Raw genomic sequence first — 57,671 nt, forward strand, 5'->3', positions numbered from 1 at the left:
ATCACGCTCGACAACGACCTCGACCACACCAAGCCCACCACGCTCGGGCCCAACACGCTCATCGAGTTCGGCCGTACCCTCGAGGGGCTGAAGGAACGCGCCGCCCGGGGCGAGATTTCCGCCGTCGCCGTCACCGGCAAGCCCTACTTCCTGGTCGCGGGCGCCGACCTCAGCACCGTCAAGAGCGTGAAGTCCGAGCACCTCGGCCGTCTCATGGCCGAGCTGGGCCACGAGGCGTACGACCTGCTCGCCGACATGGGCGTACCCAGCTTCGCCTTCATCAACGGCGTCGCGCTCGGCGGCGGGCTCGAGATCGCCCTCGCCGCGAACTACCGCACGGTGTCCACGGGCGCCAACGGGATCGGCCTGCCCGAGGCATTCATCGGCCTCGTGCCGGGCTGGGGCGGCGTGTACCGCCTGCCGCGCCTCATCGGGCCGGCGAACGCCGTCAAGGTGATGGTCGAGAACCCGCTCAGCAACAACCGCAGCCTGGACGGCACCTCCGCGTACGGACTGGGCATCGCCGATGCCCTCTTCGAGCCGGCGGACTTCATTGAGCAGTCCCTCCTCTGGGCGGCCCGCGTGCTCACCGGCGGTGAGGCCGACGCCGTCGGGCAACGCCGCGCCGAGCTCGCACGGTACGACGACGCCGCCTGGGCCGGCGCCGTCGCCGCCGGACGGGCCTTCGTGGAGGCGAAGACCAGCAACGCGGCGCCCGCGCCCGGTCGCGTCCTGGACCTGCTGGAGGCCGGGCGGACCTGGTCGCGGAAGGAATCGGCGGCCGCCGAGTGCACGGCCCTGGCCGAACTCATGCAGACCCGCGAGTTCCACGCCACGGTCTATGCGTTCCTCGACCTCGTGCAGAAGCGTGGCAAGCGTCCGGCAGGAGCGCCCGACCGGAAGCTGGCCCGCCCGGTCTCCAAGGTCGGCGTCGTCGGGGCCGGACTCATGGCGAGCCAGCTCGCCCTGCTGTTCGCCCGGCAGCTCAAGGTGCCCGTGGTCATGACGGACATCGACCAGGCCCGTGTGGACAAGGGCGTCGCGTACGTGCACGCGGAGATCGAGAAGATGCTCGGCCGGAAGCGGCTCTCGCAGGACGCCGCGAACCGGACGAAGGCCCTCGTCACCGGGTCCGTCTCCAAGGACGTGTTCGCCGACGCCGATTTCGTGATCGAGGCCGTGTTCGAGGAGCTGTCGGTCAAGAAGCAGGTCTTCGCCGAGGTGGAGGCCGTCGTCTCCCCCGAGTGCATCCTCGCCACCAACACGTCGTCGCTGTCCGTGGCCGAGATGGCCGCGGACCTGGTGCACCCGGAGCGCGTGGTCGGTTTCCACTTCTTCAACCCGGTGGCCGCCATGCCGCTGCTCGAGGTGGTCCGCGCCCCGAAGACGGACGACGCCGTGCTCGCCACGGCCTTCGTCCTCGCGAAGGGCCTGAAGAAGAACGCCGTCCTGGTGCAGGACGCCCCCGCCTTCGTGGTGAACCGGATCCTCGGCCGGATGTTCGGTGAGATCACGGCCGTGTTCGACGAGGGTACGGACGCGGAGACCGCGGACGGCGCGCTGCGCCCCATGGGCCTGCCCATGACACCCTTCCGGCTGCTCGCGCTGGTGGGCCTGCCCGTCGGCCAGCACGTGCAGGAATCGCTGCACACCGCGTTCGGCGACCGCTTCCACGTCTCGGCGAACCAGCAGAAGCTGATCGACGCCGGGGTGAAGGGGCTGTGGGAGAAGCAGGAGGACGGCTCCGAGACCGTTCCTTCCGCAACGCTGGACCTCATGGAGCGCGGGAGTTCACCGTCGACCGCCGAGGAGGTCCTGCACCGGACCCAGGACGCGCTGGCGGACGAGATCGGGCGCATGCTCGACGAGGGCGTCGTCGCCGCCCCCGAGGACATCGACCTGTGCATGATCATGGGCGCGGGGTGGCCGATGCATCTCGGCGGCATCACCCCGTACCTCGACCGCGTGGGAGCGTCCGAGCGCGTTCTCGGGAAGGCCTTCCACCAGGCCTGAATCCGGCATCTGTCGGAGTAGCAGGAAGGCCCCGTCCAACCGGTCCGGGGCCTTCCTGCTGCCTGCCGGACCGGGCGCTGTCACGGGACCTCCGGCGAGGCGTACTCGCGCATCGCATCGAGGAGCCACCGGCCCAGGAAGTCCGCGAAGGAGGCCCGGGGGAAGAGCCGGAAGCTCTCTTCCCCGGTCTTCTCGAGGACCACCGGGATGTTGCCCACCTCGGTGTTCAGGGCTGTTCCCGCAGGAAAGCTGCGCGGGTGCAGGTCCAGGGAGCAGCCCTTCTCCAGCACGGCTCGGGCGCGGGTGCCGGAGAGTTCGAAGGTGGTGCGGTTCGCCGACAGGTCCACCACCTGCCCCGGGGCCCCGTCCAGGGCTGCGGTGAGGGAACCGATGAGGTCACCACCGAGCGAGTCGTGGGCGTCTTCGGGGGCGACCACCAGGAACTCGGACGGTCCCAGCCAGAGGATGCTGACGCCGTCGGCGCCGCCCACCTCACCGCAACGGGCCGGCAGGCTGCCGGCCATGGCGGCGACCTGTGCACCTTCCTCGGAGCGGGGGGCCACGCGGAGGCCCACCATGGTCTGGAACGGGCCCTCCTGAAGGACCACCGTCCCCTCGACGGAGCCTGCCTCCATCTCCGCGGTCAGGTGCGAGGCGGGGCTGCGCCGGATGTCGCGAAGTCCCTTGATGCCTTTGAGCGCTGCTGTGTCAGCCATCCTTGCGGGTCCCTTCGGGGTCGAATAGTACGGTTTCGGCGACGACGACGTCGACCAGTTGGTCGCCCACGGCGGCCACGAGGGTCTCGCCGATACGGTTGCGGCCGTTCTTGATCAGCGCGAGGGCGAAGGTCCGGCCCAGGGCGGCACTGCGGTAGCTGGACGTGACAAAGCCCTGCATCGGAACGGGGCCGGACGAAGGATCGACGTCGATGCCCTGGTCCACCAGCTGGGTGCCTTCGGGGAGCCGGAAGGAACGGTCCACGGGTAGGACGCTCACCAGGTGCCGGCGATCCTCTCGCCTGGCATCGGCTCGGGCGTAGGATCGCTTGCCGACGAACTCCTTGGCCTTGGACACCACCCACTCCATTCCCGCGTCCTGCGGGGTGACGGTGCCGTCGGTGTCCTGGCCGACGATCGGGTAGCCCTTCTCGGCGCGGAGGACGTGCATGGTCTCCGTGCCGTACGGGGTGATGTCGAATTCGGCGCCTGCGGCTGCCACCGCCTCCCAGGTGTTCAAGCCGTACCAGGACGGGACGTTGATCTCGTAGGCGAGTTCGCCGGAGAACGAGATCCGGCAGATCCGCGCCTGCACGCCGGAGGCCAGGGTGGTCTCGCGGAAGGTCATGAACGGGAAGGCTTCTGCCTCCAGCCCGCCGTCCGCTGCCAGGCCCGGTGCCACCTTCGCGATGACTGCCCGTGATCTCGGTCCGACGACGGCGATGGTGGTCCACTGTTCGGTGACCGAGGTGCAGTGCACATCGAGGTCGCGCCATTCGGTCTGGAGCCATTCCTCCAGCCAGTCCAGCACCTTGGCCGCGCCGCCGGTCGTGGTGGTCATGAAATAGCGGTCGTCGTCGAGGCGGAGGGTCACTCCGTCGTCGAAGATCATGCCGTCCGCCATGCACATCACGCCGTAGCGGGCAGAACCGGGGGCGAGCTTCTTGAACGCGTTGGTGTAGATCCGGTTGAGGAACTCGCCGGCGTCCTTGCCCCGGATCTCGATCTTCCCGAGGGTGGTGGCATCCATGAAGCCGACGGAGCCGCGGACCGCGGCGCACTCGCGCAGTACCGCGGAGTCCATGTCCTCGCCCTCGCGCGGGTAGTACCAGGGACGCTTCCACTGTCCCACGTCCTCGAACAGGGCACCTTCGGCCTCGTGCCACGGGTGAATGGAGGTCTTGCGGGCGGGGTCGAACAGCTCACCGCGCTGGCGTCCGGCGAGCGCCGCGAAGGCCACGGGGGTGAACGGTGCGCGGTAGGTGGTGGTACCGATGTCGCCGATGCCGCGGGAGGCTTCACCGGCGGTACGCAGGGCAGCGGCGATGACACCGATCGCGTTGACTCCGGAGGTCTTGCCCTGGTCGTTGGCGGTGCTGATGGAGGTGTAGCGCTTGATGTGTTCCACCGAGCGCAGGCCGGCCCCGGTGGAGCGCAGGACGTCGGCCACTGACTGGTCGCGCTGGAAGTCGACGAAGTGGTGATGCCACTCGTCCGCGTTGCCTTCCTCCCCGGGGACCAGCCACAGCTGGCGGGTGGGGGCCGGGGACTTCGGCTCGCCAGGGGGTGAGGACTCGGTGGTCGTGCTGAACCCCGCTGCGATGGCGGCGCCCGCGCCGGCGGAGATACCCTCGGCGAGGCAGTCCTGCAGGTCGAAGCTGCCACGCCCGGACCCTGCGACCTGCTGGTTCGGAACCTCGGTGATCGGCACGAAAGCCGCCAGGTCGTCGTCCCAGCGGAGTTTGCCCTGGCGCTGGGAATGCAGGTGGACCAGAGGACTCCAGCCGCCGGAGACGGCCAGCAGGTCACACGCGATCTGCTCGATGTCGGAGGTGAGCGCGCCGTCGTCGTCGATGCCCCGGACGGTCACGCCGGCCAGGCGGCCTGCATCGTCCGCAGCAGTGTTGGCCACTGCGGTGCCGATCAGCACCCGGGTGCCGGCCTCGACAGCGGCAGCAGCCACGTCGGTGAGGTTCGGACGTCCGTCCACGACGGCGGCGATCTGGACACCGGCGGCACGCAGGTCCGCGGCCAGGGCGTAGGCGCTGTCGTTCGTGGTGCTGATGACGACGCGATCCCCGGCGACGACGGCGTAGCGGTTCAGGTAGCTGCGGACGGCGGAGGCCAGCATGATGCCCGGGCGGTCGTTGTTCTCGAATACCAGCGGGCGTTCGTGGGCACCGGGGGCCAACACCGCCTGCGCGGCACGGATGTGCCAGATCCGCTGCCGGGAGACGCCGGCTGCTGCAGGGCTCGACAGGTGATCGGAGCGGTTCTGGACGGCGATGACGTAGTTCGCGTCGTAGGCACCGAACGCCGTGGTCCGGTTCAGGACCGTCGACTCCGCACCGGACACCAGTTCTGCTTCGACGTCCGCGACCCACTCGAGGGCGGGCTTGCCTTCGATGACCTCGACCAGTCCGGGTGCGATCGGACCTGACAGCAGGGACCCGCCGAGCTCGGGCTGGTCGTCCAGGAGCATGACGCGTGCACCGGTGCGGATGGCTTCGCGGGCAGCGGCCAGACCGGCGGGACCGCCGCCGATGACCAGGACGTCGGTGTGGACGTACTTCTTGTCGTACTCGGCCCGGTCGTCGTCCGGGTCCAGCCGGCCCCGTCCATTGAGCAGCTCTGCCTTCAGCCCGTCCACCAGGGTGACGGTTGTGGCGGGGAGCATGGACTCCGCGACGTGGCCGGGGAATCGGGGATACACCTTGACCAGGGCGTTCGATTCCTCGACGCCGGCGGACATGATGCCTCGGGGTCGGTCCTCGTACAGGGAGTTGCCGACAGCGATGTGGCCGTTGGCGAGCAGGGCCGAAGCGAGGGTGTCGCCGGGATGGCCGGTGAATTCCTTGCCGTCCACGGTGAAACGCCAGGAGATGGTGCGGTCGATGCGCCCACCGGTGGTGAGGCGGGCGTTCTGGGAAGTCACGCGGTTGCTCCTTCCGGGGCAGCGTTGTCGGGACGGGGCGTGCCCATGGAGTACACCGCCTGGATCTCGTAGGTCACCGTGTCGCGAAGCATGTTGAACCACTGCCGGCAGCCGGTACTGTGCAACCAGCGTTCAGCGAAGGCTCCCTTGGTGTTGTCCCTGTAGAACAGGAACTCGGCCCATTCGCGGTCGCTCAGTTCGTTCGGGTTCTCCGGGTAGGCCACGTGAGCCTGGCCGCCGTAGCGGAACTCGGTCTCGTCGCGGGATCCACAGTTGGGGCATGGGATGAGGAGCATGTCCGGACTCTCTTCTAATGGGCCACGGCGGCTGCGCCGTGTTCGTCGATCAGGGCGCCGGTCTCGAACCGTTCCAGTGCGAACGGCCTGTTCAGTTCGTGCGGCGCGCCAGTGGCGATGGTGTGGGCGAAAGTGAGCCCGGCGCCCGGGGTGCCCTTGAACCCTCCGGTACCCCAGCCGCAGTTGACGAACATGTTGTCCACCGGGGTGGTTCCGACAATGGGTGAGGCGTCCAGGGTGGTGTCGACGATCCCGCCCCAGGTGCGCAGTACATGGGCCCGGGCGAAGATGGGGAACAGCTCGACGGCCGCGGCCATCTGGTGTTCGATGACGTGGAACGACCCGCGCTGGCCGTACCCGTTGTAGGAGTCCACGCCGGCACCCATGACCAGTTCGCCCTTGTGCGCCTGCGAGACGTAGACGTGGACGTGGTTGGACATCACCACGGTGGGATGGACGGGTTCGTGGAGTTCCGAGACGAGTGCCTGCAGCGGGTGGGACTGGATGGGCAGCCGGAAGCCGGCCATCTCGGCCAGGACACTGCTGTGTCCGGCGGCGCACAAGCCCACCTTCTCGGTGTGGATGGTGCCCTGGGTCGTCCTGACGCCGACGACGCGGTTGCCGTCCTTCAGAAAGCCGGTGACCTCGCAGTTCTGGATGATGTCCACCCCGAGCTCGTCGCACTTACGGGCAAAGGCCCAGGCCACGTGGTCGTGCTTGGCGATGCCGGCACGCGGCTGGTAGGTGGCGCCCATGACCGGGTAGCGGATGTTGTCGCTGATGTTCAGGATGGGGCACAGTTCCTTGACCTGTGCGGGGTCCAGCCATTCGGCGTCCACTCCGTTGAGCCGGTTCGCACCGACCCGGCGGATGCTCTCGCGTACGTCGCCGAGGGTGTGGGCGAGGTTCATGACGCCGCGCTGGCTGAACAGGAAGTCGTAGTCGAGTTCCTCGGGCAGGATCTCCCACAGCTTGAGGGACGCCTCGTAGATGGCGGCGCTCTCGTCCCAGAGGTAGTTGGAGCGGATGATGGTGGTGTTCCGCGCCATATTGCCTCCGGCCAGCCAGCCCTTTTCCAGCACGGCGATGTTGGTCATCCCATGGTTCTGGGCGAGGTAGTAGGCCGTGGCCAGTCCGTGTCCGCCGCCGCCGACAATGACGGCGTCGTAGCTCTTCTTCGGGGTCGGGTTGTGCCAGAGGAATTCCGGGTGCTCAGGAAGCAGATCTGCCATCAGGCCACCTCGATCGTGTCGGAGGAGAGGTTGGTGTGGAGGGGGAACCCGAGCGGTTCCAGATGTCCGTCATCGACTCTCCAAGCTCGGCCTGGTGATATCCCATTGATATACTAGGTTCTGGATCGAGTATCGTACGAAGTACCTTGGCGGTCAAGAGGGGCTATGTGCTGGTTGAAGGCGGGCCTACGCGGCGAAGAGTGCCTCGCGTACAGCATGCTCGAATGCACTGACATGGGTCCGCGCGAGTTCGGCGGCGCGGTCCTCATCTCCGTCGATCACCGCGCGCAGCAGGTTCAGGTGCTCGTGGACATGGCTGGTGAGGTCGGGAAGGCGATCCAGGACCATGCACCAGATACGGGTAGCGAGATTGTCGTAGCGAATCAGCACATCTTCCAGATGCGGGTTGCCCGCGGCCGCGTAGATGCCCTGGTGCACGCGGGTATCCAGGCGCAGTAGTTCGACGACGGAAGCCCCTCGCGTGTCGAAGGACTCCATGACACGCACGAGCTCGCGCAATTTCTCTCGCGTCGATTCCGTCGCCACGCGTGCAGCCCGGGATGCGGCAAGGGGCTCGAGCTGCGTCCGGATCTCGGAGATGAAGGCGAGGTCCGTGACCTCGACCCGCGTAGCGAAAGTTCCCCTGCGTGGATAGGACACCACAAGGCGATCCAGCTCCAGCCGCTTCAGGGCTTCACGTACCGGAGTCCGTCCGACCCCTAGTTCCTTGGCGAGGCTGTCGTCATTGACGAGGTCGCCAGGCCTGATGTCGAGAACCAGCAGGCGGTCCCTGATGGTTTCGTAGGCCACATCAGCCAGGGACTTCCGTGCTGCTTCAACCCCTGTCAGCGCTTCAAGAGCCATCGCGCGGTTCCTCTCTCCCGGGCCAGAACAGTTATTGACCTCTACTACTGCTGAGTATACGCTGAACCGCAGGTCTAATATATCAGTCTCAATACTTTGCATATATCCATGGGAGAAGATGTGACTCTAGTAACGGCAGCCTCATCGCCCAGCACGCTGCCTGGACCTGCATACCGCGTCGAAGAGGTGCCGAGGAAGTTCGTGCTCACTCTGTCATGCAGCGAACGAGCGGGCATAGTCCAGGCGGTCACGACCTTCCTCTTCGAACGTGGCTTCAACATCGACGAACACCAGCAGTTCGACGACGGCCTCCGCCAGACGCTGCATCTGCGCACTGCCTTCTCCGGGTCGTGGGCCTGCACACCGGAGGTACTCCAGGAAGAATTCCTCGCGATCGCCGCGCGGTTCGACATGAAGTTCAGTTTCCATGACCAGACCAAGCAGCGCATCCTCGTCATGGTGTCCAAGTTCGGCCACTGCCTGAACGATCTACTGTTCCGTTGGCGGGGTGGGAGCCTCGGAGGTGACATCGCCCTCATCGTCTCGAACCACGAGACCCACCGGGCAATGGCCGAGGCTGCGGGGCTTCCCTTCATCTACCTACCGGTGACCCCCGAGACGAAATCCGACGCCGAACGGCGCCTGTTGGAACTGGTCGATGAACACGACATCGACCTCGTGGTGCTTGCCCGATACATGCAGGTGCTCTCTGACGACCTCTGCCGGGCCCTGCAGGGCCGGGCGATCAATATCCACCATTCCTTCCTTCCGGGCTTCAAGGGTGCTCGTCCCTACCACCAGGCATACGATCGCGGCGTCAAGCTGGTGGGGGCAACGGCGCACTACGTGACGGCCGAACTGGACGAGGGGCCGATCATCGAACAGGAGGTCATCAGGGTGGACCACAGCTACGGACCGACCGCCCTCTCGACGGTGGGCCAGGACGCGGAGGCACTGGCGTTGTCCCGTGCCGTGCGCTGGCACTGCGAGCACCGGGTGCTGCTGGACCGGTCCAGCACCGTCGTCTTCCGGTAAGTCACGACCGCCGCACCCGCAAGGACAACCCATGAGCAGCAGCAGGAGAAACCACATGGCATCGACGCCGACCATTGTCATCATCGGAGCCGGAATCGTCGGCACGAACCTGGCCGATGAACTGGTCACCAGGGGTTGGAGCAACATCACCGTTCTCGACCAGGGGCCGCTCACCATGCCTGGGGGCTCCACCTCCCACGCTCCTGGTCTCGTCTTCCAGACCAATCCCTCGAAGACCATGGCTGCCTTCGCTACTTACACGGTCGAGAAATTCTTGTCCCTGACCGAGGACGGCGTCAGTTGCTTCGACCAGGTCGGTGGCCTCGAAGTCGCCACCACAGCGACCCGCCTGACGGATCTGAAACGGAAGCTCGGATACGCCGCGTCATGGGGAATCAGCGGCAGGATCCTTTCCAGCGCCGAGTGCAAGGAGCTCTATCCGCTCCTGAACGACGAGGACATCCTCGGTGGTCTCCACGTTCCCAGTGATGGCCTCGCGCGTGCCGCTCGAGCCGTTCAGCTGCTGATCAAGCGGACGGAGGCAGCAGGCGTCAAGTACCTCGGTGACACCACGGTTACGGGCATCCAGCAAGCCGGCCGCCGCGTCACCGGAGTCGAGACGTCCGAGGGCGTCTTCCCCGCCGACATCGTGATCTCCTGTGCTGGATTCTGGGGTGCCAGGATCGGCGAGATGATCGGTATGTCTGTCCCGCTTCTGCCACTCGCCCACCAGTACGTGAAAACTACTCCGGTGCCGGCGCTGGCAGGCCGCAATGAGCTGCCCGACGGTGCCTCGCTTCCCATCCTGCGTCACCAGGACCGGGACCTCTATTTCCGCGAGCATGGCGACCGATACGGGATCGGTTCCTACGCTCACCGCCCCATGCCGGTGGACCTCGCGGACCTCGGCTCCTATGACGCCGACAGCGTCGACGAGCACAATATGCCATCCCGGCTCGATTTCACCGTCGAGGACTTCCTGCCCGCATGGGAGGACACCAAACAGCTGCTTCCCGCGCTGAGGGAAAGCGACATCGATGATGGTTTCAACGGCATCTTCTCCTTCACCCCCGACGGCGGACCCCTGATGGGCGAGTCCAAGGAGCTCGACGGTTTCTACGTTGCGGAAGCCGTCTGGGTGACCCACTCCGCTGGTGTCGCCCGGGCCATGGCCGAACTCCTGACCACCGGCAAGTCACAGCTCGATCTCGGTGGATGCGACATCCATCGCTTCGAGGACGTTCAGCTGACACCTGATTACGTCAGTGAAACCTCCATGCAGAATTTCGTCGAGATCTACGACGTGCTGCACCCACTCCAGCCCAGGCTCTCCCCTCGCAACCTTCGGGTGAGCCCCTTCCACGCCCGCCACGGGGCATTGGGAGGCTACTTCCTGGAGTCCGGTGGGTGGGAGCGCCCCTACTGGTTCGACGCCAATGCGGACTTGCTGAAGGAGATGCCGACCGGATGGCTGCCACCGGTCCGCGATGCGTGGTCGGGAATGTTCAGCTCACCCATCGCGGCCGCCGAAGCATGGAAGACCCGCACTGCGGTGGCCATGTACGACATGACGCCCCTGAAGCGCCTGGAGGTGTCGGGCCCGGGAGCCCTGAAACTGCTGCAGGAGCTGACGACGGCAGACATGGCGAAGAAGCCGGGCGCTGTGACCTACACGCTTCTGCTGGACCATGCCGGCGGTATCCGAAGCGACATCACGGTTGCCCGCCTGAGTGAGGACACTTTCCAGCTGGGAGTCAACGGAAACATCGACACCGCCTACTTCGGGCGGGCCGCACGTCACCAGACGGAGGGAGGAGCGGCAGGTGACTGGGTGCAGGTTCGCGACACGACGGGCGGCACCTGCTGCATCGGCTTGTGGGGGCCTCTCGCCCGGGACCTCATCGGCGCGGCGAGTAAGGACGACTTCTCCAACGACGGACTTCGGTACTTCAGGTCCAAGCAGGTGATCATCGGTGGCGTCCCGGTGACAGCAATGCGCCTGTCCTATGTCGGGGAACTGGGCTGGGAGTTGTATACGAGTGCAGACACCGGCCAGCGCCTCTGGGATGCATTGTGGAAGGCCGGGCAACCCTATGGTGTTATCGCAGCGGGGCGGGCGGCCTTCAGCTCGCTGCGTCTCGAGAAGGGCTACCGCTCGTGGGGCACTGATATGACCACGGAGCATGACCCGATGGAAGCCGGACTCGGCTTTGCCGTGAAGATGACAAAGGAGAGCTTCGTCGGCAAGGCTGCCCTTGAGGGTCGTACTGAAGAGGAAGCCCGACGCCGCCTGCGGTGCCTGACCGTCGACGACGGCCGGAGCATCGTACTGAGCAAGGAGCCGGTCTACTACAAGGACCAGGCGGTCGGCTATGTCACCAGCGCCGCTTACGGATACACGATCGCCAAACCGATTGCCTACGCGTACCTGCCGGCCGCTGTCAGCGTCGGGGACTCGGTGGAGATCGAGTACTTCGGACGCCGGATACGGGCCACGGTCACGATGGATCCGCTCTACGACCCCACCATGTCCAGACTTCGCGGCTGACGCCGGTCTAGAGTTGCTCCCTGATCAGATTCTCGAAATCTGTGACGTGCTGGGTGGTCAACCGCGCCGCACTCTCGGAATCGCCCGCTACGATGCATTCGAGCAGCCCGATGTGCTGGGAGATGTGTTCGGACACCGGCGGAAGCTTCTCCAGGACAAGGCTCCAGATCCGTGTTGCCAGGTTGTCGTAGCGAATCAGGACGTCTTGTAGGTGCCTGCTACCCGTGGCCCGGTAGATCGTCCGATGCACGCGCATATCCAGCCGCATGAGATCCCGTTGGGGCTGCACCTTCTGCAACAGCTGCTCGATCTCATGCGCGGTATCGGTCAGTTCCTGTCGGGACCGCGGCGACGCCACGCGTGCAGCCCGCGCAGCCGCCGCGGGCTCCAGGAGATGACGGATCTCGGAGATCTCGGCGAGGTCCTTGATGTCGATGCCGGCGGCGAATGTACCTCGTCGCGGATACGCCACTACCAGGTGGTCGCCCTCGAGGCGCTTCATGGCCTCACGGATAGGCGTCCTGCCCACGCCGAGTCGTTGCGAAATGACCTCGTCGTTGAGGGGCTCGCCCGGCTTGATGTCCAGAACGATCAATTCATCGCACAGCACCCGGTAGGCAAAATCGGCGAAGGATTCATCGTCGTACCTCTGCAACGTCGTCCTGTCAGCCGTGTCCGGCGCTGATCGGCCAGCGTTTGCCATGTTCGGAGCTCCTTCTGCCGTGCGTTCGGACATCGATGCTCCGGCCGAACCCATGATAGATGCGCGGCCGGCGAGCAACCTCTGGACACATATCAGGACCAGCAGTAGGGTGTGCTGATATATCGCCGCCTATATCAACAACATATCAGCGGTCACTCCTGCTACAGAGGGGCGCACGCGCGGCCTACGCGTCGACGGCACTACCGTGGCCGTCGAAGCGGACAAGGCCCAACCTGTCGCCCGGCATCACCCTGAAGGTCATGTTCACCTTCAGGCCCATGGCGCACCGAGCAAAGGACCCGCTCATGACTTCTGACAGTGACCGCAGAACGTTCTCACGCCGGGGATCGGCTCCCGACGACGGGATGGCAGAGCACGCGCGGAACGGCGCGTCCGGGGTGGAGAAGGTCGCCGTCGAAGATCCCGACCTCCTCGACCCACACGAAGACGTCGCACAACCTGCAATGGACGATGACTACGAGGAGATCCTCGAGGAACTGCGCCATGCGACGACCGAGCAGGCAGGCGCTGATCACCGGAGGCACAAGCTCGTTCTCGACAAGGTGATCTTCGGGATCACCGGCGTCATCGCCGTTGCTTTCGTCATCTGGGGTTTCGTCGGACGGGACAGCCTGTCCACCTCTTCGACGGGTGCACTCAACTGGGTGATGGAGTACACCGGATGGCTCTTCATGCTGATGGCGTCGCTCTTCGTGATCTTCGTCCTGTGGCTCGCCCTGGGTAAGTTCGGCAACATCCCGCTGGGCAAGGACGGCGAGAAACCCGAATTCCGCACCATCTCCTGGGTCGCGATGATGTTCGCGGCAGGTATGGGCATCGGGCTGATGTTCTACGGCGTAGCGGAGCCGCTCTTCCACTACATCTCCCCGCCGCCGGGCACCGTTGACGGAAGTACACCCGAAGCCATTCAGACGGCCATGGCCACCTCGATCTTCCACTGGACTCTGCACCCATGGGCGATGTACGCAGTAGTGGGTATCGCTATGGCCTACGGAACCTACCGCCTGGGTCGCAGGCAACTGATCTCCGTCGCCTTCACCTCGCTCTTCGGCGTCAGGACGGTCGAAGGGCCAGTCGGGAAGTTCATCAACATCCTCGCCATCTTCGCCACGCTGTTCGGTACCGCTGCGTCACTGGGCCTCGGCGCCCTGCAGATCGGCAGCGGAATGACCTCCAACGGGTGGTTCGGCGAGATCGGCACACCGGTTCTCGTGGCCATCATCGCCGTTCTGACCTTCTGCTTCGTCGCGTCCGCGGTCTCCGGCATCAGCCGCGGCATCCAGTGGCTCTCGAACATCAACATGGTTCTCGCCATCGCCCTCGCACTGATCGTCTTCATCGTGGGTCCCACTCTCTTCATCCTCAATCTCATCCCCTCCGCGGTCGGCGACTACGCCCGTGATCTGGCTGAGATGTCCTCCCGGACCGAAGCGGTGGGCGACGAATCCCTGCGGAGCTGGATGACCAGCTGGACCATCTTCTACTGGGCCTGGTGGGTGTCCTGGACGCCGTTCGTCGGTCTGTTCATCGCCCGAATCAGCCGCGGTCGCACCATCCGCCAGTTCGTCACCGGCGTGCTGCTGGTACCCAGTGTCGTCAGCGTGATCTGGTTCTCGATCTTCGGGGGTACCGCGTTCTCCATCCAGCAGGAAGCCGACAGGGCCAACACCCCCGGCCTGGTCACCGTCGTCGACGGTGCACCGACCATCAACTTCGACGGTGCGCTCTTCGATCTGATCAACAACCTGGGCATGCCCGCCTGGGCCACCACCGCCGTCGTCCTGCTGGCCATCGTTCTGGTCGCCATCTTCTTCATCACCGGCGCCGACGCCGCCTCGATCGTGATGGGCTCGCTGAGCTCCAACGGCGCCGAACATCCCCGCCGGGCGGTCGTCATCTTCTGGGGCTGCCTCACCGGCGCCGTAGCCGCGGTAATGCTGCTGGCGGGAGGCGACGAACCATCCGAAGCCCTTGCCGGCCTGCAGAGGATCACCATCGTGGCGGCGCTTCCGTTCGTCATCGTCATGGGGTTGCTGTGTCTCGCCCTGACGAAGGATCTTCGTCGCGATCCACTTTCCCTCAGGCGTCGCTTGGCCACCTCCGTGGTGGAACGAGCCATGCGCACGGGAGTGGAACAACACGGCGGAGTGCAGTTCGACCTCGTGACGAAGCACGACTGCGCCGAGAAGTGCGACGCCTCGGACTGCCCGGGGGTGTCGGCCAATGGCATCCCGGCTGCGGGGCCACGACATGCAGACCCGAAGAGGAGCCAGCCCTCGTAGGAGGCCGCGGCGAGTCGGGCATCTACGGCCCCGGCATCACGTCCCTTCACCTCCGGCCCGGGACCACCTGGACATGACCGCATGACGGCTGGTGTCAGGAATCGCCTTCGGGCCGGGTCGTGAGGATCCGGGCAGCACTGACCTGCAGGATCCCGAGCGACTCCTGGATCAGGGGCGATGCGTGACTACCCCTACGCACTGCGGCGACGATGCGCCGGGTGGGCTTCCCCCGTCCGGTGATGCGCAATCGAACGACGCCATGGGGGGAGTTCAGGGGAGCCAGACGAGGCAGTAATCCCACACCGAGCCCTGCACCGACGAAGGCGATCAGGGTCTCCCACTCCACGGCTTCGTGGGCGATCCGCGGTGACATGCCGACTGCCGTGAAGGCCGCGGTGAACAGGGAACGGTAGGTGGAACCTGCAGCGTCGGTGATCCAGGGTTCCGACGCCAGCTCTTCGAGCGTCACCGTCTCCCGCGAGGCCAGCCGATGACCGGCTGGGATGATCACGTCCAGGGGATCGTCGAGCAGGACAGTCTGCTCGAAGCGCGGATCATCCTCGACGTGGGTTTCGGACTGCATGGCGACGACGACCGCCAGGTCGATCCGCTCAGCAACCAACAGGTCGAAGCAGCGGGTCGGGTTCGCCTCGAGGACCTGTACCTCCAGCAGCGGACGTGTCGAACGCAGCGTAGCGGCCAATGGCGCAAGCAGTTGAGCGGCTGCCGATGAGAACCCGCCGAGACCGAAGCTGGCCTGTACCTGGTCACCGGCCTCCATGGCCGCCGTGCGCAGCCTTTCCCAGTCCGCGATGAGAGCGTTCGAGCCTGCCACGAGAATGCGGCCCGTGGCGGTCAGCCGCACACCCCGACCGTCCTTCGTCAACAGCTGCATTCCGAGCACGCGCTGGAGTTCCCGTAACTGCGCGGATACGGCGGAGGGTGAGTAACCCGTCAGCTCAGCGGTTGCACCGACAGAGCCGCAACGGGCGAAAACCCGGAGAGTGATGAGCCGGGGGTCGATCATGCAACTATTCTGCATGATCATCCGCTGAACCTTCCTCTTTTATCGAACGGGTTCCACCCGTACCCTGTGAACAAAACGATTGCGGAACGATTCGGCGCGACGCCGATCCGTAGTTCCGACGGTCAGCGCTCTTACCCGATCCACGCGGGAGGAAAACCATGTCTGCTCACGTGAACGCACTGCGCGGCTCGCGCGGAACGCTCGAAACAGCGGTACCTGCAGAGCAGTTGAGGGAGATCGCCGCACTCTTCGATACCCGCCGCGTGGGGTACTCCCTCGAGGCACCCTGCTACACCGATCCGACGATTTTCGCCATGGACATGCAGGCCGTCTTCGGCCGGCACTGGATCTTCGCGGCGAGCATCGCCGAGCTTCCGGCACCTGGCGACTACATCACGGTCGACTACGGCCCCTACTCCCTGATCGTGCTGCACAACGACGACGACGGCGTGAACGTGCTGCACAACGTGTGCCGTCACCGCGGTGCCCGCGTCCTGACAGAACCGGCGGGGACCACCGGGAACCTGGTCTGCGGGTACCACTCGTGGACCTACTCCCCCGCCGGTAACCTGATGCACGCCTCGGCGCCAGGCGAAACGGGGTTCGACAAGGGATGCTTCGGCCTCAAGAGGGCCCACAGCCGCGTGATCGCCGGGCTCATCTTCGTCTGTGTTGCGGACGAACCGCCAACGGACTTCGATGGGACCGGCAGAATCTTCGAGCCCTATCTCGCGCCCCACGAGCTGTCGAAAACGAAGATCGCCTATCAGCAGAACATCGTCGAGGAGGGCAACTGGAAGCTCGTCATGGAGAACAACCGTGAGTGTTACCACTGCGACGGTCACCCCGAGCTCGCCTGCTCACTCTTTCCCACCTGGGGCCTGACGGATGGACTTGTTCCTCATCATCTGGAGGAGGTGTGGGACCGCAACAAGAAAGCACAATCCGTGCTCGAGGACCGTTGCCGCCGCTACGGTCTTCCCTACGAGGTCGTCGAGGAGCTCGACACCCGCGTAGCCGGGATCCGCATCTCACGTGAGTCACTCGACGGCAGTGGCGAATCATTCTCGCCGGACGGGCACAGGCTCTCCAAGAAGTTGCTCGGCGACCTGCGGGATTTTCGCCTCGGCCGATGCTCGATGCACCTTCAACCCAACAGCTGGTTCCACTTCCTCGGCGACCACGTGATCACGTTCGCCGTCTTCCCCGTCAACGAACACCAGACCCTGGTACGCACCACCTGGCTGGTAGCCGACGACGCCGAGGAGGGCGTCGATTACGACATCGAGAAGCTCACCCACACGTGGAAGCAGACCAATCTGCAGGACAAGGCGTTCGTGGAACTGTGCCAGAGGGGAGCCGGCAGTCCGGTCTACGAGCCCGGCCCGTACATGAAGAGCGAGTACCAGGTCGAGGCATTCATCAACTGGTACGTACACCGCATGCAGGAGTACATGGCATGACCGACATGCGGCCCGTCGCTGCCCCCCAGGAGCCACAGCGCATTCGCGGGCTCGAAATGCCGTGGAACCGAGTCATGGGTAGCACAGGGGGCCCCGCAGGCGCCGCCCGAGCTCTCGGTCCCTGGCACCCGCAGGAGTTCCTGGCCGAATGTGTCGAGACGGTTCCCGAGGTCGGCGGCATGATGACGTTCGTCTTCCGCCGCTCCGACGGTGCGCCCCTGGCGTTTCGCCCCGGCCAGTACGTGAACATCGCCTTTCCCGTCCATGGTGAGGACCGTGACGCGGCGGACCGCAGCTACTCACTGTCCAGTTCGCCGACCCAGCCCTGGACCTTCGACATCACGGTCAAATCCGATCCGACGGGACTGGTGTCACCGTGGGTGCACGCGAACGTCAGGCCTGGCACCGTCCTGGAGATGATCGGGCCGGTCGGGGCCTTCCACCTCCCCGATGTCGACCGCCGGGCCAGGTATCTCCTGCTTGCCGCCGGCGCGGGTATCACCCCCATCATGGCGATGGTGCGAACGATCCACTCCCTTCCCGGGCAGGCCGACGTCGTCGTGCTCTACCACGGAGCGGCGGCGGGAGGCTTCGCCTTCCACCAGGAACTGGCATACATCGCCTCCGTCGACTCGCGCATCAAGGTGTTCTACTCCCTGGGCGACCGCAGTCGCGTCGAGGGATGGGAATGGTTCACCGGCAGGCTGACGACAGCGATGCTCGATGAGGTGGCGCCCGATGCGAATGGCCGCCAGGTGTATGCCTGCGGCCCCGAAGGTTACCTGAACACCGCAGGTGAGCTCCTCAGGGAGGTCGGGGTGGATGACACGTCCATCCACATGGAGTACTTCTCCGGAAGCCGCCAGACGCTCCTGGAGTATCAAGCGGAGCTCGCCCTGGCCGTGGACATCGCGGAAGAGATCGCGGAGGAGATTGCCGACTCCGCCGAGATGTACTACGAGGGTCAACCCACCGCGTTCGGGCTCTACGAGCCCGGATACGACGCCGAGGGAACCACGGGTGCCCGAGGCCTTCCGCTGGTAGCAGCCGACGCGGCCCGCGCCGGGGCCTCCGATCGCCTTCCGGACGAGGGACCGGAAGCCGACGCCCCCGATTCCCCCGATGCCGCCGGCTTCGACACGGTGGGGACGGGAAGTCTCACCCTGTCCTTCATGCGAACCGGAATCAAGGTGCGTATCGATCCGACGGACCACATACTCGGGGTCGCGCAGCGCGCAGGCGTCAGGATCGGCGCGAACTGTAAGGAGGGCATGTGCGGGTCCTGCAAAATCGTCAAACTCTCCGGGGACGTGGAGATGAACCACCAGGGCGGGATCCGCTCGCGGGAGATCGAGGCGGGCAAGTTCCTGCCATGCTGCTCGGTTGCGCTGACCGACATGGTGATCGACGCCTAGCCATTCGCACCTACTGCATGCCGAATGATCCGGAACTTACGCTTCCGTCAGCTTTCAAAGCAGTTCGCTCAGCCCCCTGTTCGTGAATCCGAGGGGATCGGCCTGTTATGCGTCGCCTTACGGTCCGCCTCTTGGATCAGCTGAATGATACGGCGGCAAGTTCCTCCATCGTCGTCCAGTACTTGGAGGCGAGTTCAGCGTCTTGAGCGCTGTCGGGAATGATGGCGAACCCTGGTAGCCCGCTCAGGCCTCGCAGTTGCTTAGGCCCGTAGTAGCCTCCGCCGGTGGCTTGGGGTGACGTGGCAGCGTAGAGGGCGGGGAGGGCCCCGATCGCAGGGTTTTGCCATAGGGGCGGTATGTACTGGAAGCGCCAGCCTTCCGGTGAATCAGGCCCTGGTCCATCCAGAACGATGTTCGTTCGACAGACACCGGGGTGTGCGGCAATGCTGGTGATCCCCCATCCGGCGGCCTTGCTGCGGCGCTCACATTCGAAGGCCATGAGGAGATTCCCGAGCTTGGTGTCGTCGTACGCTTGCCCGTAGTCGTAGGTGCGTTCCTTCTGCAGGTCGTCGAAGTCGATGGATCCGACGCGCGAGCTCGACGTCCAGATGATGCGCGGTGTATTCGCCGCTTGAAGGAGTGGTCGTAGCTGCGCTGACAGGGCGAATGGACCGCGGGCGTTGGTCGCGAAGACCCGCTCCAGGCCGTCTCGGGATTCTTCGCGTTCTCTGCGTCCCTGGACGCCGGCGTTGTTGACGAGCAGATCCAGGCTTCCCCCGGATTCCTCCATGCGTCGTGCGAGGAGGTTGATGGACCCGAGATCAGTGAGATCAAGGGTTTCGAAGTGAATAGCTGCTCCTGGGACTTCAGCGCGGATCCTGCGGACTGCTTCCTCGCCACGCTGACGGTTGCGGGATGCGATTGTCACGTCCGCGCCGGCTGCGGCGAGCGCCAGTGCTTGGTGGTAGCCCAGCCCGCTTCGTCCCTCGTCCGGGTAGCCGTTGCCGCCGGTGATGACTGCACGTCTGCCGGCCATGGACGGCATGTCGTCGGCTGTCCAGTCCGGCAGTTCAGCGCCGGGCGCGGTGATGCGGGCCGCGCCGAAGCCGACCGTGCCAGCTGCGACACCAACCGCAGCCATGCGGAGCAGCGAACGGCGCGAGGGACGCCGGCGTTGCTCGGCCGCATTGACGTCCTTCACGCGGCGGTCGGCTGAGGGTGTGTTGTCGGGGACCATGATTGTTTCCTTCTCGTTGGGATCTCTTGGCGAATCGGCATTAACTCAAGCACTCATGTTCTGCCCGAGAACGATCATCGGCAGGGCTGTGCCCACGACGAGGTTCGTGATTGTGCCTGGCGCTTTGCAGGGACGACGCGTGGGGCTGAACCCTTCTCGTCCTTCGGGCTTCGGGCCCAGAACGGCACAAGGGGGAGGGAAAATGAGTGCGCTTGTACTGCGAAAGGCTTTGCTCTCACACCAGTAGTGCAGCGGCATCAACCGCGATCGAAGCCGCCGCAGCTCTTATCGCTTTGGGCTGGAGGCGGTGGACGATAACCCAGACGGGTGATGGGGACTGTGGCGGTTCCGTCCGCAGTCGATGATGTCGGCGGCAGGGCGAGCCCCAGGGGGAAGCTAGGGAAGTGGTTCGGGTGAACGGCTGAGGGCACTGATCAGGAAGCGCGAAACGATCTCCGCGTCCGCAGTTCCTATGGCATGCGCTCCGCTGAATCTGCGTAGCGCTGCCTGCATGACTCCGACCATGAGTGCCCGGGTCAGTGCGGGATCGTCCACCGGTGCGAACTCTCCTGCTTCCACGCCCGCCCGCACGACGTTGATGATCCGATCACCAATTTGGTCACGGAAGGGAATGACAGCGTCGGTTACGCGCTCCTGCCGGAGGGTGCGCTCTATTGTCTGCATCGCGATGAATGCGCTCGTGCTCTGGGCGTGTTCGGTGAGCAGGACGATCACGATTTCGCGGAGGCGCTCAGCGGGCGAGAGTGACGTGTTGTCGGCTCGGCGTGCAACCGCTTCGTCCACCTCGGTACTGCCGCGCTTGGCCGCCTCGATCAGCAAAGTGAGGGTGTCGGGTGCGTAGTTGTAGATGGCGGTCCGGGCGACCCCTGATCGTTCGGCGACGTCACGCATCGAGATCGTCTCGAAAGGACGCTCGAGGATGAGCGCGTCGACGGCGTCGAGCAGCAAGCCCCAGGTGTGCAGCTTGTGTTCGGCGATCGTCGCGGCGGAGATCTTTGGCACTACGCTCCCTTTCCGATACTTACCCGGCGGGCAAGGCAGTGGCACGCGCTCAGATCGTCGAACATGCGCGCCGGCGCTAGACCAGTCTCAGGTCCCCTCTGGCGATCTTGGCGATCGCGAACAGTGCAACCGGGACGACGCTGAAGATGTTGATGATCATCAGTGTCTCATTGAGCGCCGCTGTGTCCCATGGAGCGCCGCTTGGGTCCAGGATCGTCTGCGGTCCGCCGTCGGCGATGAAGGTCGTCGTGGAGAGAACCGCGAACATCGCGTAGGTCAGCACGGGCTGGACGTAGGACACCTGCGGCAAGCGGCGCGTTTCCTGCACCGATTCCCCTGTCTGCCCTGTCTGCGCCGATTGCTGTGTCTGTCGTGTCTGTCGTACCGCCAGTATCAGGGCGAAGATCTGGAAGAAGGTCCAGGTGACGAACCACCAGCCGAGGTAGTTGGTATAGGGGACGCCAAACAGTCCTCCGCCTTCCTCCCAGATCCAGATTCCCCTGACGGTCGAGATCAGCGAGTCCGCTCCGACGTCGAACATTGTCATGACGGCACCAGCAAGGACGGGCAGCGCGATGACGTTGACCCGGCCGGTACGAGTGCGCAGGTTCAGGCGCTCGTCAGCGCGGTCGAGGATCGTGTTGGTGGTCATCCAGCTGACCCAGCCGATACCGAAGTAGGTGAACCCGATGATCACAGGCACGTAGAACAGCTGTGGCATGAGTGTGTAGTAGTAGTTGCCGAACGGGAACCCCGTGATGATGCTGAGGTTCTCCCAGAAGTTGCTGATGACGAAGCAGATCGCGAAGAAGGCCAGGAGAAGCCTCCACCCGTAGCGGCGGGAACCTTGGACGATGGCCAGGGCCAGCGCGAAGACGGACACCGCTTGAGCGGCAGCCAGCACCCCGGCCAGGGGCATGATGATCGCGGCGGCAGCAGCCCCCGCGACTGCAATCCACCCTAACGACGAACGAACCCGACCACCGGGACCCCTCTGCGAGCTACGCGGCACAGGCGGTCTTGTCTGACTCACTGTTGCTTGCATACGACACCTTCTCCTGGTCTTGCTCCTTGTGGAGCTATCTTGACAGTCTGTCATAAAGATAATTACATAGTGTCATGAAGATGCGCAAGAGGCCGGCCCGGAGCTCGACCGACCATCACCCCCGGCTGTCGTGGAGGTCGGACGTGTCGGGTAGATGGAAGACGCCGATGGTTGGTCTGGGCGCGCTCTACACGTGCGCTGTTCTCTGGGTGACCCTCAGACCGATCGCATGGGCAGCCGACGGCGACGAGGACGACGGCGGGATCCTGAACCCCAAAGCGTGGACGGACGTATCTGCCTGGACTGAAGGCCGGCCCCTGGAGGTCGTGCTCAATATCCTCATGTTCGTCCCCATCGGTGTGTCCGCAGGTCTTCTCTGGAGGGGAGTAGCAGGCATGGCGGGTCCCTTGGTCCTGACGCTTGTGATCGAACTCGCGCAAATACCACTCGACCGCATTTCCCATCCCCGTGATCTCGTAGCGAACACCGTTGGAGCTCTTGCAGGGATCGCAGTCACGACCGCTTACCGGCATCGGAAGCAACGTCACGAGCACCGGCACCAGGGGCACCACCAGGCGCACCCGAAGGCCTGGAGTGTCGGGCTTACAAAGCATGAGTCGGACGTTGACAGCACGCCGCGTTTCACGACGGGGCCGGCTGCATCCCTCGGAGCAACACTCGGGATGTAAACGGTGTGCGCCACAGCAGATTTCAAAATGTGACTGACGTGCTACCTATCGGTGGTTTGGTAGGCCGTGGATAGCCGTCGGGCCATGCAGTAGACAGAGGGCCTCAACTCGAAGGGAAATACACCATGATCGATCGCGAAGCTCTGGGTTCGTTTCTGCGTCATCGGCGCGAGTCGCTCCAACCGGAGGACGTCGGGCTCATGCGTGGACCGCGCAGGCGGACCACTGGCCTTCGACGCGAGGAAGTAGCGGGCTTATGCCATATGTCCAGCGACTACTACGCCCGCCTCGAACGCGGCACCGGCCCACACCCCTCCGAGCAGATGGTCGCCTCCATTGCCCAGGGCCTACACCTGACCCTGGGCGAGCGTGATCATCTCTTCCGCCTCGCAGGGCATACCCCACCTCCACGCGGCACCGACAGTGAGTTCGTCAGCCCGGGCCTGCTGCGAATCCTCGATCGTCTTGCCGACACTCCCGCAGAAATCATCACCGAGGTCGGGGACACCCTCCGGCAGACCCCGCTCGGTCTGGCGCTCTTCGGTGAGGCATCCCTGCGCACGGGGCCGGGCCGCAGTAACGGATACCGGTGGTTCACCGATCCCACAGCCAGGGAAGCCTACCCGTCCGAGGAACGCGAACAACTATCCCGGCTCTATGCCTCGGGTCTGCGCCAGCTCGTAGCCCTCCGCGGGCCAGGCTCGCGGGCAGCCGAACTCGCCGCACTCCTGCAGGACAACGCAGACTTCCGCAGGGTCTGGGACACCCAGGAAGTCGGCGTGCAGCCACCCGAGGTCAAACGCTTCCTCCACCCGACAGTGGGCCGCCTCGATCTGAACTGCCAGACTCTGCTCGATCCGGATCAGTCCCACCGCCTCCTCGTTTACACCGCCGTACCCGGCAGTGACAGCCACGAGAAACTGCAACTGCTGGCTGTCATCGGCACGCAGACCATCACCTCCTGACCACCGCCGGGTCAGCAGCCACTGCCTCGCCAGCCGTGGATCGACAGGTCCTAGCTACGCCCCAGCAACCGGTGAACCATGAGATCAGGCACCAGATCCAGTGACCTACCCCTCGAACGAAGGAACCCCTCATGCCTCGCACCTACGACCTCACCATCCCCGACCTGACCGGGACACTCGCCGTCGTCACCGGAGCGAGCGACGGGATCGGCACCGTCATCGCGACACGGCTGGCCGGAGCCGGCGCGGAGGTCATCATGCCCGTCCGCAACCAGGCCAAAGGCGACGCGGCAGCGCAGCGTATCCGCGCTGCCGTCGACGGCGCCAGGGTCAGCACCCGATCCCTGGACCTGTCATCGCTGGAATCGGTCACATCCCTCGCCGCCACGCTCATGTCGGAGGGACGTCCGGTCAACATCCTGATCAACAACGCCGGCGTCATGCAACCACCCACACGTCAGAAGACCCGCGATGGGTTCGAACTGCAGTGGGGCACGAACCACCTCGGCCACTTCGCCCTCACCCTGGGCCTGCTGCCGCTCCTGCGCGAAGGCCGCGCCCGTGTCACCCACCAGACCAGCGTGGCCGCCCGAAAGGGCGCGATGAACTGGGACGACCTGAACCACGAGCAGCACTACGACGCCATGAAGGCCTACACCGGGTCCAAGATCGCCGTCGGCCTCTTCGCCCGTGAACTCGAGGCACGGAGCCGCGCCAACGGGTGGGGCATCAGCAGCAACCTCTCACACCCCGGTATCTCGCCCACCAACCTGCTCGCAGCACAACCCGCCATGGGCCGCGACAGGACGCCACCGGCGCGCCGCCTCATCGGATTCCTCTCCCAGATCGGTCTCGCCGGGACCCCGGACAGCGCAGCACTACCCGCACTCATGGCGGCGACCGACCCTGAATACGGGGGCGACCAGTTCTTCGGGCCCAAGCGCACCGCCGGCGGGCCGCCGGCCCTCCACGAGTTCTGGGCGCCCCTACGCGACATGGACGACGCACACCGGATCTGGGAAGTGTCAGAGCAGCTCGTCGGCACAAGGGCCAATCACTGACGTAGATGCCGGTAATCGAGAAGTCAGCCGACATCCCACAGCGAAGAAGCAGCCGGACCACCCACAATTCTGCTCTCTCGGCGAACTCTTCCGGACTGCGAGAGATAACAACGCCAAAACCGGTCCTACGAACGCCCCTGGGCGACCGGGCACGGTGCCGATCTTCAGCAGAAGGAGGTGTATCCCACCGCCCACCGTGCACGGCAAAGCCAAGTTCACCTAGCGCACCTACGAGCGGCATAGGCAGCGTCCAGGCAGCAATCCAACGCTGAAATGTCTGCTCAGACAGCTACAAGACCGAAGCGCCGAGTATGCAGAACGTGGTGATGGAATGTCATCGGAACGCCCTTCGAGGACCATAAGACGGTGATTCACCCCGAAGGTAGCCGTCTCGAGCCCGATTATCAGGCACTAATCAGCAAGGACCGTAGCGAAGCGCCTTTGATACTTACGGCTGCGCCGCGAAGTGAAGCAGCTGACAAGCCCGCCCTCCTCAACGTAGTTGGACGAAATCATATTTATTTGACGTTCACTGGTCTCAGAGCGACGGCTTGGGCATCTAGAGAGATTGAGAGACGTCCTGTTCATATGATTTCGGCCGGGAATCTATTGGCCAACGATTAGCTTTCCTCAGAAGAAAAAGGGGAAAAGTAGTCGATCGCTCGCACAATAAAGACACGCTCAAAATTCTAAGGAGATCCCAGATGACAAATCGTATCGCTCTCGTGACCGGCGCGAATCAAGGAATGGGCAAACACGTTGCGGAGGAGCTCGTCTCGGACGGCGTCACCGTATTCGTTGGAGCCCGAGAGCTCGAGCGCGGGAAGAAGGCTGTCAGCGACATCGGAGGCGGTGCAATTGCTGTCCAACTCGACGTGACGGATGCCGCGTCCATCAGCGCAGCGGCCGAGCAGATCTATTCGAAAGCCGGCCGTCTCGATCTTCTCATCAACAACGCCGCCGTCTCCAGCACCCGCACCGATATCCAAAGCTTCGAAGAACTCCGCGCGTCCTCCACGGCAAGCAAGGTTCCCTTGGAGGAGGTACGAGCCGTCTGGGAAGTCAACGTCTTCGGGCCGCTGGCGGTGTATCAAGAGATGCTGCCATTGCTTCGCAGATCCGCCAACGCCCGCATCATCAACGTCACAAGTGCAATGGGTTCACTCCACATCATGAGCGATTCGATGGCTCCGAATCATTCGGCGTACGAGCCGGTCTACTCGGCTTCGAAGACAGCGCTCAACGCCATAACGCTATCCATGATGGTCGAACTGGAATCGAGCGGAATCAAAGTCAACCTTGTCTCACCTGGCTTCGCAAAGACCGCACTGGTCGCCTTCCAAGGAACAGAGACCGTTGAGGAAGCCGCGCGCGAGATCGTACGCGTGGCTCGCCTTGGGCCCGACGGGCCGACCAACACCTTTACTACGTGGAACGGAACGAGCCTCCCCTGGTAATCCAATTTCCACGCTCCAACGATTGAGTACGCAAGCGACGTCCATTACCCCGACCGACCGAGGTGTGACTCCGCTTCCCGTAGTGACGCCTGCGGTGTTCGAGCTATATCTTTCGACAAATCGTGTTGTACCCACTGGCACTATCCACCACAGGAGACCTCATGCAAACACGCACGCTGGGCACTCAGGGCCTGACCACGTCCGCCATCGGTTACGGCTCGATGGGAATTTCAATGGCCTATGGAGCGGCCGACGCCGAGGGTGGTTCCTCTGCGATTCAGCGCGCCTACGATCTGGGCGTCACCTTCTTCGATACCGCCGAGCTGTACGGCTGGGGAGAGAACGAGAAAGTCGTTGGCCACGCGGTGAAGAACTTCCGCGACGATGTCGTCATCGCGACGAAGTTCGGCTTCACCAGAGAGTTCGGGTTCGACAGCCGGCCGGAGCACATCCGCGAGGTCGTCGACAACAGCCTCCGCTACCTCGGGATGGACCACATCGACGTCCTCTACCAGCACCGGGTGGACCCCGGCGTCCCCATCGAGGATGTCGCCGGAACCGTGAAGGAACTCATCGACGCCGGAAAGGTCAAGTACTTCGGTCTCAGTGAAGCCGGACCGGAGACCATGCGCCGCGCCCATACCGTCCAGCCCGTCTCGGTCCTTCAGACCGAGTACTCCCTCTTCGAGCGTGAAGTCGAAGTGCTGTTCCCGACCCTGCACGAGCTCGGCATTGGTTTCGTCCCCTATTCCCCCTTGGGTCGTGGGTTCCTCACTGGTGCCGCGAAACCGGCTGCCGATTACGAGGAGGCCGATATGCGCAGCTGGGACGCCCGCTGGCAGCCCGGCAACTTCGAGAACAACGTTGAGGCCACACGCCGGCTGACCGAACTTGCCGCGTCCAAGGACGCGACCGTCGCACAGCTCGCCCTTGCCTGGCTGCTCGCACAGGGGGAGAACATCGTTCCGATCCCCGGTACCCGCAGCGCCAAGCGCGTCGAGGAGAACGTCGGCGCGGCTGACCTGATCCTCACCGAAGCCGATCTCACCCGCATCAAGGAGATCCTCCCCGAAGGAGGGTTCGGCTCGCGCTACCCCGAGGGCATGAACCCGAACTGGCAGTAACACCTACGACGGTGCAGGCGCGAGGCGCTGGCCGCCTCGCGCCTGCACCGTTTTCCGGGGGAAGACGCCCTCATTGCTCTAGTAGCTCGACCGACGTGGATTGGGACCGAACGCATCGATATGACCGAGAAGGTCGATTCTGAAGAATGGATCGGGGAGGAACGCGAGTGACATCGAAGCAAGGAACAGGATGACGGTGTAGAACAGCAGCAGTTTGATGCGCGGTGGCTGTCCTCGAGCCCCTGGCCGAGACCAGCCTTCGCAACGCGCTCATGTCGACCGGTGGGGACGCCAGCGTCCTGGTCAGCAGCAGCATCTCGCTGACCCTCTACGGAATCCTCGCCCTCGTCGTGATCTACAAGCATCACCCGAAAGCTCCGGGCGCGGCAGATGCAGGACGTCTGATCTACAGCATCCGGGACCTTCCATCTTGGGATAAACACCCGGCGACATCACGCATACATAGACCCGGGACCACCCTGCCGTAGCGCGGCAGGGTGGTCGCGGCCTCACCTTGGAAGCTCGAACGCCTGTATTCGAGAGCTGCCGAAAGTCGTTGAAGGAGCGTTCACCAGGGGACCGCAATCACGCACTGAACGTTAGTTACTCACTGACCCTCACGACTCACTTGTGCTCCTGTACTTCGATAACATCTATGCTGCTCGAATCGATCAGACATTGTCATCCCAAGCTGGCTCCGCTCTCGCGGCACCTTGAGGCTGGCTTGTAGGCTGGCGAAGTGCCTAGATTCACCACCGCCGACAGATCGTGGTCCGACGAAGCCGTTCGGCGCATCGAGGCGGAAGGCAACCGCTCGGCGGACACACACCTCTTCGCCGTACCGCTTCCCGAACACTGGGGCGTGCAGGTGTACCTCAAGGACGAGTCCACCCACCGGACCGGCAGCCTCAAACACAGGCTGGCGCGGTCCCTCTTCCTTTTCGGCTTGGTCAACGGCTGGATCACGGAAGGGACCACGATCGTGGAGGCATCCAGTGGCTCGACGGCGGTGTCCGAGGCGTACTTCGCTCAGTTGCTGGGTTTGCCGTTTATCGCCGTGATGACGGCGACTACGAGCCCGGAGAAGATCGCGCTCATCCAGCAGTACGGCGGGAAGTGCCGGTTCGTCGAGCACGCCTCCGACGTCTACGCCTCTGCGGAGGCGGTGGCGCGGGAGACCGGAGGCCACTACATGGACCAGTTCACCTTCGCCGAGCGTGCCACCGACTGGCGCGGCAACAACAACATCGCGGAGTCCATTTTCGGACAGCTCGCTCTCGAGCCTCATCCGCTGCCGACCTGGATCGTCGTGGGGGCCGGGACTGGAGGGACGAGCGCTACGATCGGCCGTTACCTGCGCTATCACCGGCACCCGACGGGCCTCGCCGTCGTCGACCCCGAACACTCGGCGTTCTATCCGGCATGGGCTCATCCGGGCTCAACCCCGACTGGTCGTCCCTCTCGCATAGAGGGCATCGGCCGGCCACGCCCAGAACCGAGCTTCGTGCCGTCCGTCATCGACGCGATGATTCGGGTACCGGATGCCGCATCAGTCGCCGCCGCGCAACACCTTCGAGCACTCACCGGGCTGCACCCGGGACCCTCGACCGGAACCAACCTCTGGGGCGTATGGCAGCTTGTCGCGGATCTCATCGCCGACGGCCGTTCGGGAAGCATCGTCTCGCTCATGTGCGACTCCGGCGACCGTTACGCGGCCACGTACAACGACCACGACTGGCTGATGCGCAAAGGCTTAGACCCGTCCCATGCGCTCACAACTCTTCACGACTTCTTTAAGACCGGCGCCTGGCCCGAAAGGACGCTGGACCCGAGCAACTGAGATTCAATCGTTCTAGCTGCTAAACACACTGATACAGAGCCAGGTTGAGGGGAATCCCTGAGTGGATCCACGACTGTCCGACACTTACTAGCCGATCATCCGCGAGGTGGAGGCGTTCGATGAGGTACGCGTGATCTCTGGGCTTCAAGCGCAAATGGCACGCCGTACGGTGATGCGGGAAACCCCGAATTCCGATTCGAGTTGACGCTCACCGAGGAGATGATCGCCCTGCCGCAACTCGGCCACCATCTCCTCGATCCTTCTGCGAACCTGAACATGCTTGGGCTGCTGTCTGCTCGTTTTCATACGTCGGGAGCCGGAATGTGAAGTCGGGCGCTGTGGGGTGCAGGTCCTGGCTGAACGGGTCCTGAGGTGCATGTCCTCGCCCTTCTCGTACAGCCCCGACTCACAGCCCGCGATGGACGCCCTGATCGGCCTACTTCCGCTGCAGAACGAACGGGTTGTAGTTCAGGGCTGCCATCAGGTACCAGGCGGTTGCCCCCGTATGCGGGGCGGCGTAGTACAAGTCACCGAACCCTGTGTCCAGCTCGTCGGTGGATGCGGCGACGATTCCACTTCCATCGGCGTTAGGGGCCTCCGTCTGTGCCTTTTCGATGGACGACAGCAGCACTGCCCGTAGGTCCCTGTCTTCCCGGGACGGTGTCAGTGCCAGGGCCAGATGTGCGCTTCCTTCGAACCAGACCTTCGTGACATCGGCGTTGCTGTAGCTGGATCCGGTGAAGGGCCCGTCCGTGACCAGGAGGTTATCGACCACCCAGGCCACGGATCGCCTGTACCGCGGGTTACCTGTGGCCAGGGCCGCCCAAGTCTGGACATCAGCGGGCAACGGGAATCGGTTGATAGTCGAGCCGTCTTCCGTTGTACCCGTCCAGATCTTGCCCGAGGAGCTGTCCTGCATTGCCGCGACGAAGCCGAAGGCAATTCTGGCTCGGCGTTCCCAGACACTGTCGCCGCTGATGCGGGCCAGCATTGTGAAGAACGCTCCGATGTCGATGTTGTGCTCGGTGGCTTTGAAGGTGAAGGGGATGTTGTCGCCGTTTCGACCTCCGGTATAGCCGGCGGGTTGCCGCTGCTCATCGAGCGTCGTCTCATGAATCCAGGTCGCCGAACGCAGGGCCCCTCGGAGATAGCGCTCATCCCGGGTGCGATGGAACAGTTGCGTAAGCGCGATGCCGAGCCATGCCTGGTTGCCGGTATTGGCTGCAGGTGAACCGATCTGTGGGCTGCCGTCGCGGGTGATGAAGGGATCAGGCTGGTAGGAGGCTCGTGTTCGGCCGTCGCCTTCGGGGTCATTGTCCTGCGCGTACAGCAGTGTGTCGGCGAGGATCTTGGCGCGGGTGAGCTCGGAGGATCTGCCGGTCGCGAGCCAGGCGAGGATCATCAGAGCGTTGTCGTAGGTGAAGGACGAGACAAACCCGATCGATGCGAAGAACCCGCCGTCGTAGCTTTGGGGAAGTCGCAGGGTGGACCCGGCCCCGTACTGGTCGTGGCGTCGGGCGAGGAAGGTATACCCCGCGGTGATCGATGCGGAAGAGACAGGATGCTTGCCCGAGCCCCGACCGGTGTCGCCGCTTCCGGGTGCGGCGACTGCGGACCCCGCAGCGAAGACGGTCGATGTCGTCGCGACGGCGGCGGAGCCCCATGCAAGCACTGCTCTGCGAGACGGTCCCTCGGATGGGCTGAACTGTGGCTGGAATTGGTCGGTCATTATTTTTCCTCACTTCTCAGTTGTGGTTCTGCTGCATGAAGGTTGCACCGATTCGATAGGGCCGTTCAGGATCCGTTCGTTGCGCCGGCTGGAAGACCTACCTGTTGTGGAGTGCTGGAGTAAGCGCTGCTGGTTTGAGGAGATGCGCGGCCGCAGCGTCCAGGACGAACGTCACGTCGGAGTGGCCCTGCAACGCACTGGCAGGGCAGTCGGGGTTTGGAGCACTGTTCAGGGCTTGGGCAACTGCGTGTGCCTTCGCCTTTCCTGACGCTACGAGGACGATGCTGCGCGCTTGAAGGATGGTGCCGATGCCCTGGGTAAGGCATCGTGTCGGCGTGTCGGCGAGGGAGGGAAAGTATCGGGCGTTGTCGAAGCGAGTCGAAGCGGTGAGCCGGGCAACGCGGGTGCGGGAGTCGAAGGCCGTACCCGGCTCGTTGAAGCCGATGTGACCATTAGTTCCTATCCCGAGGATCTGCACATCGATTCCTCCGGAGGATCGGATGGCTGCTTCGTAGTCGAGGCAGGCGGCGTCGAGGTCGTCCGCGTTGCCGTCGGGCACGAAGACCCGTGTCGGATCCAAGGCGAGGCGCGTTGTGACTTCACGGTCGACGACACTCCGATAACTCTCCCGATGGTCAGCGGGTAACCCGACATATTCATCGAGGGCGAATGCTGATGTTCTGCCCACATCGAGCTGACCGCACCGCCTGAGCTGAGCCAGGTGAGCATAGGTGGTCAGCGGGGAGGATCCTGTCGCGATGCCAAGGACAGGAGCGGGTCGTAGGGCCAGATGGGCAGCTATGAGATTCGCTGCAATCTCACCAACCTGCAGGGCATCGGCGGTGACGTGTACGGAGATGTTCACGCGACAGCCTGGGCTCTACCTGCGCCGGCCGGGCTGGCAAGCAATGCCGCTCCGATCGCTGCAACGGGGGCGACTCCGTCAAGAGCATGGACACTTCGGCTCATGTGGAGTGTTGCGAGGAAAGGCGATTCTGCTTCCCAGGACCTCAGCTTCAAGCGGATTGCCTGGGTAAGAGGTTCACCTATGCGGGTGATCCCTCCCCCCAGAATGACCGCCTCTACCCCCACGGTGAGGGTGAGGATCCGGATGGCGGCGGCGGCCCCGTCGACCAGCCCATTCCGCGTGACTATCGCGACCTCGTCTCCTGCTTCAGCGGCCGCAAAGAGAGCTTGAACGCGATCATCCCCGTCATAGGGCCACATTCTTGCCAGGGCGGATCCTGATGCCGTCGTTTCCAGGCAGCCGCGCTGACCGCAGCTACACACCACTCCCCCGTCGCGAAACGGGAGGTGGCCGATCTCTCCGACTGAGCCGCCCGATCCACGCCAGAGCACGCCATCAACCGCGATGCCCGCTGCAAGGCCGGTCCCGAGATTGAGATACCCCAGAACTCCATGCAGTCCTGACGCGTGAGCGGCACCGAGTGTTGCCGCATTCACGTCGTTCTCGACCGTGACGGGAACGCCGACCGACGCGCTGAGAGCCGCTCCTAGTTCGAGATCCGCTATGCCGAGGTTGACCGAATGACGCACACGCCCGGACTCCACATCGACAATGCCCGGCACGCCTATTCCGACCGACTCGACGCCGGTGCGGGGGGAAGCATCAAGCGAAACACGCTCAATAGCCTCACCGATACGCTCGAGGACTGCTTCACCCCCAAAACCCGTTGGAAGTCGAGCCTCGGCCACAACGGAGTTGTCCTCGCCAAGCGCCACAGCATGGATCTTCGTTCCGCCAACATCTAGGCCAAGCCGCATCAGTGCCTTTCGGATCGGACTTCGCCCCTCATGAGCGCCCTCTGATTTGTCAGTAAAGCTTACAAAGCACTGACGGGGCAAGCATTGACGCAGGCGAGAAGTTACTGGTCCACGAAACATGATCGTAACCACATCGATCGGGGATGCTCTGGTGTGAGGCGGGTTAGTTTGATAGGTTCCTTTACTAATTCGTAGTGACGTAGGTAACAAGGAGGTGAGCCAGATGACCGATGCCCGTGAGTACACCTCAGGCAGGGTGGCTGTTGGGCCGCGGGCCGACCGCGCCAGGCTCGGGTCCACGCCCGAGGACAATCGGCTTCATAACCGGGCGCTGATACTCCAGTCCCTCTTCCACCAGGGGGCAGTGAGCCGCGCGGATCTAGCCCGCAGTACTGGTCTGACCCGGACGAGCATCTCGGCCCTGATCAATGACCTTGCGTCCGAGGGGCTCATCAGCGAGCTCGGACTACGCGATGATTCGCGTGTCGGCAAGCCCGCCAACCTCGTGGGGCTCCGGTCCGATGCTTACAGCATCATCGCTGTAGACCTGTCCGCGGACGACCGGTTCACAGGGGCGGTCATCGATCTCGCGGGTTCGGTCATCACCCGGGAGGAGATCGAAGCGGGAACGAGTACGGGCGAGGATGCAGTGAACATCGCCCTGGAACTATGCGATCGGCTGGCCGCTTCCGCTCCCCAGCGCATTCTGGGTTTCGGTGTCAGCGCTCCAGGCGTCATCACCCCGGACGGGGTAGTTCTCGAGGGGTTGTACCGTGACTGGACCAACCTGCCGCTTGCAGCGCGGATCTCGGAACGCTTCGGCGCTCCAGCCCATGTGGGCAATGACGCGAACGCAGCTGCCCTGGGCATCCGTACCTACGATCCGGATGCAGCTAGCAGTCTGCTCGTGGTCCATCTGGAACATGGCGTCGGGCTGGGAGTCGTCATCGACGGCATCCTTGTCCGCGGTGAGCGGTTCTCCGCCGGCGAGATCGGCCACGTCACGGTCGACGAACTCGGTGAGCGGTGCGCCTGCGGCAGGCGTGGCTGCCTGGAAACCGTCATCGGCACACACCAGCTCATCGAACGCCTCGATAGCGAGGCGCCACAAGACGTAGGCCGGCGAGACGAGATCCTCGAAGACGCCGGACGCGCGCTCGGACAAGTCCTTGCTCCTATCGTGAGCGCACTGAACCTCAACGACATCATCGTCACAGGTCCGGCCGGCCTCCTGTCCGGTCCTTTCGAGTACAGCGTGCTTCGCACTCTGCGAGCACGAACCTTCACGAGCATCCACGAGGGCCTCCGGGTCCGCATTGCAGACACCACCCGGCCCCTCATTCTTCTCGGTGCTGCCGCCCTCGTGCTCAGCGCAGAGCTCGGTGTTTCCTGACCCTCCTACCCTGCCCCAACCAGCTCCAACAGACCTATCCGCACTCTCGAATCCCGGTTCTTCGGGGTTCCAGTTCGTTTAGAAGCGTCCACTGCGGTTCAGCCGCTCATCCGATCAGGAGAAACACCATGCGCAATACCCGGATCACCGCAGTCACAGCCCTTAGTGCAGCAGCGTTGCTGGCACTGAGCGCCTGCTCGACCTCGGCATCATCGTCCGGCCCCAGCGAACCGACGGCTGTCCCCAGCGCCGAAGGCGACGGGAAGACCGTGACGGTCTGGATCATGCAGGACGATTACACCGACGAGACGCTCGAGGCCATCAACACACAGTTCACCGAGGAGACCGGAGCCGAGGTCGATATCCAGGTCCAGCAGTGGGATGGCATCACGACCAAAATCAGCACAGCACTGGCCACCTCCACTCCCCCGGACGTGCTGGACATCGGCAACACCCAGGTCGCCGGCTACGCGGCCAACGGTGGCCTGCTCGACCTGACCGCCTATGAGGACGACCTCGCCCAGGGCCGGACGTGGCTCGACGGCCTTGCCGACCCGGCGCGCGTGGACGGCTCGCTGTTCGCGGTCCCGGGCTTCGCGGGAGCGCGGGCCGTGATCTACAACAAGCAGATGTGGGCCGATGCCGGTGTCACTGAGGAACCCGACACCTGGGAAGAGTTCACGGCCGCCCTCGATGCCGTCGCGGCAGCCAACACGGAGCCGGACTTCTCTCCCTTCTACTACCCCGGTCAGTACTGGCAGTCCGCGATGCAGTTCGTGTGGGACGCCGGCGGGGACATTGCAGTCGAGCAGGACGGAACCTGGACCGGTGACATGGACAGCGACGCCGCTGTCCAGGGGCTCGAGGACTTCGTCGACTTCCAGAACACCTACTCGAGCCCCGCATCGGCGACACTCGACAACCAGGTACCTCCCCAGGGCCAGGTGTTCGGGGACGGCAAGACATCGGCGATCCTCAACACAGGCGGCGGGATCAAGGGCATTACCGACGTCAACCCGGAAATGACCGCGGACATGCTCGGGACGTTCCCCTTCCCGGGCAAGTCGGGTAGTTCTCAGCCGGTCATGATCGGTGGGTCCGACTGGGCTATTCCGGCAAAGAGCCAGAACAGCGACCTGGCCCTGCAATGGGTCAAGATCGCCTCGGGCCCTGAGATCCAGGACGACTTCGTGTTCGGGGTCGACGGGTGGATCCCCAACAGTACCGAGGGCATCGAAGCGGCACAGGCCACCGAGCTCCCGGAGCACCAGAGCGGCTTCTTCGAAGCAGCACTGACCTCGAAGGCGACCCCCGCGGCAGCAACCTGGTCGACCATCGAGGGCGATAAGTCCATCAATGACCTCTTCTCCGCTGTCGCTTCCGGTTCGAAGCCGGCCGAGGACGCGGCCACGGAATTCAACGAGCACCTCACCTCCGTCCTCGAAGGCCGCTAACCTCCACCGTCTGTCAGCGACCGCATCGTGTGGTCGCTGACAGACACCGCGCTACAACACCAGGAAAGGGGCAGCCGTCATGACCACCTCGACCACCCGCCCTACCCCGCCAGCGGAACACGGGGGAAGCACCGGAAGTACGGGAAGCACCGCCGGCGCTTCGTTGCGGCCCCGTCGACGGCGGCAATTCGCTCCCCTTGTGCTGCTCACTCCGGCCGGACTTGTCATGCTCGCCGTGACGGTGCTGCCAATCATCCTGCTCATCGGCATTTCCTTCACCGACTTCAACCAGCGCAGCCTGTTCACGGGTGTCTTCAGCGGGGTCGGCGGGGAACAGTACGCCCGCGTCTTCACCGATCAGGATTTCTGGCTATCACTGCTCCGCACGATCGTCTTCACCGCTGCAATGGTGATCGGAAGCGTCGTCATCGGTATGGCTGTGGCAGCACTGATGACAAGGCTCCAGCCGCCCATACGATACGTGGTGACCGTGGTACTCATCTGCGCGTGGGCGATGCCCAATGTCGCCTCGTCACTGGTGTGGACATGGCTGTTCCAACCAGGTTACGGAGTGCTGAACTGGATCCTGACCCGCATGGTCGTCTTCGGTGACATGACCGCCACGAACTGGGCACAGGATCCCTTCCTCTCAGCCGCGAGCATCTGGGCCCTCATCGTCTGGCAGGCCGTGCCCTTCATCGCCCTGACGCTCTATGCCGCGCAGATCCAGATCCCGATCGAGTACTACGAGGCCGCGAAACTCGACGGAGCGAGCGACTGGAAGATCTACCGTGTCATCACCCTGGTATTCCTGAAGCCCACCCTGCTCCTCATCACCATCCTGTCGATCATCTGGGACTACAACGTCTTCAACCAGATCTGGCTGATATCCCGGGGCGGACCCGACGACGCGACCACGACCCTCGGCGTGTTCACCTACCAGACCGCTTTCGTCGGTTTCGATCTCGGCGCCGGATCAGCGATCTCCGTCATCACCACCCTCATCCTGCTCGGACTCACCGCTGTCTACATCCGAGGCCTCATCCGATCAGGAGAAGACCTGTGAACATCACCACCAGTACCCCGCAAGGGCCCGCCACGACACCGTCCGCCCTCCAGAGGATACGACTGACTCCCACCCCCAAGCGGCGACGCCGGCGGCCCGTGCGCTGGGTCAGCAACACCATCGCTGTCATCTTCTGCATGGTCTGGATCTTCCCGGTCTACTGGATGGTCAACACTGCCTTCAAACCGCGCAGCGAAGTAATGACAGCCACACCCCTCTTCGTTCCCAGCGTGCCCACCTTCGACAACTTCGTCCTGGCGATCACCGAGACGACGTTCCTCACCAATCTCGGCAACAGCCTCATCGTGGTGACAGGTACCGTGCTTCTGTCGGTCATCGTCGGCTTCTTCGCCGCAGCTGCACTGGCACGCTTTCGTTTCCGCGGACGCAGGGCGATCATGGTCATCATCCTGGCTGTCCAGATGCTTCCAGGAGCGGCCCTGCTCATCCCGACATTCCTCATGTTCAACGCAGTCAACCTGCTCGGGACCTTTTTCGGTCTGATTCTGGCGTATGTGGCAGCTGTGCTGCCTTTTTCCATCTGGGTGATGCGAGGATTCTTCGTCGCGATCCCCGTGGAGATCGAGGAAGCCGCAAAGATCGACGGGGCAGGCACCACACGCATCCTCTTCAGCGTGCTCTTCCCCCTCGTCGCACCCGGAGTCATCTCCACGAGCATCTTCGCGTTCATCGCGGCCTGGAACGACTACCTGGTTGCCTACACGTTCATGAAGGACCAGGGCATGTACACCCTGCCGGTCTGGTTGGCATCCTTCACCACTCCGACGACAGGCACGGACTTCGGTGGGCAGATGGCCGGATCCGTCCTGATCTCACTACCGGTCATCATTTTCTTCCTCATCATCCAGCGCAACCTCGTCTCCGGCATGTCAGCCGGAGCAGTGAAGGGATAAGCATGCTTCCGCTTCCTACCCGAGTGACGGCCCCTCCAATAGCCGGTCCATACACGCTCACCGACACGAGCGCCATCAGTGCCCCCACGCAACTCACCTCGGTGGCGCTGATGCTTCAGGCGGCACTACGGCCGGCAACCGGATTCGAGCTTCCCCTTCTGGCGGACGGCTCCATCGTCCTGGCCCTCAACGAGGAGCTCGCCGACGAGGGCTACCGACTGGACGTCACCGCCGAGTCGGTGCACCTCTCAGGCGGATCCGCCGCCGGTGTGTTCCGCGGCGTCCAAACACTGCTGCAACTCCTACCCGTGGACATCTACCGCCGGGCACACGTCACAGACAGGGGTTGGGAGATCATGCCCGCTTCCATCACCGACGAGCCGAAGTTCAGCTGGCGCGGTGCGATGCTCGACGTCGTCCGCCACTTCATCCCCAAGCACGACATCCTGCGCTTCGTGGACCTGATGGTCATGCACAAGCTCAACACCCTGCACCTGCACCTCACAGACGACCAAGGGTGGCGCATCGAAATCCTCCGCTACCCGAAGCTCACCGAGATCGGTGCATGGCGCCGCGAGACACAGGTGGGCGCCGATCCCGACTCCCCCAGTGACGGCAGACCCCACGGAGGGTTCTACACCCAAGCCGACGTCCGAGAGATCGTGGCCTATGCCGCGGCCCGATTCATCACCGTGGTCCCGGAGATCGAAACCCCAGGACACGCCCAGGCAGCCATCGCCGCGTATCCCGATCTCGGCGTCACCGGGCAACCGGTCGAAGTGTTCACCCGCTGGGGCATCAATCCCACCGTACTGAACGCCGAAGACAGGACTGTCTCGTTCTTCCAGAACGTCCTCGAGGAAGTCATGGACCTCTTCCCCAGCCCCTTTATCGGCATCGGCGGCGACGAATGCCCCCGCGAGCAATGGCAAACCGACCCACGCACCCAGGAACGAATGATCGAACTGGGCCTCATCGACGAAGCTCAGATCCAGGCCTGGTTCATCAGCCGGCTCGAAGAAACGATTACTGCACGAGGACGCCGTGTCTTCGGGTGGGACGAGATCCTCGAAGGAGACCTCTCCACGGATGCCGTCGTAGCCTCCTGGCGAGGCATGACAGGGGCGACAACCGCCGTCAAGCGCGGGAACGACGTCGTCTCCTGCCCGGACGACCAGGTCTACCTCGACTACCGGCAATCCGATCACCCGACCGAACCCATACCTGTCGCAATCCCGCTCACCGTCGCCGATGTCTACGCCTACAACCCGGTCCCTGAGGCGCTGACAGAGGACGAGGAGCGGCACGTCCTGGGAGGTCAGGTGAACATCTGGACCGAACACATGGACTCGCCGCGAACCATCGACTACTTCGCCTTCCCACGGCTCTGTGCAGCGGCAGAAGTACTGTGGTCAGGACCCGGCGGCTCCTATGACGGCTTCGCCCCCCGGCTGCAGGATCATTTGGGGAGACTGGATGCCTTCGGCGTGGAGTACAGGCGAGATTCCGGCCCCTTGCCCTGGCAACAGCGCCCCGGTGTGCCCGGTCGACCTGCGACACGTGAGGAGCGGGAGGCGCACATTGCCGAGCTCGTCGCCAGCATCACCCCCTGAACCGGGCAGGACGCTCCTCCTCAGTGACCTGCGTACCGTCGAACACGAGGGCCAGGACGCTGCGACATGGATACTGTTCGACGGCGACACCATTGCTGATATCGGCACTGGTGCACCGCCTCCCGCTGACAGCGACGTATCAGCTGACGGCCGGCGTGCGGTACCGGGTTTCATCGACCTGCACTGCCACGGGGGTGGCGGCAGGGCGTTCGACGGCACCGAGGAGGATATCCAAATTGCCTTGGACGTGCATCGGTCCCACGGGACGACGCGCTCCATCCTGAGTCTGGTGTCCGCACCATTGGACGACCTCGTCGTAAGCCTGCAGCGCATCGCCGGACTGGACGACCCGCTGGTGCTCGGCGTACATCTCGAGGGCCCTTTCCTCGCGCCGAGCCGCAGAGGCGCGCACAGCACGGACATGCTTCTACACCCGACACCCGATGTGGTCGATCGGCTCATCGAGGCAGCAGCAGGTTCACTACGGCAGATCACCATTGCCCCCGAGCTGCCCGGCGCCCTCGATGCGATCGAACGGTTCACCGAAGAGGGAGTCGTCTGCGCGATCGGTCATACAGACGCCGATGCGGCCACCGCGCGGCAAGCTATGGACCGTGGAGCCCGCCTGATCACTCACGCCTTCAACGCGATGCCCGGCATGCATCACCGCAATCCGGGTCTCCTAGGGGAAGCCTTCCGGGATGAACGTCTTGTTCTCGAACTCATCCTCGACGGTGTTCACGTCCATCCGGATGTCGCACGAGTAACGTTCGCAGCTGCACCCGGACGTCTCGCGCTCGTCAGCGATGCGATGGCAGCAGCGGGATGTGCCGACGGCGATTACCTCTTGGGGTCCCTGCCCGTTCAGGTTCAGAACGGCATGGTGACACTTCCGGACGGGACACTCGCCGGATCGACCCTCACCCTCGACGTCGCTCTGCGCATCGCGCTCGAGCAATGCCGGATACCCCTGGAGACGGCCGTCGAAGCGCTGACTGCAACCCCGGCAAGAGCACTAGGACTAGAAGCGCGTCTGGGTCGACTTCGGCCAGGATATGCAGCTGACGTACTGCTACTCGAACCAGACAACACCATCGCTACCGTTTATGCTGCAGGCCAATCAGTACAGCGTAAGTAAATGCCTCCAAGCGCTTGTCGGCAAGAATCATTCAGCATGCAGCAGCGACGCTAGGGCTTGTCCCTGCGATGGGTCTTCTCCCCATCGCAGGGACAGAAGGTCGGTTATCGGCGGACTTCCCTAGGCGGATAGGGGCTGCTCGTTGGCAGTTCCACGGCTGCGGTCGACGTTGCTAGTCATCATGGTGTGGGGCGGATGGCCGCGTCTGAACTGTATGACGTGATGGAGGAATCAGGGCCACTGTCGAGGACCTTCGATCGGGTCGTCGAGGCGTCGAGAACCACGTGCTGGGAAGGCACGTTACTCACCACATGATTGGTGGCGATCACGTTGCTGTCTCCTCCTGCTATCAGAATGATGGTCGGCTGAGCGCCCGCGGGTACGACCTTCGACGGTGCGACGTCGTAGGCAAACAGATTGTTCGAGATGAGGTTGTTATCTCCGGTCGCGTGGATGACGCCGTAGTAGTCGTCCAGGCCATTGGTGCGGTCGATGAAGGGAGGGAACCCGTCCGTGCCGCGCCGGAAGTGGTTGGATGTGATGAGGTTTTCCTTGGCATTCGTCAGGCGCAGTAGCCCCGGGAAGAAGCCCTGCAGTCTATTTCCTACTATGGAGCAGCGGTTGCACCCGACGAACTCGATGAGGCTTCGGCCTCGAGGGAAGAAGTTGTTTCCCGTGACAAGCAGCCCCTCGTGGTTCTCCGCCAGGAGTGTCACTCCATCTGGTCCGGCGCCCATGAGGTTGTCGCTCACGATGGTGGCTTGTCCGGCACCGGTCAACTCAACGCAGTTGCCGCATTCGGCAATGAAGTTGTCGTGCACGCGCAGGGCGTCGGTGCCCCGCACGATGAGGGCTCTTTCCAGATACACGAAGCCCATACCGGTGATGTGAAATGAATCGTTGTCCGAGGCTACTTCGATGCCGGTTTTCCCATTCCGGTAGCTATTCCCGTCTGGAGGAAAAGCTACCCCATCGAGGCAGAAGTCCCGGAAGACGACCCCTGACAGACGGGGGCTGCCGGATCGACCGACCAGGAAGGCTTGTGGGGCGCTTGGGGAGGTGAGGACCCTGATGTGGCTTCCGCCGGGCTGAACGTTCAGCCAACCGGTGGTATCTGAATTGTCAAAGATACTCCGCGAGAAGAATCCGTGACCGAAACCGGCGATTGTCAGATGATCAATGTCGACAATGACTTGAGTGTGCAGATCATAATCTCCTGGCGGGATGATGATGACGGCCCCGGGGCGTTCACTCGGAGTAGCTTGTCGTTTTTTGATATCCGTGATGATGTCGTTGATGACGGCCCCAATGTCCGTCTGCGCCGTAACCTTCGGCTGTCCCTTCACACGCCAACTCGTTACGTCGTACATGTTGGGTGAATCGTGTGTCCCCTTGGGCTGGTCCGCCGCTACAGCTGCCGGAGATGGCCCAAATGTAAGCGCAGCGGCCAGCGTACTAACGGCGCCCGATCCCATCAGGGCGCGGCGACCAGGATCAACCTTCTCGGTATTTCTCTTATCAACCATTTCTGTCTCCTTCGACAACAAATCAGGGCCAAGCAAAATGTTTTGGCCGAATAAATCCACGTGAACATTAGGAGTGACGCCGAGGGTCTGTCAATGCCAAAAAAGTTCTCGTCGGATTTTGGCATTGGTTTCCGTCGCAAACTTCGATGCACTGGGCAGATCCGTCACGCCGGTGAAGCGCTACACCGTGAGGCCAGTCATTGGTCAGTCTTCATTCACGTTCGCAGGAGAGTGCGCGGTTCCTGTCATGCAGCTCTTGACGGTATGGGGCAGGCAGCTTACTCTTGTCGCCAAGACGATTTGGCAAAACGTTTTGGCAAACCCGCAGCAATGAAGCTCAGAATGGAGTCCCTGTCATGCAGCACTTCGCCAGCCAGCGCCCGTCCGGCGCAGCAGCACGTACCACGACTAAGATCTTCCTGCCCGCAGTCGCCGTACTCTCCGCTCTCACTCTGGCGGGCTGTGGAGCCGGTGGAGGAGGTGAGCAGGTAGATGCTGACTCCGACACCTTGACGGTGCTGGTCGAAGCCGGTGGCAAGGCCGAGCTCACCGGAATAGCCGAGAAGTTCACGGAAGAGACCGGAACCGGGGTCACTTTCGTCGAACTACCCTATGAGGGTCTCTACAACCGCCTGAATACCGAATTTTCCTCCGGTAGCACATCGTTCGACGTGGCGGCTCTCGACGCGATCTGGCTGTCGACCTTCGCCGACGCGGTGACACCGCTGAACGACATGTTCACGGACGAGGTGAAGCAGGATCTGTTCCCGGCATTGGTCGAGGAGGCCCAGATCGACGAGAATTTCGTCGGCATGCCGGTCTGGACGAACTCCGAGATCCTGTTCTACCGTACCGACCTATTCGAGGATCCTGCCGAGCAAGCCGCCTTCAAGGGTGAGTATGGATACGACCTCGTGCCTCCCACCACATGGGAGCAGTATCAGGACGTGGCACAGTTCTTCACGCGCGATACGGACGGTGACGGCCAGACGGATCTCTATGGCACCGATGTGAAGGGCGCGGTCGAGACGGAGTGGCTCGCTACCGTGTCGCAATCCGGGGCGGAAAACATGGTCCTCAGCCCGGAGGGTGACGTCACGGTCAACGACGCGGATCACCTAGCTGCGCTGGACTTCTACGTAGGTCTCAACAACGATCTGGAGGTCGCCCCTCCGGGAGCAGCACAGATCGATTGGGCCGGCGCCCAGAATCTGTTCTATCAAGGCAACACGGCCATGATGCGCTTCTGGGCTCATGCCTACCCTCAAACCCCGGAAGACTCCCCGATTGCCGGCAACATCGGTGCAGCGCCGATGATCGGCGGCCCCGGCGGCATCGCTGGCGTTCCTGGTCCCTGGTACCTGTCGATACCCAAGACCACGGAGAAGCAGGAGATCGCGAACGAGTTCCTCCGGTTCGCCTATGACAACAACGCAATGGGTATCGATTCGTCACTCGGACTGGCTGCTCGGATCTCCGCCTTCGAGCAGTACGAGGGCCAAGCCGGTTACGAGCACTTCGACGCTCTGGTCGAGACCCTCTCGGCTCCCAACACGAAGCCGCGACCCGCCACACAGAACTGGCAGGAAATCGTCGATTCAGCGCTCATCCCGATGCTGCAGAAGGCTCTCGAGCCCGGCGCAGACAACCAGGCACTGCTTGACGACGCAAAAGAGCAGATCGAGGCCATCACCCAGCAGTAAGTCGTGGTGGCGGGCCCTGCTCGCCACCACCTCTTCTTGGCGATTCCGAACCTCTCCAGCAAAGGCGCACCTCGTGCACGTAACCAATCTGCGGGACACACCCCACTCCTCGACGGCTGTCCCTCATCTGCAAAGACGGCGGAAAAAGGGCTTCACGGACAAACGATTCGCCGCTGTCATGATGCTGCCAGCTGTCGTGTTCCTAGCCATTTTCGTCGGCTGGCCGCTTCTCCAGTTTGTCAGGGACAGCTTCTACGCCATCGAACCTTTCGGAGGCGGCCGCGAGTTCGTCGGTATCGCCAACTACACCGCAGCACTGGCCTCCGACGCATTCACCGGCGCCGCGTGGCGGACATTGCTCTATACCGTGATCGTCGTGACCCTGGAGTTCACGCTCGGCCTTGCTGTTGCGCTGCTGTTCTCGGCGCTAGGCGACCGGTCACGGATCTTCAGGACTATCTTCATGTACCCGCTGATGATTGCTCCCGTGGTAGCCGGCCTGCTCTGGCGGTTCCTGCTCATCGACAACTTCGGCATCCTCAACGAACTGCTCCGCCGCGTCGGGATTCTGCAGACCACGGACCAGATCCAATGGCTCAGCAACCCCGATATCGCGCTGTTCTCCGTAGCGCTACCTGACATTTGGCTGACCACATCATTCATCACGCTGATCCTCTTCGCAGGCCTGCAGAATGTGCCGGGTGAACTGCTGGAAGCGGCAAGGATCGATGGTGCGAGCTATCCCACCATCCTCTTCAGGATCATCCTGCCGCTGCTCAGACCGGTGATCGCGGTCGCTCTGATCATCAGGGGAATCGATGCAGCCCGGGCCTTCGACATCATTCTCATCCAAACCAATGGCGGCCCGCAGGGCAGTACAGAGACACTATCCCTCCTCGTATATCGGACCCTCGTACGTTTCGGCGATCCCGGCCTGGCCAGCGCCATGGGCACCATGTACCTGCTGGGCATGCTCTTAGTCGCCGTCGTTGCTGTCTATGCCATTTGGCGTCCAGGAAGTGATCGCTAATGAACGGTCTTGTCGTCCGCGGGAGAACGTCCCGCACCATCCTGTGGGTACTGCTCGCGGCCGTTACCGTGCTGTACGGGTTCCCCTTCGTCTACCTACTGCTCACGTCCTTCAAGACCCCGCTGGAAACGATCTCTGTTCCAGCGACCGTCTTCGGATCTCAGTTCACGCTTGAGAACTACGTGTCGGCCCTCGGACGGGAAGGTGTGGTGGCGTCGTTCATCAACAGCATCGTGACAGCGGTCCTCAGCACCGTCATCTCGCTCGTACTCGCGGTCCCAGCTGCATACGCGATCACCCGATTTCGTACGCCTGGCGGGCAGGTCTTCATCCTTGTCGCACTCGTCTGCCGGATGGTGCCGGCGATCGTCGTCGGCGTCCCTCTCGTTGCGCTCTTCCGCGACCTCGGCATCGCGGACACCTCCATTGCCCTCGCCATCGCACACACCACCCTTTCCTTGCCCTTGTCCATCTGGCTCATGACAAGCTTCTTCGACGCGGTTCCCGACGAGCTGGACGAAGCAGCTAAGATCGACGGCTGCAGTCGCCTGGGCGCACTTCGCAGAGTGGTATTGCCTGTCGTCTCAGGTGGTGTGGCAGTAACGGCGATCTTTGCCTTCCTAGCTTCCTGGAACGAGTTCCTCTTCTCCCTACTACTCACCTCGGTGCGATCGCAAACAACACCGATCGTCATCGCGAATTTTCAGACCCAGTTCGGTCTCGACTGGGGATCCATGACCGCACTAGCGGCCCTGTACTCCATTCCCGTCGTCCTGTTGACACTGGTTCTCCAGCGCCACATCGTCGCCGGCCTCACCCTTGGTGCGGTCAAGGGCTGAGTCGAAGGATGGGCGCCGAAAGCAGTGGTGCCTGTTTCTGGAAGTCAGCAACGTCAGAGCGTCACCTTCGACACGATAGGGGAAACACATGGCTCGAAAGACAGTAGGCATACGTGACGTCGCAGCGGCGGCAGGAGTGTCCGTGACCACCGTGTCTCATGTTCTGAATGACACCCCCCATGCCCGGGCCAGCGACGAAACCCGTAAAAAGGTCAGGGACGCAGCCGCGAGCCTCGGGTACGGGCCGAACCGGATGGCCCAGGGCTTACGGACACAACGCTCGGCGATGATCGGCCTGTTGAGCGAGGACATCGCCACCACCCCGCATGCCGGGATGATTATCAAAGGTGCCGAGGATGCAGCTCGGAAACACGACTACACCCTTGTCATCATCAATACCGACAAGGACGCCGACACCCAGTCGAAGCGACGCGACGTCGATGCCCTGCTCGAAAGGCAAGTCGACGGCATCCTCTACGCGACGATGTACCACCGCGCCGTGTCCCTGCCCACCAGGCTCTTTGAGATCCCGGCCGTCCTCATCGACTCCACGGACAAGACCGGCCTGGTCCCCTGCACCATCCCGGATGAGCAAGGCGGCGCCCAGACCGCTGTCACGGCCCTGCTTGACGCCGGACACCGGCAAATCGGATTCCTCAACAACACCGACGACGTTCCAGCCACTCACGGGCGCCTTCAGGGGTACCGGGAGGCACTGCAGGGAGCAGGCATCGACTTCGACCCTGACCTCATCACGGCACGGGAATCCGAGGCAGCGGGCGGGTATGCAGCGGCGATGGAACTACTGTCTCGCGATAACCGCCCGACAGCACTCTTTTGCTACAACGACCGCATGGCCATGGGCGCCTATCGGGCCGCCAACGAGCTCGGGCTCAGCATTCCCAAACAGCTATCCATCGTAGGTTTCGACAACCAGACACTCATCGCCGAAGGACTGTTCCCCGGCCTTACGACCGTGGCGCTCCCCCACTACGACATGGGTGCCTGGGCAGTCCGAACACTCATCAGGCTCATCGAAGGCCACGACGAGGAGAAGCTGCTCGCCGACAAACCCACGATCCTCTCCTGCCCACTCGTCCAGCGCGACTCCATTGCACCGCCTCATGCCTCAACTCCAGCCGGCACCGATGCCGCGCTGACCGACTAGATAAGGACTCTTGATGTTTGAACTGCGCTCCTCCTGGGTGTGGGACTTTTGGTTCGCCGACGACGGCGACCGGTACCACCTCTTCTTCCTCAAAGCATCACGTGCCTTGCAGGATCCCGACCGCCGCCACTGGCGCGCGACCGTGGGCCACGCAACGTCCACGGACCTGCGCACCTGGGAGGAACACGCTGACGCTCTCGTGCCCGCCGACGGGCCCGCTTTCGATGACCTGGCCACCTGGACCGGCTCCGTGATTCGCGACGACGCCGGACTGTGGCACATGTTCTACACGGGAGTGAACCGGGAGGGCAAAGGTCTCGTCCAGCGCATCGGCAGCGCCACCTCACACGACCTCTTCACCTGGACCCGCACGGATCTGGTCCTCGAAGCTGACAGCACGCACTACGAGAAGCTGTTCCACGGCGCCTGGCCTGATGAAGCATGGCGTGACCCGTGGGTCACCCGCAGCGCTGACGGCACCGGGTGGAACATGCTGATCACCGCTCGATCGGCGACGGGCGAACCGGACCAACGAGGCGTCGTCGGGCACGCCTTCTCCACCGACCTCGCGCGGTGGCGGATCCTTCCACCCCTGAGCCGGCCCGGTGAAGGGTTCGGGCAACTCGAGGTCCTCCAAACCGAGACCGTCGACGGCCGAACAGTGCTCCTGTTCTCATGCCTCGGCTCCGAGCTGTCCACTGAACGACAAACACGCCATGACCGTGGAGGAATCTGGGCCGTGAACACGCCGAACGCCCTCGGTCCCTTCGACATCTCGGAGGCCTACCTCGTAGCTGACCAGTCCCTCTACGTGGGACGCCTCATCCAGGACCGTACCGGCCAATGGCAGATGCTCGCCTTCGAGAACGCTGATGACACGGGGGCCTTCGTCGGCAGGATCACCGACCCGCAGCCCGTTGCCTGGATTGACGGAAAGCTCACTCTGATCGGTGCCCACCACCCACCCGTGGGGGAACGACGCTACGTCGACGCTTCCTGACGGGAGGGTGCTTGCGTCATAGGTCCAGCAAGCCGCGTATTGACGACACCTGGAGTGAGCCTCAGCGTGAGGTTCACGTTGAGCAAACCCAACGTGCGCCCTGTTTGATGCCACGAGCAGGTATCTCGCTCACACTCTTTTCCCCGGTGCCGGGGTGAACCCATGAAAGGGCCCCGTAATGCCAGCAAGCCAGCGGATAGACGACCACTGCCTAACGAACGTTGATGTCGTCGTCGTCGGTGAAGCTGTCGTGGATATCGTCGTTTCTCCCCAAGGCACTGTGGAACACCCGGGAGGGTCCCCTGCAAACGTCGCTTACGGACTTGCCCGGCTGGGAGTCGACACCGCACTGCTGACCTCGATTGGAGACGACCACCGTGCAGCCACCATCGAGACGCACCTTCGCAACGCCGGTGTTCGCCTTGTGCCCGGTTCCAAGCACAGCGGTAGCACTGCAACCGCGACAGCGGTGTTAGCGCACGACGGGTCAGCACAGTACGACTTCGATATTCAGTGGGAGCTCCCGCAGGTCACTCCGACATCCTTTCCCAAGGTGCTGCATACCGGCTCGATAGCTACTTTCCTTGCACCAGGGGCGGCCAGTATTCGCGAGCTGATGAGGCAGGCATACCAGGACTGTGTCGTCACCTACGACCCCAACATCCGCCCGGCTCTGCTCGGTAGTCAGGCTGAAGCGAGAACCATCTTCGAAGAACTCGTTCCATTCACTGAAGTGGTCAAACTCAGCGACGAGGATGCACGGTGGCTCTATCCGCGGCTGGCCCTGGACAGAATCCCCCAGCGGATCCTCGACCTGGGAGCCAACCTTGTCGCCGTCACCAGAGGATCGGAGGGATCCCTCCTTACTACCCGGGACGCTCAAGTTGTTGTTCCCGCAGTCAGGTCTGCTGTGCTCGACACTATCGGGGCTGGTGACGCCTACATGTCTGCCCTGATCTACGGTCTCCTCAGGCGTAGCGCGCACGGACTGGGGCCTTCGGCCTTGGAGTCACTAGGGCACGTGGCATCGACGGCAGCAGCCATCACCGTCCGCCGGGCAGGCGCCCAACCACCCACATCAGAGGAACTAGAGAAGGAACTCGGAGAAGAACCCCGGAGTACCTACACCGCTATGCGGCGCTCGGTCTGACCACCAGCACCTTGAACACCGGAGAAACCATTACAAGGAAAGAAGCCATGTCGAGCAACAACAACTACGACGTGACCGCGTGGCCCGTCGGCAATCCGTTCGAGGACATCGGTCAAGTAATCAACAGCATCATCGCTGACATAAAAACCCGGCAGACCGACACTGATGTCAACGACGGCGGCAAGCCCGGAGCGGTGATCTACCTTCCACCCGGGGACTATCATCTCCGGACGCAGGTGGTCATCGATATCAGCTTCCTCAGGATCGAAGGCTCGGGTCACGGCTTCACATCGTCGAGTATCCGATTCAACGTTCCCGAAGCCGAATGGCCCGACCTACACGAGCTGTGGCCTGGAGGAAGTCGAATCATCGTCGACCTCCCTGCCGACTTCGAACGGGCGGAATACCAGGGCGCCGCGTTCCATGTAGAGCGGAGCGGGAGCCCGCGTATCAGTTCCGTCGAGTTCGCCAACTTCTGCATCGACGGGCTGCACTTCGCCCCGGACGATTCGGGGAGGCCGGCGGAGAACACTTACGTGAATGGCAAGACCGGTATCCACGTCGCCAGCGCTAACGACTCATTCCGCGTCACCGGCATGGGGTTCGTCTACCTGGAAAACGCGCTCACCATCCACAACGCGGATGCACTGTCGATCCACGACAACTTCATCGCCGAATGCGGAAGCTGCATCGAGCTACGCGGCTGGGGACAGGCATCCAAGATCACCAACAACCTCATCGGAGCAGGCCCTTGGGGTTACTCCATCTACGCCGAAAACCACGGCGGGCTCCTGATCACCGCGAACAACGTCTTCCCCCGTGGCGCGAGCAGCGTACACCTCGAAGGCGTCATCCGTTCGAGCGTCACCAACAACCGCCTGCACTCGTTCTACCCCGGCATGCTGATCATTACAGCGGACAGCTCCGAGAATCTCGTCGCGACGAATCACTTCCTGCGTGATCAAGAGCCGTGGATACCCTTCCAGGGTGTCGATAACGGACTGGACGACCTTGACGGGCTTCTCCGCGTGAGCGGCAACAACAACTCCGTCATCGGCAACCACTTCTCACAGGTCATCGACGCACAGGACATCCGCCCGACGGGCGCAACACCCGTCATCATCCGGTTGGTCGCAGGGGTAGGCAATTTCATATCCACCAACCACATAGTGGCGTTAGATGTTCACTCCACGTCCAGTAACTCCTGCTTCGAGGCACAGGTCGACGCCCTGCTGACAACCGAGACCTCAGACAATCGGACGGTCACGACGGTCAAGGTCGATTCTGAATCGAGCCGAAACACGATCCTTGATTCCGGAAGCGATGCCCAAGTCAGCGTGGATAGGGAGGTCAACGCTCTCCGTGCAACGCCCACAATCGGATCCTAGGCAACACATCTCTCCTCACCTAGTCGCGCTCAGGAGCTTGACGAGCCTCACCGACGAGCTTCACAATCTGGCAGAAGATGGGTTATCGACGATGCTGCGGCATCTCGAAGAGGGGCGTTTGCAGGCCCAGAACCATATCCTGATGAGTCATACACCGCTTGATGGCAATTACCCCGCAGGGTTGAGAGCTTCAGCTGCCAGCGGCGTTTGATCGTGCTCGTGCTCGAGCGCGGCGGTGATGGCGGCCGGTGACGGCAGGGTGGCTTGTGGGGGAACTCTGACTTCAGGTCCTTTGCCAGGCGGTCGAGGACCCTACTCCCCCAAGGTTCGTCGGCCTGCCTGTCCGGCATAATCTCGCGGAAGAGCCGGCTCGAGCTGGGGCATGAAACTGCCCTAGTTTGGGCACGCCACTGTCATCTGACGTCAGTCAGAGCCAGCGATGGGAGCGCTGCTGGATCGGGTGATTCCAGATGCGGGTAGGTCGACTTGTACTGATGGCTGCTTATCACTTCCGGGCTCTCGGAGTCCGGGATTCTGAGAGTCTGGAAGTTCGGCTGGTCGAGTCGACAGGACGCTGGAGGAACGGCGCTTTCTTGCTGCGCTGACCCGTTAAGGCCGTGATGGCGTCCTGTCCCTGCAGGGGTGGGCGCTTGCGGCGCGTTGGTGTCACTTCTCGAGCTATACGGTGGGGACGGTCCCGCCGTCGATCACGTATTCTGCGCCCACGATCGATGATGCTCGATCGGACACCAGGAAGCCTGTGAGGTCGGCGACTTCCTGGGGGGTTGCGAACCGGCCCAGTGGTACGCCGCCGAGAGAGTCGAAGATTCTCTGCTTAGCTTCCTCTCGGCTGATATCGCTTCCCTCAGCGATCCGATCGACGAATCGTTCGTACGCTTCGGTCTCGATTCCGCCGGGGCTGAGCGCGTTGACCCTCACGCCAAGCGGTGCGACTTCGTTCGCGAGACCTTTGCTGTAGGTACGCAATGCCGCTTTCGAGGCCGCATACGCCAGTGATGCTTCGTATTGCGGCATCTGGTCCTGAATCGAGGTGAAGTGGACGACGACGCCGGAACCGGAGCGGATCATCGCCGGAAGGAGCGCCCGGTCGAGCCGGACGGCGCCGAGGAAATTGAGCTGCAGCTCGACCAGCCACTGCTCGTCGGTGATGACCGCGAATCCGCCGGCAGGTGTCGATGCACCTCCCACGACGTGCACGAGGATGTCTACTCCGCCGGCCTCACTCAGTCGTGCCGCAACTGTTTCCGTCCCGCCGACAGTCGAGGTGTCGGCCTCGATGAAGCGGTCAGGGATTTCATAACCCTCGGGCATTGATCTGGCTGTCACGAAAACGTCGGCACCGAGTTCGCGGAGCCTCTCAGCCACCGCTTTGCCCGATCCTTTCGACCCACCCGTAACGAGTGCTCGACGTCCATCCAGTCGATCGCGATTCACATCCGACATGTCTTCTCCTCTTGAGCCCTTGGCTCCCCTGAAACTTCCTATAATTCGTGGGTACTGTTGGCGGTCGTCTTAGGGCGACCGGCGCTGACTCTTCCTCGTGAGGCAACGGACAAGCCCGACTGTCTCTATTCACTGCAGTGACCGGGAGCGGGTATTTTCGCTACCCAACCGGATGGGGACCGAACCTGCTGGAGCAGCACGGAATTGTTGTGCGGGCGTCTGACCCCGCTGGGACAGCGCTGTTGCCGGTCTCGACAGTCGCGTCGCGCAGGAGGAGGCTCCGGCCACCTTGCTCGAGGTCGATGTCATGCGTCTCCGGTGGACGCTGGTTAGGCGCACCTTTTGAGGACAACCCGAGCAACGGCGTCACTGGTAGCAGTCAGTTGCAGATCCGGGCCCGGCGTTTGCGCCTGCCGTCGACCCTCAGTCCCTCGTGCTCTTGACCCAGTCCGTTTTGCTACCTGATGAGGAGGACCTGGTGCCGATGTTCGTTCCGCCAGGTAGGGGCCGGGGAGGAGCGAAGCTTCCTGCACCCGTTGTTGGGGGTGCAGCATGAAATGCGTCCCCTGAGTGTTGGTCAGGCTGCACCTCGTGCGGCTTGGTCGATGGTGTCCGCGACCGCTGCAGGCTGGGTGAGGAAGACGGCATGGCTGGCGGTGACCTCGGTGATCGTCGCGTTGGCGCGCCTGGCCATGCGCTGCAGCATGGCCTGATCGAAGGCGCGATCTTCGGTCGCGATGACGGCCCAGGTGGGCTTGTCCCGCCATGCCGCGTTCATTACCGGGGCTGCGAAGACCGCCATGTTGATCGGTACCTGCGAGTCCCGGAGGAAAGCGGCGTCAGTGTCGCTGGTGTCATGAGCGAAACCAGCCTTGAACTTGTCCCGGTTGATATACCCGTACCCGTCGTCACCGACGTCGATGACGAAGTCAGCAGTCTTCGCGAAGCCTTCGTACTGCTGTGCGGTCGTCTCCCCCACATCCGGCACCAGGGCCGAGACGTAGACCAGGCCGGCGACGTTCGGATGCACTCCGGCTTCGGTGATGACCGTGCCTCCCCAGGAATGACCGACGAGGATCGACGGACCGTCCTGCTGGTCCAGCACACGGCGGGTAGCCGCGACGTCATCCTCCAGCGACGTCAATGGATTCTGCACGATCGATACCCTATATCCGCGTGCGGTGAGGTCGTCATACACCCCCCGCCAGCCGGTGCCGTCAGCGAACGCTCCATGCACCAGCACGATGTTCGAGATCACCGGTTCTGCCTCGGTCGTTGTGCCTTTCTCAGCCATGATTCTCATCCTCTCGATTCAAGACTTCTCTATGTACACCGAACTGATTGGGGGCACGCACAGTGCCTATGGCGCTCCCTTCTGACTGGAGCGGAATAACTGCTTCAGGCGTTGCGCAGACTACGCCGGCCCGATCGCCAGGTTGGTGATGGCGTCGTTCTTCTCGGTGAAGTCGAAGGCGAACGTCAAGGGTCCTCCCGGGAACGCGCCATTGACCAATCCCACCAGTCGGTCTCCCTGGAACGAGATCGGAGTGATGACGATCATGGGATCGACTTGGTGAACCTTGATCCACTCGCGGAGTGCAGCCTCGGTGTCGTACGTCGTTCCGTCGTCAACAACAGTCGCGCCAGGGGCGAAGACCTTGAAAAGTGCCTCGGCATCATGGGCGTTGGTAGTTGCCACGAACTTGTGAACAGCTTTGGGAAGGGCGATCTCAGCCATCTTGTGTCTCTCTTTCTTCGAGGGTGAACGCGACACACGCGCTCACCGCGTTCAGTCAGGGTCTTGACCAGTTGAAAGGCTGCACAATCGGTGCCGCACAGCCCGAGCATCCTCACCAGGGGATGTACGCATCCGTGTACATCGCTCTGCCTGCCGGACCAACTGGGGACGACAGTACCAAGTACTGTCCTGCAGGACAATACTTTCAGGATTGTTTCGCTGTAGAGCGATGGCGCTAGAGTGCTGGAATGACTGAGATCAACCAGGATCGCGAGAAGGAGCGGCACCGGCCCCTCGTTGCCGGCGACTTCCCCTACCAGTCGAGGCTCCTTGCCAATCTCAGTGCGCTGATCCTGCTGTGGGACTCCCCTGCCCTACAGGGACAGATACTCGCCAAGAGCGGTGAGTCGCTGGATCAGCCCTCCCACCAGACTCTTCGGCTTCTGCTGGCTTGGGGGTCGATGCGACCGACCGCCCTTGCGGATGAGCTCGGCGTCGGCGCGTCATATGTCAGCAAGATCGTCGGTCGCCTTGAAGCTGATGGGCTGGTCCAGCGGGCAGCGGACCAGTCCGATCGCCGGGCCAACCTGATCCGCCTGACCGAAGCAGGAGTGGAAGCCGCACGTGGCGTCTACGCCCTCGGAGACCGGATGATCGCCGAAGTGCTTGATGACTGGTCACCCTCAGATGTCCGCCGCTACACCGAACTGACGGAACGCTTCGTTGATGACGCAATCAGATCCGCCGCACAGATGCGCGAACGAGGCCTACGACCTGCCAAGTGAGGCTAGGGGTGGATCAATGCTGAGCGCCTTTCCAGCTGCAATCGGACGAGGGCTAAGCGCGTGCAGTGGGACTTGACGTCCTCTAGCAGTCCACCGACTGAAACAATGCCGGCGCCACCCGTTCACGTAGCCGGAGGGGTTTGCAGCACATCCAGCAGCCACTCGGGTGTCGGGTGCGCGCCGCACCCGCGATCTTGGCACCGAACCCGACAACACGCTGTGCGGTTAAGCCTCCGCGGCTGCACAGCGCGTTGCCAGGCGGAGCAGGTGTGCGTCGCTTGGAAGGCGCACTCGTGTCCCCGGGATGGTTGTATACCAAGTGTCAGTCGAGAACGGCTGTCGCTTCGACTTCGACAAGTACGTCCCGTTCGAACAGGTAATCGACGCCGATCAGCGACGCTGGTGGCATCGGCAGCGGCAGGCCGATGTCCTCGGCTACCGCGTTGACGCCCGCCATGAATGCCTCGATCCTGTCGGGGCTCCAGCCGGTCACATAGAAGGTGAGGCGAACGACATCACCGAACCCGGCACCGGCACTGATAAGGCCCGCGTGTGTGTTCCGCAGGGCCTGGGCCACCTGGCCCGTCAAGTCACCGGGGGCCACCGGAGTGCCATCAGCGGTTCTGGCGATCTGGCCGGACACATGCACGTGGCGGCTCCCGGTACCGACGGCGACGTGATGGTACGGGACGGGCTGCATCAGGGTCTCCGGCGAGGAAAGGCGAACAGTCATCGAAAGCTCCTTGGTCTGGACTGGAAAATTGTTGGTATCTCAGGGATACCTTGCTGGAGGTGGTCACTTCAAGGAAACTGGGTGTCGTGAGAACAACCAGCAGCCCACCATCGGACCGCTTCGAGATCGACGCTCCCCACCGTGAGCTCCTCGACCAGGTACTCGACAAGTGGTCCCTCCTGGTCCTGAACGAGCTGTGCGAACGGCCGATGCGTTTCAGCGAACTGAGACGCGTCATCCCGGCGGTCACGCAGAAGTCGCTTACCGCCACGCTCAGGCGGCTCGAGCGCAACGGAATCATCGAACGCGCCGTTCTCAGCACCCGTCCGGCGGCGGTGGAGTACAGCATCACGGCGTTGGGAAAGACCCTCCGACCGCCGGTCGAAGCGATCCTCGAGTGGGCAGCAAAGCAGATGCCACTGATAGAGCAGGCGCGCCGCCGCTTCGACGAATTCGACGACTCTTCCTCACACAGCCATTGATCTCTCTACCCGAGGCTTGCCGAGGGTAGCTCTGTACTTCTGTGCATCTGTGCTCACCCGCTGAGAGCTTGTCCTCAAATGCGGGCAGATGTCCTTCAAAAACTGGATAAGTCAGGCGGGTCTTGCCAATGCTGACAGCAAAGGGCTTTACAGAACGATGGTTATCGGCGGTTCAGTTGTGCGTCCTGTAAGGGTTGGCGAGGGCCGGTACGCGCCGAACTGAGCATCTCTATCGGCGCCGTTGTGAGGTAACTTCGCTGGTCCAAAGACCGTGACATCTGGCCGAGTCCGTATCAGCAACAGCCAGCTTCGCCGCGGTCCTCGCCGTAGGCGCGGTGCCGATTCCGCTGTCAGGCTTCTGAGGTTCCGGCTACCTCAACGGTGACACCCGCTTGTGTGAATCGGTCGAGTTCAGCGGGGTCGGCATAGTCATCTGTGATGAGTGTCCAAGGTAGGCGAAGGCGAGCCCAGGCGTGGAAAGGCCTTTGTCCGAGTTTGGCTGAGTGGGCAAGTACATAGGTGTGGTCGCTGCGCTGCGCGGCGAGCTCCTTCAGCCTGGTTTGGGCATGGTCTGCTTCGCACAAACCGCCGTCGGCGGTGACGCCGTCCGCGCCAAAAAATACACGATCAAAGCTCATTCGCTCTAGAGAAGCTTCAGCGAGGGGGCCGACAAAGCTCTGGCTCAGGCTTCTCATCCGACCGCCGAGGCAGTCGAGTGTGATCCCGTCTGAGTCGGCCAGTTCCTGCAGCGTGTTGATGCTTGGTGTCGTGACGGAAAGGTTGGTGAAAGCCCGGAGCTCGTGGGCCAGTGCGCCAACAGTAGACCCGGCGTCCAGCATGACGCTCTCGCCAGGTCTTACCAAAGTGGCGGCCAGGCGCGCGATGGCGTGTTTCTGCTCGAATGCTTCACCTGTCCGCTGGCGTAGGGATGCTTCCGGGTGGGCGCCCAGCGCCATCGCTCCGCCATAAGTGCGGGCAAGGCGCCCCTGACCGTTGAGGAGTGCAAGGTCCCGTCGGATAGTGGAGGCCGTGACGTTGAACTTGGCGGAGAGATCCTCGACTGACGCGAGACCTGTGGTGAGTGCAAGGTGGTAGATCTCCTCGCGCCTGGTGCCTGCCGAGGGCATTAGGTCTCCTTTCCTCTTAGCGTGATCCCCATGCTAGTTCTATGGCAGGGTCCGTCATGAAGTTTGCTGCCGGTCGGGGGCTTGTCGGGCCCTGCCATAGGTCGTTGCTTTATACAGTGACGCTCGGTCGTGTGGCCATTTCTGAGGCTTGATGCAGGGCTTCCACCATGCTGCGGGAGTCGGCGATGGCTTTGCCTGCGATGTCGAATGCCGTTCCGTGATCCACGGACGTGCGGATGACCGGTAGTCCGACGGTGATGTTGACGCCGGCTTCGATGCCGAGCACTTTCACTGGTCCATGGCCCTGGTCGTGGTACATCGCCACAACCAGGTCATAGTCGCCGCGGCCGGCAAGGAAGAACAGGGTGTCAGCCGGTAACGGGCCTGTGGCGTCGATGCCGTCAGCTGCGGCCGCCTGCACCCCGGGGGCGATCTTTTCTGCTTCCTCGCCTTGCCCGAACAGGCCGTTCTCACCAGCGTGCGGGTTGATGGCACAAACACCGATTTTCGGTTCCGGTATGCCTGCCCGGACGAGGGCTTCGTGTCCTCGGCGGATGGTGCGCTCGACCAAGTCGGGGTTGATCTTGCGGATGGCATCAACGAGACCGATGTGGGTGGTGACGTGAATGACTCGGATCTTCGGTGTCGAGAGCATCATTGACACCTCTTCGGTGGCCGTCAGGTGTGCCAGGAGCTCGGTGTGGCCCGGGTAGATGTGCCCGGCTGCATGGAGCGCTTCCTTGTTGAGAGGTGCCGTGCAGATAGCCTGCACGTCACCTTTCATGGCCAGTTCGCTGGCGACGCGGATGTATTCGTATGCCGCATGACCTGCTACGGGTGAGAGCTGTCCCCAGGCGAGGTCCTCGGGCAGCAAGCCGAGGTCGATCACGTTGATCCGGCCCGGCTCGAAGACCGCTTGGTCGACGGCGTCAATCGGGACGATCGATGCTGTGATGCCTAGAACCTCTGCAGCCTGCCGCAGACGCATGGCGTCACCGATAACGACGGGTCGGCACTCGGTGTTGCTGTGCGGATCCAGGACGGCGGCTACGACTACCTCCGGTCCGACTCCCGCGCCGTCGCCCATGGTGACAGCCACAAGGGGGAGGGCCTCTGTCGTTGTTGTCATGCCAGTGGTCGTTGTCATCGTTGCTCCAAGGTGTGGTGGTAAGGGTTCATGGGAGGGGTGGTTCGAGGTGGTGAGGGAAACGCTGCTCGGGTCTCGTTGCGTGAACAGGTCATGAAGTTCGACGAGTGCGAACTCATTACCGAAACTGCCGGGTTTCGTCCCGACGAGTGTCCCGTCGGTTGCCTGGCTGAGGACTGCACCATGGTGGGTCGCGGCCAGCGGAGTCAATGTGTGGTGACCGAGCGCTACCAGGACTTCCCGAGCCGTTTCTCCCCCGGTGAGGAGCAGATTCGGCGATACCGGACCTGCTGCTGCCTGGGCAGCGA

The 57,671-nt window shown here is 63.1% G+C and carries 51 protein-coding genes (2 of these 51 only partly in view); 29 read left to right on the forward strand and 22 right to left on the reverse strand.

Translation table 11 applies throughout. The annotated features are described in order from the left end of the window. A protein-coding gene (locus AC4D2C_RS06845; RefSeq protein WP_490913633.1) for a 3-hydroxyacyl-CoA dehydrogenase NAD-binding domain-containing protein crosses the window boundary here: on the forward strand, positions 1-2,013 show its 3' portion. 111 nt of this gene lie to the left of the window's left edge; 2,013 of the gene's 2,124 nt are visible here — the last part of the coding sequence; its start codon lies off the left edge, out of view; it ends in the stop codon at positions 2,011-2,013. Positions 2,014-2,093: 80 nt separating this feature from the next. Here AC4D2C_RS06845 and AC4D2C_RS06850 read toward each other — a convergent pair whose 3' ends face one another. The 5 genes from AC4D2C_RS06850 to AC4D2C_RS06870 all read right to left on the reverse strand — a co-directional run bounded on the left by AC4D2C_RS06850 (position 2,094) and on the right by AC4D2C_RS06870 (position 8,056). Continuing rightward, positions 2,094-2,729 carry a sarcosine oxidase subunit gamma gene (locus AC4D2C_RS06850; protein ID WP_490913635.1) on the reverse strand — a complete coding sequence of 212 codons (636 nt, stop codon included), beginning with the start codon at positions 2,727-2,729 and terminating at the stop codon, positions 2,094-2,096. Next, complete coding sequence (locus AC4D2C_RS06855; RefSeq protein ID WP_490913637.1) at positions 2,722-5,664, reverse strand: 2Fe-2S iron-sulfur cluster-binding protein; 2,943 nt, start codon at positions 5,662-5,664, stop codon at positions 2,722-2,724. Before AC4D2C_RS06855 ends, AC4D2C_RS06850 begins: the two co-directional genes overlap by 8 nt. Then, entirely contained in the window at positions 5,661-5,960 is a 300-nt protein-coding gene (locus AC4D2C_RS06860) for a sarcosine oxidase subunit delta (protein ID WP_490913638.1), read from the reverse strand. Before AC4D2C_RS06860 ends, AC4D2C_RS06855 begins: the two co-directional genes overlap by 4 nt. A gap of 14 nt (positions 5,961-5,974) precedes the next feature. Further along, positions 5,975-7,192, reverse strand: coding sequence for a sarcosine oxidase subunit beta family protein (locus AC4D2C_RS06865; protein ID WP_490913640.1), 1,218 nt, complete (start codon positions 7,190-7,192; stop codon positions 5,975-5,977). 186 nt (positions 7,193-7,378) lie between these two features. Next, on the reverse strand, positions 7,379-8,056 hold the full coding sequence (locus AC4D2C_RS06870) for a GntR family transcriptional regulator (RefSeq protein ID WP_490913641.1): 678 nt from the start codon (positions 8,054-8,056) through the stop codon (positions 7,379-7,381). 108 nt (positions 8,057-8,164) lie between these two features. Between AC4D2C_RS06870 and purU the strand changes: the two genes are divergently transcribed. After that, complete coding sequence (purU, locus tag AC4D2C_RS06875) at positions 8,165-9,091, forward strand: formyltetrahydrofolate deformylase (RefSeq protein WP_490913643.1); 927 nt, start codon at positions 8,165-8,167, stop codon at positions 9,089-9,091. A gap of 55 nt (positions 9,092-9,146) precedes the next feature. After that, positions 9,147-11,639, forward strand: coding sequence for a GcvT family protein (locus AC4D2C_RS06880; RefSeq protein WP_490914028.1), 2,493 nt, complete (start codon positions 9,147-9,149; stop codon positions 11,637-11,639). Positions 11,640-11,646: 7 nt separating this feature from the next. Here AC4D2C_RS06880 and AC4D2C_RS06885 read toward each other — a convergent pair whose 3' ends face one another. Then, positions 11,647-12,342: a GntR family transcriptional regulator gene (locus AC4D2C_RS06885; RefSeq protein WP_490913645.1), complete on the reverse strand. Its 696-nt coding sequence runs from the start codon at positions 12,340-12,342 to the stop codon at positions 11,647-11,649. A gap of 464 nt (positions 12,343-12,806) precedes the next feature. Between AC4D2C_RS06885 and AC4D2C_RS06890 the strand changes: the two genes are divergently transcribed. After that, positions 12,807-14,645 (forward strand): BCCT family transporter, encoded by a 1,839-nt coding sequence (locus tag AC4D2C_RS06890; RefSeq protein ID WP_490914030.1) that lies wholly within the window; start codon positions 12,807-12,809, stop codon positions 14,643-14,645. A 94-nt stretch (positions 14,646-14,739) separates the two neighbouring features. Here AC4D2C_RS06890 and AC4D2C_RS06895 read toward each other — a convergent pair whose 3' ends face one another. Further along, positions 14,740-15,672: a LysR family transcriptional regulator gene (locus tag AC4D2C_RS06895; protein WP_490913647.1), complete on the reverse strand. Its 933-nt coding sequence runs from the start codon at positions 15,670-15,672 to the stop codon at positions 14,740-14,742. 158 nt (positions 15,673-15,830) lie between these two features. Between AC4D2C_RS06895 and AC4D2C_RS06900 the strand changes: the two genes are divergently transcribed. Continuing rightward, positions 15,831-17,135, forward strand: a complete 1,305-nt coding sequence (locus tag AC4D2C_RS06900; protein WP_490913649.1) for an aromatic ring-hydroxylating oxygenase subunit alpha — start codon at positions 15,831-15,833, stop codon at positions 17,133-17,135. Continuing rightward, positions 17,132-18,550: a ferredoxin reductase gene (locus AC4D2C_RS06905; RefSeq protein ID WP_490913650.1), complete on the forward strand. Its 1,419-nt coding sequence runs from the start codon at positions 17,132-17,134 to the stop codon at positions 18,548-18,550. Before AC4D2C_RS06900 ends, AC4D2C_RS06905 begins: the two co-directional genes overlap by 4 nt. Positions 18,551-18,686: 136 nt before the next feature. Here the strand turns inward: AC4D2C_RS06905 and AC4D2C_RS06910 are convergent, their stop codons facing one another. From AC4D2C_RS06910 to AC4D2C_RS06920, 3 genes are all read right to left on the reverse strand, one after another. Beyond that, complete coding sequence (locus tag AC4D2C_RS06910; RefSeq protein WP_490913652.1) at positions 18,687-19,787, reverse strand: SDR family NAD(P)-dependent oxidoreductase; 1,101 nt, start codon at positions 19,785-19,787, stop codon at positions 18,687-18,689. A gap of 396 nt (positions 19,788-20,183) precedes the next feature. Continuing rightward, the gene (locus AC4D2C_RS06915; RefSeq protein ID WP_490913653.1) at positions 20,184-20,810 is read right to left on the reverse strand and encodes a TetR/AcrR family transcriptional regulator; all 627 of its coding nucleotides are present in this window, start codon (positions 20,808-20,810) and stop codon (positions 20,184-20,186) included. 76 nt (positions 20,811-20,886) lie between these two features. Next, positions 20,887-21,729: a carotenoid biosynthesis protein gene (locus AC4D2C_RS06920; protein ID WP_490913654.1), complete on the reverse strand. Its 843-nt coding sequence runs from the start codon at positions 21,727-21,729 to the stop codon at positions 20,887-20,889. 200 nt (positions 21,730-21,929) lie between these two features. Between AC4D2C_RS06920 and AC4D2C_RS06925 the strand changes: the two genes are divergently transcribed. The 7 genes from AC4D2C_RS06925 to AC4D2C_RS06955 all read left to right on the forward strand — a co-directional run bounded on the left by AC4D2C_RS06925 (position 21,930) and on the right by AC4D2C_RS06955 (position 28,991). Continuing rightward, the gene (locus tag AC4D2C_RS06925) at positions 21,930-22,544 is read left to right on the forward strand and encodes a VanZ family protein (RefSeq protein WP_490913656.1); all 615 of its coding nucleotides are present in this window, start codon (positions 21,930-21,932) and stop codon (positions 22,542-22,544) included. Positions 22,545-22,669: 125 nt separating this feature from the next. Continuing rightward, the gene (locus AC4D2C_RS06930; RefSeq protein ID WP_490913658.1) at positions 22,670-23,509 is read left to right on the forward strand and encodes a helix-turn-helix transcriptional regulator; all 840 of its coding nucleotides are present in this window, start codon (positions 22,670-22,672) and stop codon (positions 23,507-23,509) included. Positions 23,510-23,640: 131 nt separating this feature from the next. Further along, on the forward strand, positions 23,641-24,570 hold the full coding sequence (locus tag AC4D2C_RS06935) for an SDR family oxidoreductase (protein WP_490913659.1): 930 nt from the start codon (positions 23,641-23,643) through the stop codon (positions 24,568-24,570). A gap of 704 nt (positions 24,571-25,274) precedes the next feature. After that, a complete protein-coding gene (locus AC4D2C_RS06940) occupies positions 25,275-26,027 on the forward strand; it encodes an SDR family NAD(P)-dependent oxidoreductase (protein ID WP_490913661.1) in 753 nt (250 codons plus the stop codon). 161 nt (positions 26,028-26,188) lie between these two features. Beyond that, on the forward strand, positions 26,189-27,151 hold the full coding sequence (locus tag AC4D2C_RS06945; RefSeq protein ID WP_490913663.1) for an aldo/keto reductase: 963 nt from the start codon (positions 26,189-26,191) through the stop codon (positions 27,149-27,151). A 224-nt stretch (positions 27,152-27,375) separates the two neighbouring features. Continuing rightward, positions 27,376-27,639 carry a hypothetical protein gene (locus tag AC4D2C_RS06950; RefSeq protein ID WP_490913665.1) on the forward strand — a complete coding sequence of 88 codons (264 nt, stop codon included), beginning with the start codon at positions 27,376-27,378 and terminating at the stop codon, positions 27,637-27,639. A gap of 251 nt (positions 27,640-27,890) precedes the next feature. Continuing rightward, on the forward strand, positions 27,891-28,991 hold the full coding sequence (locus AC4D2C_RS06955) for a PLP-dependent cysteine synthase family protein (protein ID WP_490913667.1): 1,101 nt from the start codon (positions 27,891-27,893) through the stop codon (positions 28,989-28,991). A gap of 144 nt (positions 28,992-29,135) precedes the next feature. Here AC4D2C_RS06955 and AC4D2C_RS06960 read toward each other — a convergent pair whose 3' ends face one another. The 4 genes from AC4D2C_RS06960 to AC4D2C_RS06975 all read right to left on the reverse strand — a co-directional run bounded on the left by AC4D2C_RS06960 (position 29,136) and on the right by AC4D2C_RS06975 (position 32,505). Beyond that, positions 29,136-29,369 carry a GntR family transcriptional regulator gene (locus AC4D2C_RS06960; RefSeq protein ID WP_490913668.1) on the reverse strand — a complete coding sequence of 78 codons (234 nt, stop codon included), beginning with the start codon at positions 29,367-29,369 and terminating at the stop codon, positions 29,136-29,138. A 58-nt stretch (positions 29,370-29,427) separates the two neighbouring features. After that, entirely contained in the window at positions 29,428-30,720 is a 1,293-nt protein-coding gene (locus tag AC4D2C_RS06965) for a hypothetical protein (protein ID WP_490913670.1), read from the reverse strand. Between the two features lie 97 nt (positions 30,721-30,817). Further along, complete coding sequence (locus AC4D2C_RS06970) at positions 30,818-31,585, reverse strand: glucosamine-6-phosphate deaminase (protein ID WP_490913671.1); 768 nt, start codon at positions 31,583-31,585, stop codon at positions 30,818-30,820. Beyond that, positions 31,582-32,505, reverse strand: a complete 924-nt coding sequence (locus tag AC4D2C_RS06975) for an ROK family protein (protein ID WP_490913673.1) — start codon at positions 32,503-32,505, stop codon at positions 31,582-31,584. Before AC4D2C_RS06975 ends, AC4D2C_RS06970 begins: the two co-directional genes overlap by 4 nt. A gap of 223 nt (positions 32,506-32,728) precedes the next feature. Here AC4D2C_RS06975 and AC4D2C_RS06980 point away from each other — a divergent pair, with 223 nt between their 5' ends. Further along, positions 32,729-33,898, forward strand: coding sequence for an ROK family transcriptional regulator (locus AC4D2C_RS06980; protein ID WP_490913674.1), 1,170 nt, complete (start codon positions 32,729-32,731; stop codon positions 33,896-33,898). A 106-nt stretch (positions 33,899-34,004) separates the two neighbouring features. On the opposite strand, the gene AC4D2C_RS06985 is transcribed toward AC4D2C_RS06980, so the two are convergent. Next, positions 34,005-34,184 carry a hypothetical protein gene (locus tag AC4D2C_RS06985; RefSeq protein ID WP_490913675.1) on the reverse strand — a complete coding sequence of 60 codons (180 nt, stop codon included), beginning with the start codon at positions 34,182-34,184 and terminating at the stop codon, positions 34,005-34,007. Here AC4D2C_RS06985 and AC4D2C_RS06990 point away from each other — a divergent pair. The 5 genes from AC4D2C_RS06990 to nagA all read left to right on the forward strand — a co-directional run bounded on the left by AC4D2C_RS06990 (position 34,183) and on the right by nagA (position 40,083). Then, positions 34,183-35,352 carry an extracellular solute-binding protein gene (locus tag AC4D2C_RS06990; protein WP_490913677.1) on the forward strand — a complete coding sequence of 390 codons (1,170 nt, stop codon included), beginning with the start codon at positions 34,183-34,185 and terminating at the stop codon, positions 35,350-35,352. The genes AC4D2C_RS06985 and AC4D2C_RS06990 overlap by 2 nt on opposite strands. A 199-nt stretch (positions 35,353-35,551) precedes the next feature. After that, positions 35,552-36,418 carry a carbohydrate ABC transporter permease gene (locus AC4D2C_RS06995; protein ID WP_490913679.1) on the forward strand — a complete coding sequence of 289 codons (867 nt, stop codon included), beginning with the start codon at positions 35,552-35,554 and terminating at the stop codon, positions 36,416-36,418. After that, a complete protein-coding gene (locus AC4D2C_RS07000) occupies positions 36,415-37,332 on the forward strand; it encodes a carbohydrate ABC transporter permease (RefSeq protein ID WP_490913681.1) in 918 nt (305 codons plus the stop codon). Before AC4D2C_RS06995 ends, AC4D2C_RS07000 begins: the two co-directional genes overlap by 4 nt. Positions 37,333-37,334: 2 nt before the next feature. Next, positions 37,335-38,945, forward strand: coding sequence for a beta-N-acetylhexosaminidase (locus AC4D2C_RS07005; RefSeq protein ID WP_490913682.1), 1,611 nt, complete (start codon positions 37,335-37,337; stop codon positions 38,943-38,945). Then, entirely contained in the window at positions 38,914-40,083 is a 1,170-nt protein-coding gene (gene nagA / locus AC4D2C_RS07010) for an N-acetylglucosamine-6-phosphate deacetylase (RefSeq protein ID WP_490913685.1), read from the forward strand. Before AC4D2C_RS07005 ends, nagA begins: the two co-directional genes overlap by 32 nt. Before the next feature lie 179 nt (positions 40,084-40,262). Here nagA and AC4D2C_RS07015 read toward each other — a convergent pair whose 3' ends face one another. Beyond that, entirely contained in the window at positions 40,263-41,609 is a 1,347-nt protein-coding gene (locus AC4D2C_RS07015) for a NosD domain-containing protein (RefSeq protein WP_490914032.1), read from the reverse strand. A 356-nt stretch (positions 41,610-41,965) separates the two neighbouring features. Between AC4D2C_RS07015 and AC4D2C_RS07020 the strand changes: the two genes are divergently transcribed. The 8 genes from AC4D2C_RS07020 to AC4D2C_RS07055 all read left to right on the forward strand — a co-directional run bounded on the left by AC4D2C_RS07020 (position 41,966) and on the right by AC4D2C_RS07055 (position 50,098). Then, positions 41,966-43,312, forward strand: coding sequence for an ABC transporter substrate-binding protein (locus tag AC4D2C_RS07020; RefSeq protein ID WP_490913686.1), 1,347 nt, complete (start codon positions 41,966-41,968; stop codon positions 43,310-43,312). 178 nt (positions 43,313-43,490) lie between these two features. Further along, entirely contained in the window at positions 43,491-44,342 is an 852-nt protein-coding gene (locus tag AC4D2C_RS07025) for a carbohydrate ABC transporter permease (RefSeq protein WP_490914033.1), read from the forward strand. After that, on the forward strand, positions 44,342-45,181 hold the full coding sequence (locus AC4D2C_RS07030; RefSeq protein ID WP_490913687.1) for a carbohydrate ABC transporter permease: 840 nt from the start codon (positions 44,342-44,344) through the stop codon (positions 45,179-45,181). The genes AC4D2C_RS07025 and AC4D2C_RS07030 overlap by 1 nt, the downstream gene beginning before the upstream one ends. Before the next feature lie 88 nt (positions 45,182-45,269). Next, positions 45,270-46,349: a LacI family DNA-binding transcriptional regulator gene (locus AC4D2C_RS07035; RefSeq protein ID WP_490913688.1), complete on the forward strand. Its 1,080-nt coding sequence runs from the start codon at positions 45,270-45,272 to the stop codon at positions 46,347-46,349. A gap of 13 nt (positions 46,350-46,362) precedes the next feature. Next, positions 46,363-47,349 carry a glycosyl hydrolase family 32 gene (locus tag AC4D2C_RS07040; protein WP_490913689.1) on the forward strand — a complete coding sequence of 329 codons (987 nt, stop codon included), beginning with the start codon at positions 46,363-46,365 and terminating at the stop codon, positions 47,347-47,349. A 178-nt stretch (positions 47,350-47,527) separates the two neighbouring features. Beyond that, entirely contained in the window at positions 47,528-48,499 is a 972-nt protein-coding gene (locus AC4D2C_RS07045; protein WP_490913690.1) for a carbohydrate kinase family protein, read from the forward strand. A 47-nt stretch (positions 48,500-48,546) separates the two neighbouring features. Then, positions 48,547-49,887, forward strand: a complete 1,341-nt coding sequence (locus AC4D2C_RS07050) for a NosD domain-containing protein (RefSeq protein ID WP_490913691.1) — start codon at positions 48,547-48,549, stop codon at positions 49,885-49,887. A gap of 37 nt (positions 49,888-49,924) precedes the next feature. After that, a complete protein-coding gene (locus AC4D2C_RS07055; protein WP_490913692.1) occupies positions 49,925-50,098 on the forward strand; it encodes a hypothetical protein in 174 nt (57 codons plus the stop codon). 467 nt (positions 50,099-50,565) lie between these two features. Here AC4D2C_RS07055 and AC4D2C_RS07060 read toward each other — a convergent pair whose 3' ends face one another. From AC4D2C_RS07060 to AC4D2C_RS07070, 3 genes are all read right to left on the reverse strand, one after another. Continuing rightward, positions 50,566-51,351 carry an SDR family oxidoreductase gene (locus AC4D2C_RS07060; protein WP_490913693.1) on the reverse strand — a complete coding sequence of 262 codons (786 nt, stop codon included), beginning with the start codon at positions 51,349-51,351 and terminating at the stop codon, positions 50,566-50,568. Positions 51,352-51,928: 577 nt separating this feature from the next. After that, complete coding sequence (locus AC4D2C_RS07065; protein WP_490913694.1) at positions 51,929-52,645, reverse strand: alpha/beta fold hydrolase; 717 nt, start codon at positions 52,643-52,645, stop codon at positions 51,929-51,931. Between the two features lie 120 nt (positions 52,646-52,765). Then, a complete protein-coding gene (locus tag AC4D2C_RS07070) occupies positions 52,766-53,089 on the reverse strand; it encodes an RING finger protein (protein WP_490913696.1) in 324 nt (107 codons plus the stop codon). 248 nt (positions 53,090-53,337) lie between these two features. On the opposite strand from AC4D2C_RS07070, the gene AC4D2C_RS07075 reads away from it, so the two are divergent. After that, entirely contained in the window at positions 53,338-53,874 is a 537-nt protein-coding gene (locus AC4D2C_RS07075) for a MarR family winged helix-turn-helix transcriptional regulator (protein WP_490913698.1), read from the forward strand. A gap of 322 nt (positions 53,875-54,196) precedes the next feature. Here the strand turns inward: AC4D2C_RS07075 and AC4D2C_RS07080 are convergent, their stop codons facing one another. Further along, positions 54,197-54,607 (reverse strand): RidA family protein, encoded by a 411-nt coding sequence (locus tag AC4D2C_RS07080; RefSeq protein WP_490913699.1) that lies wholly within the window; start codon positions 54,605-54,607, stop codon positions 54,197-54,199. Between the two features lie 86 nt (positions 54,608-54,693). Here AC4D2C_RS07080 and AC4D2C_RS07085 point away from each other — a divergent pair, with 86 nt between their 5' ends. Then, on the forward strand, positions 54,694-55,089 hold the full coding sequence (locus tag AC4D2C_RS07085) for a winged helix-turn-helix transcriptional regulator (protein WP_490913701.1): 396 nt from the start codon (positions 54,694-54,696) through the stop codon (positions 55,087-55,089). A gap of 350 nt (positions 55,090-55,439) precedes the next feature. On the opposite strand, the gene AC4D2C_RS07090 is transcribed toward AC4D2C_RS07085, so the two are convergent. Beyond that, complete coding sequence (locus AC4D2C_RS07090; protein WP_490913703.1) at positions 55,440-56,216, reverse strand: DeoR/GlpR family DNA-binding transcription regulator; 777 nt, start codon at positions 56,214-56,216, stop codon at positions 55,440-55,442. Positions 56,217-56,325: 109 nt separating this feature from the next. Then, positions 56,326-57,671, reverse strand: the 3' portion of a protein-coding gene (gene pdxA / locus AC4D2C_RS07095; RefSeq protein ID WP_490913705.1) for a 4-hydroxythreonine-4-phosphate dehydrogenase PdxA. It continues 1,045 nt past the right edge of the window; only the last 1,346 of its 2,391 coding nucleotides appear in the window; its start codon lies off the right edge, out of view; the stop codon is at positions 56,326-56,328.

This window comes from Arthrobacter sp. TJ-240, from assembly GCF_058269195.1.

Bases quoted from the DNA above. Each gene is read 5' to 3' on its own strand.
- AC4D2C_RS06870 (WP_490913641.1), bottom strand. From the start codon at position 8,056: ATGGCTCTTGAAGCGCTGACAGGGGTTGAAGCAGCACGGAAGTCCCTG.
- AC4D2C_RS07065 (WP_490913694.1), bottom strand. From the start codon at position 52,645: ATGGCTGAGAAAGGCACAACGACCGAGGCAGAACCGGTGATCTCGAAC.
- AC4D2C_RS07025 (WP_490914033.1), top strand. From the start codon at position 43,491: ATGATGCTGCCAGCTGTCGTGTTCCTAGCCATTTTCGTCGGCTGGCCG.
- AC4D2C_RS06900 (WP_490913649.1), top strand. From the start codon at position 15,831: ATGTCTGCTCACGTGAACGCACTGCGCGGCTCGCGCGGAACGCTCGAA.
- AC4D2C_RS06945 (WP_490913663.1), top strand. From the start codon at position 26,189: ATGCAAACACGCACGCTGGGCACTCAGGGCCTGACCACGTCCGCCATC.
- AC4D2C_RS06920 (WP_490913654.1), bottom strand. From the start codon at position 21,729: ATGCCCCTGGCCGGGGTGCTGGCTGCCGCTCAAGCGGTGTCCGTCTTC.
- AC4D2C_RS06865 (WP_490913640.1), bottom strand. From the start codon at position 7,192: ATGGCAGATCTGCTTCCTGAGCACCCGGAATTCCTCTGGCACAACCCG.
- AC4D2C_RS07060 (WP_490913693.1), bottom strand. From the start codon at position 51,351: ATGTCGGATGTGAATCGCGATCGACTGGATGGACGTCGAGCACTCGTT.
- AC4D2C_RS06910 (WP_490913652.1), bottom strand. From the start codon at position 19,787: ATGGTCCCCGACAACACACCCTCAGCCGACCGCCGCGTGAAGGACGTC.
- AC4D2C_RS07050 (WP_490913691.1), top strand. From the start codon at position 48,547: ATGTCGAGCAACAACAACTACGACGTGACCGCGTGGCCCGTCGGCAAT.
- AC4D2C_RS06890 (WP_490914030.1), top strand. From the start codon at position 12,807: ATGGACGATGACTACGAGGAGATCCTCGAGGAACTGCGCCATGCGACG.
- AC4D2C_RS06905 (WP_490913650.1), top strand. From the start codon at position 17,132: ATGACCGACATGCGGCCCGTCGCTGCCCCCCAGGAGCCACAGCGCATT.
- AC4D2C_RS07020 (WP_490913686.1), top strand. From the start codon at position 41,966: ATGCAGCACTTCGCCAGCCAGCGCCCGTCCGGCGCAGCAGCACGTACC.
- AC4D2C_RS06860 (WP_490913638.1), bottom strand. From the start codon at position 5,960: ATGCTCCTCATCCCATGCCCCAACTGTGGATCCCGCGACGAGACCGAG.
- AC4D2C_RS07080 (WP_490913699.1), bottom strand. From the start codon at position 54,607: ATGACTGTTCGCCTTTCCTCGCCGGAGACCCTGATGCAGCCCGTCCCG.
- AC4D2C_RS06965 (WP_490913670.1), bottom strand. From the start codon at position 30,720: ATGACCGACCAATTCCAGCCACAGTTCAGCCCATCCGAGGGACCGTCT.
- AC4D2C_RS07075 (WP_490913698.1), top strand. From the start codon at position 53,338: ATGACTGAGATCAACCAGGATCGCGAGAAGGAGCGGCACCGGCCCCTC.
- AC4D2C_RS07035 (WP_490913688.1), top strand. From the start codon at position 45,270: ATGGCTCGAAAGACAGTAGGCATACGTGACGTCGCAGCGGCGGCAGGA.
- AC4D2C_RS07015 (WP_490914032.1), bottom strand. From the start codon at position 41,609: ATGGTTGATAAGAGAAATACCGAGAAGGTTGATCCTGGTCGCCGCGCC.
- AC4D2C_RS06975 (WP_490913673.1), bottom strand. From the start codon at position 32,505: ATGCGGCTTGGCCTAGATGTTGGCGGAACGAAGATCCATGCTGTGGCG.
- AC4D2C_RS06985 (WP_490913675.1), bottom strand. From the start codon at position 34,184: ATGATCCAGACCGTCACGGTCTTCCCGTCGCCTTCGGCGCTGGGGACA.
- AC4D2C_RS06850 (WP_490913635.1), bottom strand. From the start codon at position 2,729: ATGGCTGACACAGCAGCGCTCAAAGGCATCAAGGGACTTCGCGACATC.
- AC4D2C_RS07005 (WP_490913682.1), top strand. From the start codon at position 37,335: ATGCTTCCGCTTCCTACCCGAGTGACGGCCCCTCCAATAGCCGGTCCA.
- AC4D2C_RS06990 (WP_490913677.1), top strand. From the start codon at position 34,183: ATGCAGGACGATTACACCGACGAGACGCTCGAGGCCATCAACACACAG.
- AC4D2C_RS06935 (WP_490913659.1), top strand. From the start codon at position 23,641: ATGCCTCGCACCTACGACCTCACCATCCCCGACCTGACCGGGACACTC.
- AC4D2C_RS06925 (WP_490913656.1), top strand. From the start codon at position 21,930: ATGAAGATGCGCAAGAGGCCGGCCCGGAGCTCGACCGACCATCACCCC.
- AC4D2C_RS06960 (WP_490913668.1), bottom strand. From the start codon at position 29,369: ATGCACCTCAGGACCCGTTCAGCCAGGACCTGCACCCCACAGCGCCCG.
- AC4D2C_RS06940 (WP_490913661.1), top strand. From the start codon at position 25,275: ATGACAAATCGTATCGCTCTCGTGACCGGCGCGAATCAAGGAATGGGC.
- AC4D2C_RS06980 (WP_490913674.1), top strand. From the start codon at position 32,729: ATGACCGATGCCCGTGAGTACACCTCAGGCAGGGTGGCTGTTGGGCCG.
- AC4D2C_RS07070 (WP_490913696.1), bottom strand. From the start codon at position 53,089: ATGGCTGAGATCGCCCTTCCCAAAGCTGTTCACAAGTTCGTGGCAACT.
- purU (WP_490913643.1), top strand. From the start codon at position 8,165: ATGGGAGAAGATGTGACTCTAGTAACGGCAGCCTCATCGCCCAGCACG.
- AC4D2C_RS07040 (WP_490913689.1), top strand. From the start codon at position 46,363: ATGTTTGAACTGCGCTCCTCCTGGGTGTGGGACTTTTGGTTCGCCGAC.
- AC4D2C_RS07090 (WP_490913703.1), bottom strand. From the start codon at position 56,216: ATGCCCTCGGCAGGCACCAGGCGCGAGGAGATCTACCACCTTGCACTC.
- AC4D2C_RS07030 (WP_490913687.1), top strand. From the start codon at position 44,342: ATGAACGGTCTTGTCGTCCGCGGGAGAACGTCCCGCACCATCCTGTGG.
- AC4D2C_RS06885 (WP_490913645.1), bottom strand. From the start codon at position 12,342: ATGGCAAACGCTGGCCGATCAGCGCCGGACACGGCTGACAGGACGACG.
- AC4D2C_RS06930 (WP_490913658.1), top strand. From the start codon at position 22,670: ATGATCGATCGCGAAGCTCTGGGTTCGTTTCTGCGTCATCGGCGCGAG.
- AC4D2C_RS06895 (WP_490913647.1), bottom strand. From the start codon at position 15,672: ATGATCGACCCCCGGCTCATCACTCTCCGGGTTTTCGCCCGTTGCGGC.
- AC4D2C_RS06880 (WP_490914028.1), top strand. From the start codon at position 9,147: ATGGCATCGACGCCGACCATTGTCATCATCGGAGCCGGAATCGTCGGC.
- AC4D2C_RS07045 (WP_490913690.1), top strand. From the start codon at position 47,528: ATGCCAGCAAGCCAGCGGATAGACGACCACTGCCTAACGAACGTTGAT.